We start from the raw sequence: 57,671 nt of genomic DNA, 5'->3' as shown, positions 1-57,671 counted from the left end.
CTGAACAATAGTGCGGCGGATAAAGTGTCTAATTTAAAATGGCGTTGCGACGATTAGTTTTCAACACACTTTATATAATTGATAAAGAAGCTTTCGGGCTCGTATTTGACTTTATCCAATTCGGAAACAAATTCGGTGCGGAAAGGAAAATCAACCGTTTCGCCTGAAAATTTCACTCGCATATAAGTTACGGGTGATGTTTTTAACTCTTCGTAGTTGTCTTTGGCAAACAAAAAGGTGCCACCCATTATTCGGTTATTGACATTCTTATCATCGCGTAGCAATGTCCCACAAGTGTCGTTTCCTGAATAAATCAAAGTGACTATTTTACCGTTGTTCAATTGCAGATAAATTCGGGTGTTGGCATCAAAACAATTGGCTTTGATAAACTCGTTACTCTTTTGTATGTATTGAATTTCCACAGCTAAAAGACCATTGGTGTTTGACAATGCAAAAAAAATGTTGGTAGTATTTCCGGCAAAACTTCTTTCAAAAATCATCTGTTGTTTAGTCGATTTGTAGGTACCCAAGCTATCGGTCACATTGGAGTCGATTTCGCAGGGTTTTTGGGCAAAAGCTGTAATGTTTAGAAGTAGAAATAAAGCTAAAAACAGGTTTTTCATGGGTTTATTGAATTTTGCTGCAAAGTAAAACTATTTTGGAGTTATTCGCATCAGTTGTGAAAAAACAATATAGCGAGCCCCCTTCTTTAATTTTCCACTTTTTGCGAATGGTTTCCACCGAATCGGGAAAATTTCGAGTGGTGATATTGGCTTTCTTGTTTTCCAGAAATTGTTTCATTTCGGTTTTGGTATATCCAATGCTATTTTCAATTTTAAAAACCCTTCCCGGAAAATCAATCAAGTTATCCGAAGTATATAAATGGGAATGTTGGTGTAATTTCTCGAGATCAAATCGAGCCGGAATCACATCAAAACCACCCGATTTCATGATGGCCGCATTGGGCTCGTAAACATATTTTTTGGGGAAACCATAAGAAACACTATTTTCCATTGAATTCATTTCAAAAGAAAAGGTTTCTGTTTTGTCTTTTACCAAATTGGCAGTACAAATTTGGATAGGTACTGTAGCATTCTTTTCCAAAATCCAGAGCAACTCTTTGACTTCATTTTCAACCGCTACAATATGAATGGCCGTTACATTGCTGAGTTCTGATAATCCAGCGGTAATATCAAGAATGGGTGCCGTTTTTATCATGATATTTGGAGCAAATTCAAAATAAAAATTCAGCAACTCAGGAACATTTGGCAAACAATCCTGTAGCATGAAAACTTTGCCTTTCGCATCGTTTCGTCTGGAAGGATCTATGTAAATCCAATCAAATTTTTTGTTTGATTTTTTAAGAATTTTCAAGCTGTCATCAGCTATACATTCAATATTTGTAGCACCTAATGATTCAAAATTATGGCGAACAATTTCCGAAAGTTCGTCGTTGATTTCGCAATGAATAACGTCCTTTATTTTTTTGGCAAAATAATAATCATCCACCCCAAAACCACCAGTTAAGTCAATCAGTTTTTCGCCCGAAACCAATTCAGATTTGTATTTTGCTGTTTTCTCAGACGAGGTTTGTTCCATCGAAATTTTACCCGGATAGAGTATATTCTTAGTATGAAACCAAGTAGGTAGTTTGGTTTTTGCTTTTTGTCTGGCTGCAATTTGATTTAATATGGCAATCCAGTCAATAGTAGGGAATTTGTTTTTCTGCAAAGCCAAAACCGCAACATCAGTGTCGGTATTTTGGGAAATGAAATCCTGAATTTCTCTCGTTAACAGGGATTCTTTTTGCATGGAAAAAGGCGCTTTTTTGGTAGCAACAAGTATAAAAAAAACTCGCCACAAGTAGCGAGTTTTTAACAAAAAATATAAAATTATTATTATGGCTGTGCGAAAGAAAATCTAGGTCCACCGGAAACAAAGATGGCATCGATTCTGGCTTTTTGACCCAATGAGAACATGTACATTCCTCTGTCATCGGTATAATCCATATAATTCATGGTCATTTCAACCGGAGTTCCTGAACATGTGCTGTAATGCGGATAGGCTGGTACACCAAAGTTTGCTGAATCGTGATTTGGTGTATCGGCTACTAAATCATTGCCACAATTGGCATCCCCCCAAATATGACGTAAGTTCAACCAGTGTCCAACTTCGTGCGTCGCTGTTCTTCCTAAATTATAAGGATAACTGGAGCTTGAATTGCTGTACACTCCAAAATATAATGGGTCAATTACGACACCATCCGTTGCTGATGAACCACCGGGAAACTGAGCGTAACCTAAGATTCCACCGCCAATAGTACCTACCCAAAGGTTTAACTTAGTTGTTGGGCTAGTTGGATTAAGTCCACCGGATTTTGTTTTTTTGATGGCATCTCTGGTTCCCCAAGATGACTTGGTTGTTGCTTTTCTGATTACTTGGTCTAATACAAAAGAAATTCCAACATTGGCTTTTACTCCAGAAAATAGCGCAGGAACTTGATTGAAATCCGTATTTTGAGCATTGAAATCTTTATTCAAAACATCAATCTGTGATTGAATTTGTGCTGCTGAAATATTCTCAGCGGCTGTTCTGTAAAGTACATTTACCACTACAGGGATAACGATTTGACCGTTAACCAATTTGCTTTGATGCAACACCGCATTTTCAGTAAAGGCTTCAATTTGACTCATTTTGGCAGCCAATCCAGGATTTTCCTGAAGTTGTCTTTCTAAAACTTCCTGTGAAGCGCAAATCCTTCTGGAAGCTTTGGGTTGAGCATCATTGGTGCTGTCTTCTTTCTGACAAGAAAACAAAAGCAGCATAGTTGCTAATGATAAACAGATTTTTTTCATTTTACTTTAAATTTTTAGTTAATAGGTTAGCACAATTTTAAGAAATAATGAAGTAACTTGAAAAAAAAGCAATGTTACTTTTCAACAAATCGATGAACAACATGAAATTTTAAGGTTTTACGGAAAAATTGAGTTTTTTTCGCGAAAGATAAAAGCTACTAAAGTGTTAGTTTTTAAAAATATAGCTCAAAATATTAGCTCCCATTTTTAATGCTTTTTCCCGAACGTCTTGTGGATCATTGTGCACTTCGGGATCTTCCCAGCCGTCACCTAAATCACATTCGTAAGTGTAAAGCAACACCAAACGGTTGTCAATAAAAATACCAAAGGCTTGTGGTCGTTTGCCGTCGTGTTCGTGGATTTTTGGTAATCCGTTGGCAAATAAATTGGGTTTTTGAAAAATAGGATGGTTGGCTGGAATTTCAACCAAGTCATTGTTGGGAAAAATTCGTTTGATTTCCCGGCGAATGTATTGGTCCATGCCATAATTATCATCGGCATGAAGAAAACCGCCTGACAATAAATAGTTTCTCAAATTGATTATTTCGGCATCGCTGAAAACCACATTGCCGTGGCCGGTCATGTGTACAAACGGATACGCAAAAATATCAGGACTTCCAGGTTCTACGGTTGCCGGTTTGGTTTTGATATTGGTGTTGATAGTTTGATTAGCATATTTAATCAAGTTCGGTAATGAAGTAGGGTTGGCATACCAATCGCCGCCGCCATTGTATTTTAATAAGGCAATTTCCTGGGAAAAACCAACGGATGATATCAATAAAAACAGAAAAAAAAGTCTTTTCATAAAGGCTGAAATGTTATGCTTCATTTTTAAAAACTACGGAATGACAAGCCACAATGGCAGCCGTTTCAGTTCGCAAACGCGTAGTTCCCAAAGATACAGGAATAAAGTGATTCTCGAGAGCGATTTGAATTTCATTAACAGAAAAATCACCTTCAGGACCTATCAGCATGGTCACATCTTCATTTGTTTTCAGTTCGTTTTTCAAGGATTTTTTATCTGTTTCTTCACAATGCGCGATGAAAAGTTGCCCTGATTTTTGGGTTTTCACAAACTCTTTGAAAGCAATCGGTTCATTCAGTTTAGGCAAATAATAATGCAACGATTGTTTCATGGCACTTTCGAGAATCTTCTGAAATCGATCGGTTTTTATCACTTTTCGTTCGGAATGTTCGCAGATGATTGGAGTGATTTCCTGTATGCCGATTTCGGTAGCTTTTTCCAAAAACCATTCGTAGCGTTCGTTCATTTTGGTTGGAGCCACGGCCAAATGCAATCGAAATTTTGGTGTTTCCTGTTTCTCAAACGAATTGATTTTTACCGTGCATTTGTTATCGGAAGCAATCGTAATTTCGGTTTTGAATAAAAAGCCTGCCCCGTTGGTTACATGCAAAACATCACCTTCTTTTTTGCGCAATACCTTGATGATGTGCTTGCTTTCTTCTTTGTCAAAAACAAAAGAAGTAGCCGATTCCGTGATATTGGGATTGTAGAATAACTGCATCTTTAAAATTCAATTCGGGCTTTAGAAACTACTTTGGAGTCTGAGAATTTATCATGTAAAAACTTCTGATAGCCCACAATTCCTATCATCGCAGCATTATCGGTAGTGTATTCAAATTTTGGGATAAAGGTTTTCCAACCGTATTTGTTTTCAGCTTCTTTTAGTGTTTGTCTAATGCCGGAATTAGCGGAAACTCCACCACCAATAGCGATTTGTTTGATGCCGGTTTCGGCTACAGCCAATTTTAGTTTATCCATCAAAATTTCGATAATGGTATGTTGCACCGAAGCGCAAATATCGGCTTTGTTTTCTTCAATGAAATTTGGATTTTCCAACACATTTTTCTGAACAAAATACAGTATCTGGGTTTTCAAACCAGAGAAACTGAAATCCAATCCGTCTACTTTTGGTTTGGTAAACTGGTATTTTTTCGGGTTGCCTTCTTTGGCAAATTGGTCAATCAACGGACCGCCGGGATAGGGAAGGCCTAGTATTTTGGCGGTTTTGTCAAAAGCTTCCCCCACCGCATCATCAGTGGTTTCGCCAATGATTTCCATGTTGAAGAAGTGGTTTACTTTTACAATTTGAGTATGTCCGCCCGAAATGGTTAAGGCCAAAAACGGAAACGTTGGTTTATCAAAACCTTCTTCTTCGATAAAATGGGCCAAAATATGAGCGTGCATATGATTCACCGCAATTAATGGAATATTCAACGCCATGGCCAAAGATTTGGCAAAGGAAGAACCAACCAAAAGCGAACCCATCAGCCCCGGACCTTGTGTAAAGGCAATGGCTGAAAGTTGTTCTTTGGTAACATTGGCTTTTTTCAAAGCCACATCAATCACGGGAACGATGTTTTGTTGGTGTGCCCGCGAAGCCAGTTCAGGAACCACGCCGCCGTATTCTTCATGAATGCTTTGTCGCGCCACCACATTGGAAAGCACCTTGTCACCCTGCAAAACTGCAGCAGCAGTATCGTCGCAAGAACTTTCAATAGCCAGAATAAAAACTTCTTCGGGATGCATAAAAGGCACGAATTTTGAGTTATATTTGACATTCCAACAGGAAAATCAAATGTAAAGATTTTTGCAAAGGTAATTTTCTTTCCCAAGTCATTATAATAATTGGAAAAAAATAAGACAAATACTGGTTTTGTAAAGTTCAGGAAGATATTGATTCGCACCATAGTGGCGCTCCTTTTTCTTTTCCTGATTATGAGTATTGCTCTTTCATTGCCGGTGGTGCAAACCAAAATTGCCCATTATGCCACCGATAGGCTCAACAAAGATTACGGCACCAATATCAATATTGACGAAGTGGCGATAACGCTTTTTGGCGGTGTTAAACTAAAGCGGGTTTTAATTCTTGACCACCATAACGATACATTGATTTATTCGCAAAGAATCAAAACCAGCATCCTGGACATGAAGAAATTAATCAACGGGAAATTGCTTTTTGGTGATTTGCGTTTTGATCACTTTTATCTTCAGATTAAAACTTACAAAAAAGAAAAAGAAACCAATCTGGACTTATTCATAGCAGCTTTTGACGATGGGAAAAAGGCCAGCGGAAAGTTTTTGATGACTTCCAAAAATATCTATCTCAAAGACAGCCGGTTTACGATGATTGATGAAAATCGCGCCAAACCCAAGGATGTCGATTTTACCAAGCTCAATGCGCATCTGAAAGATTTCATGATTAAAGGCCCGAATGTTACTTCCAACATCGCCTCGATGACTTTCCACGACCATCGTGGCGTTACCGTTGATAATTTGCTAGCGGATTTCACCTATACCAAGAAAAATATCAAGTTAGAAAACCTGGCGGTAAGAACGCCCGAGTCTTATTTGAAGGGAAAAGTTATTCTGAAATACAACAAAGACGATCACGACTTCAGCGATTTTAATAATAAAGTTAAATTTGATGTGGCCATTGACAGTGCTACGCTGTCTACCAATGATATTCGCCATTTTTACAAAGAATTGGATAAAAATCAAAAGTTCTATTTGAATTCCAAAATCAAAGGAACGATGAATAATTTTTATGCCACGCATCTGTTTTTGCGCGATCAGAAAAACTCGATTATCAAAGGAGATGTCAATTTCAGGAACCTGTTTCCACGAGCTCCGGGTTCTTTTTATATGAAAGGCGATTTCAATAAAATTTCCTCTAATTATACCGATTTAACCAAGCTGTTACCCAATGTTCTCGGCAAAAAACTACCAACTTCTTTAGCGAAACTAGGACAATTTAATTACAGCGGAACGGCCGAAGTTACTCAGAAATACATCAATACTAATTTTGTAATGAACACGGCATTGGGTATCGTAGAATCGGATTTGCACATGTCGGATTTGGATAATATTGATAACGCCCAATACAAAGGAAATGTCATTCTCGACAATTTTGATGTGGGTGCTATGATGAACGACAACACCATCGGGGAAGTGAGCTTGAATTTGGATGTAGAAGGCAAAGGTTTTACCCGAAAATATTTGAATACCACCTTTGTCGGCGATGTTTCTGAAGTGAAATACAACGGCTATAATTACACCAAAATTATTGTAGACGGTAGCTTTAAAGAGCCTATGTTCAAAGGAAAATTCTATATCAACGACCCTAATTTATTCATGGATTTCAACGGGACGGTAGATTTATCCAAAAAGGAAAACATCTATGATTTCCATTCTAAAGTAGATTATGCCAATTTGGTAAAACTGAACTTTATGAAAGATTCCATTTCGGTTTTCAAAGGGGACATTGTGGTCAAAGCCAGCGGCAATTCTTTTGATAATCTGAAAGGTGATTTTGTATTAACCAATGCTTCTTATCAAAACAAAAAGGATCAATATTTCCTGGATTTACTGACGGTTAATTCCAGTTTTGATGCTGCCGGCGAACGAGCCATCACCATTAATTCGCCTGATGCAATTGAAGGTTCGGTAATTGGAAAATACAAATTCAGCCAATTGCAAAAAATGGTGGAGAATTCCTTGGGCAGTTTCTATTCCAATTACAAACAAAATAAAGTGTTGCCAAATCAATACCTGAAGTTCAATTTTGCGCTCCACAGCAAAATCATAGAGATATTCAATCCCGATATTTCACTGGCACCGAATACCACTTTGAAAGGAAATATAAGCTCGGATACGAAGAATTTCATATTGGATTTTAATTCACCAAAAGTGACGGCTTACGACAATACGTTTGATAAAATTTTAATTCAGGTAGACAATAAGAATCCGTTGTATAATGCCTATGTGCAGATGGATTCGATAAAAACCAAGCATTACAAAATCAGGGATTTCAGTATGATTAATACGTTTTCGAATGATACGCTGCATTTCAGAACGGAATTTAAAGGCGGGAAATTGGGCAACGATTTTTACAATCTGAATTTGTACCACACCATCAACAAAGACAATCAAAACGTGATTGGATTCAATAAATCGGAACTCCAATTCAAGGATTATTTGTGGTTTTTAAATGAAAAAGAAACCGCGGATGACAATAAAATCGTTTTTGATAAAAAGCTGAGCAATTTTTCGTTTGATAATTTTATAATCTCGCATGGCAATCAAAACATCAATTTTGGCGGAACCTGGAATGGCAAAAAAGACAAAGATTTGGAACTCACATTTGACAATGTCAATCTGAATAAAGTCACGCCCGATGTCGAGAAATTCCGCTTTGACGGAAACCTGAACGGAAAGATTAATTTCAAGCAAAGCAATAATATATTCCAGCCCACCTCCACGCTTAGGATCGATAGTTTGCAGGTCAATAATATCGCGCTGGGTCGAATGAATTTAGACATTAAAGGCGATGAAACGCTGAGTAAATTTCACTTAAATTCTACCTTAGACAATCAAAATGTGGAAGCCTTTAGTGCCAACGGAGATATAACCGTGGCAGGCAATCAGACGCTTTTGGATATCGATTTGAATTTTGACAAATTCAATTTAGGTATTTTAGGAAAAATAGGAGGCGAGGTGATTACCAACATTCGCGGATTTGCTTCAGGATCCGCCAGAATTGATGGTGATTTCAATAATTTAGATTACAACGGAAGGTTGTTTGTGACAGATGCCGGCCTTACGATTCCGTACCTCAATACAGATTATGTCTTTGATAATAATTCAATTGTTGATGTTACCGAAAACAAGTTTATCATCAGGGAAACCAATATTACCGATACCAAATTTGACACCAAAGGAACCTTAAGTGGTTTCATTAAGCACAAACAGTTTGGTGATTGGCAATTGGATTTAGCCGTTAATTCCAAAAGACTTTTGGCGCTGAACACCTTGGATCACGAAGATGCCGCGTATTATGGTAATGCTTTTATGGACGGTTCTGCAACCATAAAAGGGCCAACCAATGCCTTGATGATTCGGGTAGATGCCGAGTCTGCGAAAGGAACCGATATCAAAATTCCGATTAACGATGCCGAAGCTGTTCAGGAGAACAGTTATATTCATTTTTTAAGCACTCAGGAAAAAAAGAAGAAGAACAACGTAATTGCTCAAACCAAGAATTACAATGGTCTTCAGATGAATTTTGAATTCGATATCAATCAAAATGCCAGCATTGAAGTTATATTGAATCGGGAATCGGGACACGGTATGAAAGGAAAAGGACGAGGAACGCTGAATATGAGTATCAATACGCTTGGCAAGTTTGAAATGTATGGTGATTTTCAGGTGTATGAAGGGACATATAATTTCAAATACGGAGGTTTGATTGATAAAAAATTTGAAGTTAAAAAATACGGTTCCATAGTATGGGACGGGAATCCGATGGCGGCTACATTGAACTTGGAAGCCGTTTACAAAACCACTGCCAATCCTGCGGTACTGATTGACAATCCTTCGTTTAATAAAAAGGTTGATGTAGAAGTAAGCATAGCCGTAAAAGGAAATTTGGCCAATCCGGAACCTGATTTTAATATTAATTTTCCAACGGTCGGCAGCACACTAAAATCTGAAATTCAATACAAACTGGACGATAAAGATACCCGTCAAAAACAGGCCTTGTATTTATTGGCTTTTGGTGGATTTTTGAGTCAGGATGGTTTGAATCAATCGCAAACATCTAACATAGCATTTGAAAAAGTGAGTAGTGTTTTCAATGATATTTTTTCAGATGAAAACGGCAAACTTAATTTAGGGATTGATTATGTCACAGCCGATAAAACGCCTGGTTTAGAAACTGATGGACGCTTTGGTGTTTCCGTTTCTTCTAAAATCAATGACCGAATTACCGTAAACGGAAAAGTTGGGGTGCCGGTTGGTGGTATCAATGAAACTACTGTAGTTGGTGATGTGGAAGTGCAATACCGCGTTAATACCGACGGAACTTTGAATCTTAGAGTGTTTAACAAAGAAAACGACATTACTTACATTGGTCAGGGAATTGGCTATACACAAGGCTTGGGAATTTCGTATGAAGTTGATTTTGACACCTTCAAAGAATTGGTAAATCGAATGTTCAAAAACGCCAAGCTGAATAAACTAGTCCCAAAAAACGACGAAATCCACGATTCGAGCCTGCTTCCCGATAATATGCATTTTTCGGACAAAAAGAAAGACGATAAGAATAAGAAAACCCCGGATACTCCTCCGAACAAAGAAGCTATTCCTTCTGAGGATTAAATCTCGAAGTCCTTTCCTGTCTTTCACAAACTAAAAACTTATCAACGAAAACGATTGAATTTCCCTTATTTTATTAATATAGTAATACTATGGGCAAAAAACTGCGTCTTGTTTGTTAATTTTACATTTTAATACTGAAAAAATGTCAAAAACCATAAAAAAAATAGGTGTCTTAACTTCGGGAGGTGATTCTCCCGGGATGAATGCCGCCATCCGTTCGGTAGTCAGAACCTGCGCCTATCACAATATAGAATGTATTGGGATTTACAGAGGGTACCAAGGGATGATAGAAGGCGATTTTAAAGAAATGGGACCCAGAAGTGTGAACAATATTGTGAACAAAGGCGGGACTATTTTAAAGTCGGCTCGCTCCAAAGAATTCATGACCGTGGAAGGCCGTCAAAAAGCCCACCAACACTTAGTCAATGCCGGAGTAGATGCTTTGGTAGTGATTGGTGGAGACGGTTCGTTTACCGGTGCCGAAGTATTTAACGAAGAATTTAATTTTCCTGTGATGGGCATTCCGGGAACCATTGATAATGATATTTTCGGAACCAGTCATACCCTTGGCTATGATACGGCCTTGAATACCGTTGTGGAATGTATTGATAAAATCAGAGATACTGCCAGTTCGCACAATCGTTTGTTTTTTGTGGAAGTAATGGGAAGAGATGCCGGGCACATCGCCTTAAATGCCGGAATCGGGGCTGGAGCTGAAGAAATTCTGATTCCAGAAGAAGATTTAGGATTAGAGCGCTTGTTAGAATCTTTGCAAAAAAGTAAGGCTTCTGGAAAATCTTCTAGTATTGTTGTGGTGGCTGAAGGCGAGAAGATGGGGAAAAATGTTTTCCAACTCAAAGATTATATCGAAGAGCATTTGCCGGAATATGACATTAGGGTTTCGGTACTGGGGCACATGCAACGCGGTGGCGCGCCTTCTTGTTACGACCGGGTTTTGGCGTCAAGATTAGGCGTAAAAGCGGTAGAATCGCTACTGGAAGGAAAAACCAATTTTATGGTAGGAGTGTTAGCCGATAAAATTGAACTAACACCATTAGAACAAGCCATCAAAGGCCATTCGGAAATCGATAGAGAACTGCTGCGCATTTCAAATATCATGTCAACTTAAAAGGATATTCGGTTATTTGTTGATTCGGTAATTCGATGACAAAACAACTAACCACATGTAATAAATTATAAAATAAACAATAAAAGAAAAAATGTCAAAAGTAAAATTAGGAATTAACGGTTTCGGGAGAATTGGAAGAATTGTTTTCAGAGAAACTTTTAATAGAGATAATGTAGAAGTAGTAGCTATCAACGATTTATTAGATGTAGATCACTTGGCTTATTTATTAAAATACGATTCAGTTCACGGTCGTTTTGCCGGGAAAGTAGAAGTAAAAGACGGGCAACTTTATGTAAACGATAAATTTATCAGAGTTACAGCCGAAAGAGATCCAAAACTAATCAAATGGGATGATAAAAACGTTGACGTTGATGTGGTAGCAGAATGTACCGGTTTCTTCACAACTATCGATACAGCCAAAGCGCATATTGATGGTGGTGCCAAAAAAGTAATCATTTCTGCGCCATCGGCTGATGCTCCAATGTTTGTAATGGGAGTAAACCACTTAGAGGCAAAAGCTACTGATTTAGTAGTGTCTAATGCTTCTTGTACTACGAACTGTTTAGCGCCATTGGCCAAAGTAATCAATGACAATTTCGGAATTGTGGAAGGTTTGATGACTACGGTTCACGCTTCAACCTCTACACAAATGGTGGCTGACGGACCATCCAGAAAAGACTGGAGAGGTGGCCGTGCTGCCAGCGTAAACATTATTCCATCTTCTACAGGTGCTGCCAAAGCGGTTGGAAAAGTAATTCCGGCCTTGAACGGAAAATTAACCGGGATGTCTTTCCGTGTTCCTACGGTTGACGTATCTGTGGTAGATTTAACGGTGAAAGTGGCCAAAGAAACTTCGTATGAAGAAATCATGGCGGTTTTGAAAAAAGCCTCTGAAAACGAATTGAAAGGAATTTTAGGATATACAGAAGATGACGTGGTTTCTCAGGATTTCGTTTCTGACTCTAGAACCTCAATCATTGACGCTAAAGCGGGAATTGGTTTGAATTCTACTTTCTTCAAATTGGTTTCCTGGTATGATAATGAGTATGGCTATTCCAGCAAATTAATTGATTTATCGGTTCACATCGCCGGCTTATAATATTTTCATAAAGTCCCGTTGCACTAGCTGTGACGGGATTTTTATTTTTAACCACCCGAGGCATTTGATAGTAAGAAAATTAATAATCGGAGCGCAGCGGAATAAAACAAACTAAACCAAATGAAACTATTAGTTGATAGTGGATCTACCAAAGCCGATTGGATTGCCATTGATGACAACGGAAAAGTGCTTTTCACCACGCAATCTTTGGGCTTAAATCCTGAAGTATTAGACAAAGAAGCCATTGTTGCCCGCCTTGATGACAAGTTCGATATTGAACACAACAAAGACAAAGCGTCCCATCTTTTCTTTTACGGCGCCGGTTGCGGAACCGACAGAATGAAAGATTTTTTGACCAGTGTTTTTCAGGATTATTTCAAGAATGCAGTTGTTTCGGTTCACGAAGATACCTATGCGGCGGTGTATGCCACGACTCCCAAAGATGAAGAAGCTATCGTTTGCATATTGGGAACAGGTTCAAACTGCAGTTATTTTGACGGCAAAGTGTTGCACCAAAAAGTACAATCCTTAGGCTATATCGCTATGGATGATGGTTCCGGAAACCGTTTCGGACGTCATTTGCTGCGCGGGTATTACTTCAACAAAATGCCTAAAGAATTAGCTGCAGAGTTTGAGGAAGAATACAATTTAGATGCCGATTATATTAAAGCCAATTTGTATAAAGAAGCCAATCCGAATGCGTATCTAGCCACTTTTGCTAAATTCATCATTAAGCACAAAGAAGATCCTTTTTGTAAAAAAATCATCCGCAAAGAGTTGAAGGATTTTACCAAAAACTACATCATGCAGTTTGACAATTGCACCACGGTTCCGGTACATTTTGTGGGTTCTATTGCATTTTATCTGAAAGACGAATTGGAACAGATTTTAAACAAATACGATATCAAAATAGGGAACGTGCTCCGCAGACCTATTGACGGGTTAATTGCTTACCACGTTTTAAATAAATAGACAAATCAACCACACATTAGTGTGGTTTTTTTATTTTTACCCAAAATATACTTTATGGAAATCGCCATTATTGCTCACGACGGGAAGAAAGCTGACATGGTTCAGTTTATCAATAAAAACAAACACATTTTAGCCAAAGAAAATATCAAACTGATTGCTACCGGAACCACAGGAGGCAAGGTGGAAGCAGTAGGCATTAAAGTCAAAAAAATGCTCTCGGGGCCTTTAGGCGGTGATGCTCAAATTGCAGCTCGCGTAGCCGAAGGCAAAACCAAAATGGTGCTTTTCTTCAAAGATCCCAACTCCAGCCATCCGCATGAACCCGACATCAATATGCTTATTCGGATTTGTGATGTGCACAATGTGCCTTTGGCTACTAATGAAGCCACTGCCCAGTTGTTGCTATTAGGACTGGATGAAATTAAATAACGAATTTATCTAAATTAAAAAGCGGTTTGATTAAACCGCTTTTTTGTTTGTTGTACTCTCAGTTGCCTTTGTGCTTTCCCCGGTGTTTTCCTTTGTGCTTTGCTTTTTTTTCTTTCCATTCTTCATGGGCTTCTGCTTTGTTGTCTTCTGCTCTTGCTTTTCCGTGAGCCGATCTTTCCCGGCCTCTTTCAGAAGCATTATTATCCTTATCGTTTTTAACCACTTCTGCTTTGGGTTTGACTACTTCAACTTCCGCTTTGGGCTTTACAATTTCCACTTTGGGTTTGGTTATTTCCACTTTAGGTTGCGGAATGGATACGGTACCCACTTTTACAGAGGGTTGTTGGACTTCAATGGTACTTTTAACTTGTGCCTGCATAGCCATCGAAAAGACGAAGGCCACAACTACTAAGCTTTTGTTCTTCATAAATTATGTTTTAAGTTTCACGTTACTAACAGAAAATTTCAGTTAGCTTCTTTACACAAATTTATTTGGATACGGGCTGTTGGGTTGTAGAATTGTTGTTGTTTCGGTATAGAATATTTTCTACACTATCGGAGTTCCGGGAATAATGATTACTCTGTTAGGATTAATGATTCAGTGTCGTCACTTCGAGTGTTTTGAGCAAAGCTCAAAATGTATCGAGAAGCCCAAGCCTTGCAATTGCTACAAACGGCTGTTAGCAGCAGTACTTATAGCTTACCTTTTGTTTTTATCTATAAATTCTAAAGCAAAACTTTTGATTTCGTCAATATCATCATTAATTAATTTCTCACAAAGCAAAAGCAGTCCTTTCGTATCATCATTATCCATGTAAAATCCATATAATGCGTCAAATGCTCTTTGTCTATTGTATGAATCTTTGTTATGTGCTAAGATCTCTTCTAATCTATCCATTATCGTTCTCTGAACTCCTGCGTCCTTAATTTTGATTTCACATGATATATCGCACCCAAAACCAATCATGCCGTCATCTGAATTCAGTAGAATCAAAATGTCATTAGGATTTCTGCCATCTCTAAATTCATCATAAAGATTATTTAAAAGCGTACCATCGTCGTTAATTTTTATAATGTCTAATAATTCGGTTATAATCATTTTGCAAAAATTAATTCAAATATTCTTATTGGGAAAGTATTGTTGCTAACTCACCATCTAAACAGTAAAGCAGCGTTTCGTTATTTCAAATATAAACAATTACAACCTATTTTCTCACATTTATTCCATTCCGCTGTATCTACGAGGCTTTCCGCCACCTTCTTGCCCCTTTCCGCCACCTTATTACTCCTTTCCGCCGGCGGAAGACACCAAGAAGATGGCGGAAGACACCAAGAAGATGACGGAACACACTAAGAAGGTGGCGGAACGCATTAAGAAGGTGGCGGAACGCATTAAGAAGGTGGCGGAACACACTAAGAAGGTCGCGGAAGACATCAAGAAGGCAGCGGAACGCACTAAGAAGGTGGCGGAAGACATCAAGAAGGTGGCGGAAGACATCAAGAAGGTGGCGGAAGACATTAAGAATGTGGCGGAAGACACTAAGAAGGTGGCGGAACACCATAAAAAAAATCCCTAACGGATGTAACCAGTAGGGACTTGCTATTTTACAGCCGATTTGTTGCTGTCTATTGCACGGCTATCATCGAAATCTCGACGTTTACGCCTTTGGGCAAACCGGCTACTTGCACCGTTTCGCGGGCGGGAGCTGTTTTTTCGTCAAAGTAACTGCCATAAACGGTATTGATTCGGGCAAAGTCGCCCATGTTCATGATAAAAATGGTGGTTTTCACTACGTTGTCAAAAGTCATGCCTGCAGCCTGTAAAACGGCTTTCATGTTTTCCATCACTTGTTTAGTTTCGGTTTCAATATCGTTTAAAACCAATTCCATAGTGGCCGGGTTCAAAGCAATTTGCCCGGAGGTATAAAGGGTGTTTCCCACTAAAACCGCCTGGTTATAAGGGCCAATCGGTGCCGGAGCTTTATCGGTAAAGATTATTTTTTTCATAAGGTTCTATTTAAAACTATCGTAAGGTTCTGTCGGCCTGGTTTCGTTTATCCCATTTGATATCGCTCAACACACCCGATTTGATTCCGATAAAGAAACTCCAATACGGATTGTCGCCAAAAGGAACCCAACTAAAACTCATGCGCCAGCTCTCTAAGTCGCGTTCAAAGCGGAGTTGCGTAAAGGTAACCCCATTCTGAACCATGTCATAACCGGTAGAGACACCCACTTTCCATCGGGGCGTTAAGTCGGTATTGAGCGAAACCATCAGCGAGTTGCCGGTGATTTTCTTTTCCCGATTAATGTCGGAGTAGGTCAACGAATACGCCAGATTCACATCAAAGGGGAGTTTGTATTTAAAGAAATCGGTTATGCCGCTTTTATCTTCTTTATCATCGTCTTTAAACTGGCTCTGTCGGCTGTCATTTAAATCGGCATTGGTACCAAATAAATCGTCTTCACGACCTCCGTTTCTTTTGCTTTGGGTGTTTACTTTTTCTTTGTCATCGCCCGATTTACTGGCAAAGGCATAGTTCAGCGTCATATTGGCACTGGTCATACGGAACAGACTTCCGCCATTGTCAATATTCCAGGTATCTATTCTTTTTCCGGCGCTATTGATGGCGTAAGGATCGAGGGTTGCCGCAAAATTGATGTTCATTTTTTGGTTCAAAATCTGTGTTCCACCACTAACACGCATAGGAGACCAACGTAGGGAATCGGCCGTAATATCGTAGCTGGTAGAGAAGTTCAGGTTGTTTAGCAACATGACTTTCTTAGGCTCCGTTTTGGTCGAATCCTTATCGGTTACTTTGGCCTCGAAGGTATTGCTCAAACTGAATCCCACATTGTTAGACATGTTTTTGCCCGGTGCACCAAAGATACCGCCGTCAAATCGGGTGTATTCTTTTAGCATGGTGCCGCTTCCGTCAGAATCATAAGTATCATAATACTGCGAAAAGCTAGGGGTATAACTATAGGAAATATTAGGGCGCATCACATGGCGGATGGCTTGAATTTTTTTGTTTTCACCAAAATTAAACGTTCCGTAAACCGTGGTTCCCAAACCGGCCGTGAACGAATAGGTCCTGAAGGCATCAAAGCCGTTCACCTCTACATCTACTACTTTGTTTTGGGCGGCATCATATTGTTTTTTGATGGTTTTCATATACCATACTTCATTATAATTGATGGCAGTGGTAGCACTGAAGTATTTGAAAACCTTGAAATTGGTACTCAACGGAATGCTATGCTGGAAACCAGCTTTGGCATCGCGAAACATTTGTGGCTTGAAGAAATCGGCATCGGTAGTTTTAATGCGGTTTTCGCCTTTAAGGTTGTATTGCAGGTTGATGTTTTTCAGGATTCCTTTTTTCACACCGTCTTTGGGAGCAAAAGGATACATACGGTCCACGCTCACTTGCAGGGAGGGCAGCGTCATGTTGATTTCCCCGGTATTGGTATTTTGCGAATGGGTTGCCGATAACGACATATTCACTTGCGGAACAGAATTAAAGGTTTTGGAATACGATATAGACGAACTCAACGAATTATTCAATCGGGCACCCACATTGGATTGATTGATAGAAGTGGCATAGTATTTAGTACTTCCAAGATTCACCGAAGCCGAGAAACGGGAATTCGGATTTGATTTTCCGTCTTTGGTATGCGTCCACTGAATGTTGTAAATATTGCTTCGGAGATAGTCAGGATAGCCTCTTTCGCTGGTAATCAGGTTTTCAAATCGGATGTTGACATTCCCCAAAAACTTATAGCGCTTGGCATACGACGATTCAAAGCGCATGGCATAACTTCCGTTGGTATAGTAATCGCCCAAAACGGCCAAATCATAATTATCGCTCAAGGCAAAATAATAACCCCCATTCTGCAACGAAAAACCTCGGGTATTACTGTCGTTATAACTCGGAATAATCAGTCCGGAACGACTCTTCTCGGTCATCGGAAAAAAGGCAAACGGCAAGGCTAAAGGCGTTGGTACATCGGCTATGACCATATTGGTAAACCCAACGACTACCTTTTTGCCGGGCACCAGTTTTACGCGGCTGGCCTGGAAATAATATTCGGGATTGTCAATGTCTTTGGCGGTGGTGAATCGGGCTTTTTTCAGAAAGTAAACCGAGTCGTTTTCTTTTTTGGAAATTTCGGCTTTCACATTCATTTCCCCTTGCTTGGTTCTAGAGTTCCACACCAACGCTTTCTTGGTCTTGTAATTAAAGCGAATCGAATCAGGTTCTACCACCTGACTGCCTTGCTTAAAAGAGGGCGATTGGGTATAAGCTCCCGTAGAATCTTTGATTCTTCCGGCATACACTTCATTTTTTTGGTAATCAAAAATAATAATCCCCGATTTCAGTTCGATGTCCTGATAGTATAATTCGGCTTTGTCGTATAAGGTAACCAGCTTTTTCTTCTGGTCGATCTTGGCGTATTTTTCGGCTTTGTATTTTACCTTACCGTCGAGTAGGGGTTTCTTCTTTTTGGTGCTGTCAATTTTGATAGTATCGAGCTCTTTTACAGCCACTTCTTTCTCTGTTTTTTTTGTATCTGTTTGATTTTTAGCAGGGAAAGGTTTTTTTTCTTTGGGCAAGTCTTGTGAATATGTTTTTACGGTTCCTAATGTTAGGAAAATTGTTAAAAAAACGATATTAATTAAGTTTCTTTGCAAAGGTTTAATACTATTTTTGTAGAAATATGGCTTGGTTTTTGACGTGGCAAACTTAAACAATATTTTCGGTCAAAAATAACGAAATATTAGTTTTATGCCCGCCGGGTTTTAATTAAAATTAACTTTTACATTCTTATGAATTACAATAGATACCACAATGTTTTCTGTATAGTAGCGCTATTTTTAGTGTCGAATGCTATTTTCAGTCAGGCAAAATTTAAAGTTGCGCTCGATGCCGGCCATGGCGATCACGATTTTGGTGCCGTATATCACGGACACATTGAAAAAAATATTGCCTTAGCTGTTGTTTTGAAAGTGGGAAAGCTTTTGGAAAAAAACCCTAATATTAATGTGATTTACACCCGAAAAACAGATCAGTTTATTGATTTGATTGAGCGTGCTAACATTGCCAACAGAGCTGATGCCGATATTTTTGTTTCGATTCACTGTAATGCCAATCCGAACAATGCCGCTGATGGTTGTGAAACGTATGTAATGGGTATGTCGAAAAACGCTTCCAATTTAGAGGCTGCGAAACGAGAAAACTCGGTGGTGACATTAGAGAAAGATTACAAGCAAAAATACGAAGGATTTGATCCAAAATCGCCGGAGTCTTATGCCGGAATGATTATGGCTCAGGAATTATACCTTGACCAAAGCATTGCCTTAGCCGGAAAAGTTCAAAATCATTTTATTGATGATTTGGGCAAAAAGAGTAGAGGAGTGAAACAAGCACCTTATATGGTGTTGCACAAAGCGTATATGCCAAGGGTTTTGATAGAAATGGGTTTCATTTCCAATCAAGTGGAAGGGGCGAAATTAGATTCAGAAGACGGTCAGAATGAAATTGCCCAAGCGATAGCCGATGCGATTGTGAGTTATAAAAAAGAATATTTTGGTACCGGAGCCGGCGATGAGATGGAAAAGCCATCCAAAAAAATGGAGCAGGATGAAAGCACCAAACCTATTGATACGCCTTCAACCCCAAAAGTAACGAACAAAGTTCCGGAAGTTAAAAAACCGGAAATCAAAAAACCGGGGCCTAAAGAAGAAATCAAAACAGAAGTAGCAACTACCACTGCCGCCAGTTTCAAAGTACAGCTTTCGGCCAGTGGCAAAAAATTGGAATTGGTTCCGAGTAATTTCAAAGGATTAAGCAATATATCCATTGCTTCGGAAGGCAGTTTGTACAAATACATGTATGGCGACACTTCCAATTATGAAGAAGCAAAGCGATTATTGGCAGAGGCCAAGGCTAAAGGATATGCGCAGGCCTTTTTAATTGCCTTCAAAAACGGCAAAAAAGTTTCCGTTCAGGAAGCATTAAAACAATAATAACAAGGAGTTATAGGATTTTATTTTAACTTTGCCAAAAAAACGATTTACCATTGAAAATCACTAGAGAAATTAAGACAGCGATACTGGTTATTGCTTCGATATTATTATTTATTTGGGGTTACAGCTTTTTAAAAGGACGCGATTTGCTGTCCAATTATAAAACGTTCTATGTAGAATATGATAATGTAGAAGGCTTGGTGAATTCGGCACCGGTAACCATCAACGGGCTTACCGTTGGGAAGGTTAGTAAAATTAGTTTCCTGGATACTTCGGGAAAAATACAAGTAGAACTGCAAATCAAATCGGATTTTCCCTTTTCAAAATCAAGCGTCGCTTCGATATACGAACCGGGACTTATAGGCGGGAAGCAAATCATGATTATGCCGAATTTCGAAGACAAATCTGTGGCCGAATCCGGAACGGTCTTGAAAGGTAATGTTAAACCCGGATTGACTTCTTTAGTGGCGGAACGATTAACTCCTTTACAGGAAAAGGTGGAAAAAATGGTAGTTTCGGCTGATGCCTTACTCAAAAATGTCAACTCTGTTTTGGATGCCAAAACCAAAGAACATTTAAAAAGTAGCATTACCAATTTAGATTCGACTTTAGCCGAATTCAAAGTAGCTTCTCATAATGTAAACGAAATGTTGGCCGAAAACAAAGGGAAAATCAATAACACGATGACCAACTTTGACAAAGCTTCGGGCAATTTTGCTAAAATATCCGATTCAATTGCTAAAATAAACATTGGAGCTACCGTTAAAAAACTGGAAAAAACATTAGCCAGTGTCGACAAAATCATGGCCGATGTACAAGCAGGAAAAGGAACTCTGGGCAAACTAGCCAAAGACGATGCACTGTATACCAATTTTACCAAAACCTCAAAAGAGTTGGAATTGCTATTGCAGGATTTGCGTTTGAATCCAACCCGTTATGTGAATGTGTCTCTCTTCGGAAAGAAAAACAAACCGTATAAAGCACCCGTAAACGATACTATTAAAAAGTAAACTTTTAGCCATGATGTATATCGACAACATACTATTTGCTATCCTTCTTGTTGCGGGAATTGGTTTTTTTGCCAAAAATGTAAAAAAGCTGTCGCGCAATATCAAATTGGGACACGACGTTAATCGTTCTGACAACCCATCGGCGCGATGGAAAAATATGGCGATGATTGCTTTGGGTCAATCCAAAATGGTAAAGCGCCCGGTGGCCGGATTTTTGCACATCATCGTGTACGCCGGTTTTATCATAATAAATCTTGAAGTTTTAGAAATCATCATTGATGGACTTTTCGGAACGCACAGAATCTTTTCTTTTTTAGGCGGATTTTACAGTTTCCTAATTGGCTCGTTCGAAGTATTAGCGCTGCTTGTTTTGGTAGCGGTTATCGTATTTTGGATTCGACGAAATGTTATCCGTTTAAAACGATTTGCCAGTTCAGATTTAAAAGGAGCACCAAAGAAAGATGCCGATACGATTTTGTATTTCGAAATGGTGTTGATGACGTTATTCTTAGTGATGAATGCTACCGATTTGCATTTTCAAATGATGAATTCCGGAAATGTGATTTCGCAATACATCACGCCACTGTTTACTTCTTTTGATATTACAACTGTTGAAATCATTGAAAGAACCGCGTGGTGGTTCCATATCATCGGAATTTTAACGTTCTTAAACTATCTGTATTATTCTAAACATTTGCATATTCTTTTGGCTTTCCCCAATACGTATTTCGCCGATTTGAATGCCAAAGGGAAATTCGACAATTTAGAAAGTGTAACCAAAGAAGTTAAGCTAATGATGGATCCCAATGTCGATCCGTTTGCAGCACCGCCGGCTGATGCTGATGCCCCTCCGGCAAAGTTTGGTGCCAGCGATGTGCAGGACTTGAATTGGGTGCAATTATTGAACGCTTACACTTGTACTGAATGTGGTCGTTGTACGTCATCCTGCCCGGCGAATCAAACCGGAAAGAAATTATCCCCGCGTAAAATCATGATGGACACGCGTGATCGAATGGAAGAAGTGGGACGAAATATAGATGCCAACAAAGGTGTTTTTGTACCGGATAATAAATCGCTGTTGAATGATTATATCACGGCAGAAGAGCTTTGGGCTTGTACGTCTTGCAACGCTTGCGTGGAAGAGTGTCCGGTAAATATCAGTCCGTTATCTATCATCATGGATATGAGAAGGTATTTAGTAATGGAACAAAGTGCGGCGCCACAGTCATTGAACGCAATGATGACCAATATTGAAAACAATGGAGCGCCTTGGCAATACAACCAACAAGACCGACTAAACTGGAAAAACGAAAATTAATATAAAACAGATGAATTCTCATAATTGTGAGGCTTGAGGATTTGTCGAATGAATTGGATAAACTATAAAAAGTAAAAAAATGAAAGCGGAAGACATTGAAAAAAAACTGCAAAGCATCACGCAAAACGGACAACATTTAAGTCCGATTTTACCGGAAGGAGTAAAGAATTACCTAATCGATATTGACGGAACGGTTTGTGACGATATCCCAAACGAAGAACCGGAAAGAATGCTAACCGCTGAAGTTTATCCGGATGCGTTGGTAACATTGAACAAATGGTATGATGAAGGGCATATTATATTTTTCTTCACCTCCAGAACAGAAGCACACCGAGAATATACCGAAATTTGGCTGAAAAAACACGGTTTCAAATACCACGGAATCCTATTCGGAAAACCACGTGGCGGAAACTACCACTGGATTGACAATCACTTGGTGAAAGCTACCCGTTACAGAGGAAAGTTCACCGATTTAGTAGAAAAAGAAGTAACCATTCAGGTATTCGACGACGAACACCACGAGTAAAAATCGATTATTGGATGTTTCGATTATTAGATTAAAATTAAATCTAAATAGTCCAAAAATCTAACAATCTAAAAATATAAACAGAATGTCAGAAGTATTAAATGTGCCGACCATGGCAGAAATGATGGCTCAAGGCAAGCAACCCGAAGTATTGTTTTGGGTGGGCTGTGCCGGCAGTTTTGATGACAGAGCAAAAAAAATCACCAAAGCGTTTGTGCGTATTTTAAATCGTGCCAATGTGGAGTTTGCCGTATTGGGAACAGAAGAAAGCTGTACGGGAGATCCCGCCAAACGTGCCGGAAATGAGTTTTTGTTCCAAATGCAGGCCATGATGAACATAGAGGTTTTGAATGCTTATGAAGCTAAAAAAATCGTAACGGCTTGTCCTCATTGTTTTAATACTCTGAAAAACGAATATCCCGAATTAGGCGGAACCTACGAAGTAGTACATCATACGGAATTTCTAAAATCACTTTTAGATGCTGGACGATTAACCATTGAAGGTGGGCAATTCAAAGGAAAAAGAATCACGTTTCACGACCCTTGTTATTTAGGTCGTGCCAACAATGTCTATGAAGCACCAAGGGATTTGATTCAAAAACTGGATGCTGAACTAGTCGAAATGAAACGTTCCCGAGCTAACGGTTTATGCTGTGGTGCCGGAGGCGCGCAAATGTTTAAAGAACCGGAACCGGGCAACAAAGACATCAACGTAGAAAGAACCGAAGATGCTTTGGCCACCCAACCCGAAATCATTGCAGCCGGTTGTCCGTTTTGCAATACCATGATGACCGACGGCGTAAAAGCCAAAGAACAAGAAGCCAATGTCAAAGTAATGGACATAGCCGAATTAATAGCTAATGCACAGGATTTATAATTGTAAATCTTAATTCCCAATACCTAAATCTTATACCAAATGTACGTTCCTTTTGAAAATTTACCCGAAGATTCCAAAATTTGGATTTACCAATCCAATCGCAAATTTTCAGATGAGGAGATGGCTGAAATCGAGAATGAGTTAAAGACATTCTTAGATAACTGGTCAGCACACGGCACCGGATTAGAAGCTTCTTATCTGCTGAAATACAGTCGTTTTATTATTCTCGCCGTCAATCAGGAAGTGCAACAGGCAACGGGTTGTTCTATCGATTCTTCGGTAGCTTTTATTCAAAGTTTGGAACAAAAATACCAAGTTGATTTGCTGGATAAAATGAACGTGACGTTCAAAAACGGGGAACACATTGCCCATAAATCATTGATTGATTTCAAGCGAATGGCCAAAGAGAAAGCGGTTACGGCTAATACCATTGTCTTCAATAATTTGGTTAATACCATCGAAGAATTCAACGAAAACTGGGAAGTTCCCGCGGGAGAAAGCTGGCATAGTCGATTCTTTTAATCCACAGTTCATGAAAAGTTTGTTATTCAGAATAGGACTATTCACGGCATTGTTATTTTTGGTTACGAATTGTTCGTCCACCAAGAATAAGAGTACCGCTATAGTTTTGCCCAAAGCTGAAATAGCAGCAGATGAAGAAATCTACATTCCTCACATCAAATCCGACCGGAAAAACTTTTTTCCCGAAACCGATGCCGAAACCCATTGGGTAGACAGCATTTACAACCAAATGACTTTTGATGAAAAAGTAGGCCAATTGTTCATGGTGGCCGCTTATTCCAATAAAGATACCATTCACACCAATGCGGTTGAAAAACTGGTTCGCGTTTACAAAATAGGCGGCTTAATTTTCTTTCAGGGTGGCCCGATGCGTCAGGCTCGTTTGACCAATTTGTACCAATCGAAAGCCAAAGTGCCTTTGTTTATTGGTATTGATGCCGAATGGGGTCTGAGCATGCGTTTAGATTCTACTTTCCGTTATCCTTTCAATATGACATTGGGCGCTATCAAAGATTTGAAATTGATAGAAAAGGTTGGGGTCAGTTTGGCGAAAGAAAGCAAACGAATGGGAGTGCAATTCAATTTTGCGCCTGTTTTAGATATCAATACCAATCCGAAAAACCCCATTATTGGTTACCGTTCTTTTGGCGAAAATAAAGTCAATGTAACTGAACACGCCATTGCGCTAATGAAAGGAACGCAAAGCCAGGGCATTTTTGCCACCGGAAAACATTTCCCCGGACATGGTGACACTTCTGCAGATTCGCACAGCACTTTGCCTTTGGTCACGGCTTCGTTAGATCATATTGAGAAAGTAGAGTTGTATCCTTATAAACGCATGTTTGATGAAGGTTTGGTTTCTGTAATGGTAGCGCATTTGAATGTGCCGAGTTTGGAGCCAAGAGAAGGCTATCCGACTTCCATTTCGCATCATGTGGTAACTGATTTGCTTAAAAACGAATTGGGTTTTGACGGTTTGATTTTTACTGATGCCCTGAATATGAAAGGCGCCAGCAATTTCAAAAAGCCCGGCGATATTGATTTAGAAGCCTTTTTGGCTGGAAATGATATTTTGCTTTTTGCCGAAAATGTCCCGTTAGCCGCCGAAAAAATCTGTATTGCTTATCAGGACAGTTTGATTTCGGACGCCAGATTAGCGGAGTCAGTGAAGAAGATTTTGCATTACAAATTCAAAGCCGGACTCAACAAATACAAACCTATTGAAGGAATCAATCTATATAACGATCTGAATCCAATCAGTAATGATGGCTTGCAATATGAGTTGTATGAAAATGCGGTTACGGTGGTCAAAAATGACGAAGCGGTTTTACCAATTAAAAACCTGAATCAAAAAATTGCTTATGTCAAAATGGGCGATGATACCAATACAACTTTTGTAACTACTTTAAAAAAATATACTGAAGTCACCGAAGTTTCGGAGACTAATATTGATACGTTGATGACCAAATTGACGGATTATCAAACCGTAATCATCGGCTATCATAAATCGGATAAAACCTGGTGGAAAGCACCCGAACTCTCGGATGCAGAATTGCAAATGATTGATAGAATTGCTTCCCAAAAGAAAGTAATTTTAGACTGTTTTGCCAAACCGTATGTGCTTTCTAAAATTCAAAATTTTGATGCCATCAAAGGGTTGGTTGTTTCTTATCAAAATGGCGATATTGCTCAGGAAGTTTCGGCTGAATTGCTTTTTGGCGCAATTGCATCCAAAGGAAAACTACCGGTTTCTATTAATGGTTCGTTCAAAGTGGGAGATGGTTTAGAAACCGAAAAGCTCAACCGCTTAGGATTCACATCGCCCGAAAATGTTGGCATGAGTTCCGAAAAACTGAAGCAAATTGAAACTTTAGCCCAAAAAGCCATTGACGGTAAAATGGCGCCCGGTATGCAAATTCTAGTTGCGAGAAAAGGCAAAGTCATTTACCAAAAATCCTTTGGTACACAAACCTATGACGGTACGGTCAAAGTAAAAAACACGGATTTATACGATGTAGCTTCCTTGACCAAAATGGTAGCCACATTGCCAAATGTCATGCAGGTGTATGACCAAAAGAAAGTGACTCTGGAAACCACTTTGGGACAAATGTTACCAATGTTCAAAGGGTCCAATAAGCAGCAAATTACATTTAAAGAATTACTGTCGCATTATGGCAGAATGCAGGCTTGGATTCCGTTTTACAAAGCCACATTGGATTCGGCTAAAATGCCAATGGAGAAATACTATCGCAAAGTTTATACGGAAGGCTTTACCAAAAGAGTTTCCGACAGTTTGTTCCTGCGCGATGATTACCATGATACTATCATGAAGAAGATTATCAACAGTCCGCTGATTGAGAAAAAAGAATACCGTTACAGCGATTTCACCTTTATCATTCTGAAACAATATTTGGAAAAAATCACGGGGAAAAAGTTAGATGATTTGGCGGCTGATAATTTCTATAAAGCATTAGGAATGAACAATACGTTGTATAATCCTTTGAAGAAATTTGATAAAAGCGTTATTGCACCAACAGAAATCGATACCTATTTCCGCCACACCACGGTGCAAGGGTATGTTCACGATATGGAAGCGGCGATGGAAGATGGAGTAGGCGGTCACGCCGGTATTTTTTCGAATGCTATGGATGTGGCTAAAATGATGCAGATGTATCTCCAAAAAGGCAATTACGGCGGGCAGCAATATTTCTCAGAAGCTACGTTTACCGATTTCAACACCTGCTGGTTTTGTGCTGAAGGCAACCGTCGTGGCTTAGGATTTGACAAACCTCAAATTAGTGGCGGCGGCCCTACTTGTGGTTGCGTTTCGATGGCGAGTTTTGGACATACCGGTTTTACAGGAACGATGGCTTGGGCTGATCCGGAAACCGATATTGTTTACGTTTTTCTTTCTAACCGAACTTACCCGGATTCTAATTTGCCAAATACACTTTCCAAAGAAAACATTCGCGAAGACATTCAAAAAGTGATTCAGGAAGCGATTATGGTGAAGTAGTTTACTTTCTGCTTAAAACTTCAGCAATAGCTTTTTCTAGCAAAGGTTCCATCACTTTATAGCCAGAGAGCATTGGATGAACCCCATCATCAGAGAACTTTTTATCAAGTCCTTTTTCGTCATTTACCATAGTTGCATAGTAATTTATATAAGTAAGGTTGTGCTTGTCGGCATAGGCTTTTATCAGGGCATTTAAGGCGATGATTTTATCGGCAGGTTTTAACTCGGTGCGCCACCAAAAAGCATTTGCCGGAAGCACGGAAGAAAGAACCACTTTGATTTTGTTAGCCTTTGCCAGCTCAGCCATTGAAATGATATTATCTAAGATAGCTTCCAAAGAAATAGGGCCGGTGTTTTCGGCAATATCATTAACTCCGGCCAGAATGACCACAACGGTTGGCTTCAGATTAATCACGTCTTGCCGAAACCGCAGCAGCATTTGTGGTGAGGTTTGTCCGCTGATGCCACGGTCTATGTAACCGGTTTTGGTAAAAAAATCCGGATCAGTTGTTTTCCAGAATTCGGTGATGGAGTCTCCCATCAAAACGATTCGTTTGGCATTGGACTGTTTTGCCGGAAGTGTTTTATTGGCTTCGGCGTATTTTTTTAAGTTGGGAAAATCCATCAAGGTTGTTTCATTTTGGCTATAAACAGTTACTTGTAAAAAGAGTAAAAAGAATCCAACGGTACTTTTCATTTTGATTGGGCTTTGTGCATTAGTCTTGCTAAAATACAATTTTACTTTTAAAGTTTATTAACACGCTACCAACCTATATTTTTCTTAAATTCGTAGCACTAAAAAAGTACTATGAAAATAGCCATTGTTTGCTATCCTACCTTTGGAGGAAGTGGTGTAGTAGCCACAGAGTTGGGTCTCGAATTAGCACATCGCGGGCATGAAATCCATTTTATTACGTATCGTCAGCCGGTGCGTTTAGCATTGCTGAATCCGAATGTACATTACCACGAAGTAAATGTTCCTGAATATCCTTTGTTTCATTATCAGCCTTATGAGTTGGCACTTTCGAGCAAACTGGTGGATATGGTGAAACTGTATAAAATAGAATTGTTGCATGTGCATTATGCCATTCCGCATGCGTATGCCGGTTACATGGCCAAGCAAATGTTGAAAAGTGAAGGGATTAACATTCCGATGGTGACAACGCTCCACGGAACCGATATTACTTTGGTGGGGAACCATCCGGTTTATAAGACGGCGGTAACTTTCAGCATCAACAAATCGGATATAGTGACTTCGGTTTCCCAAAGTTTAAAAGACGACACTTACAATCATTTCAATATCAAAAAAGACATTCATGTTATTCCCAATTTTATTGAATTGGACAAAAATAGAAATGAAAGTCTGATTTCCTGCCATCGTTCGGTTATGGCCAAAAAGGAGGAACGCATTGTTACGCATATCAGCAACTTCCGAAAAGTAAAACGCATTCCGGATATTATCAAGATCTTCTATAAAATTCAGGAAAAGATGCCGGCCAAGTTGATGATGGTAGGCGATGGCCCGGAAAAAGCCAGAGCGGAGCAGTTGTGCAGAGAATTGGGCATTGAGGACAAGGTTATTTTCTTTGGCAACAGTAATGAAATTGACCAGATATTATCGTATTCCGATTTGTTTTTATTGCCGTCAGAAACGGAAAGTTTTGGTTTAGCCGCATTGGAAGCCATGGCTTGGAGTGTTCCTGTCATATCCAGCAATTCAGGTGGTTTGCCAGAGGTAAACTTTGATGGTATTTCCGGTTATTTAAGCAATGTGGGTGATGTAGATAGTATGGCTGAAAACGCTTTGAAAATATTATCTGATGAAGCTACTTTGGCACAATTTAAGACTAATGCTTTAGGTGTAGCCAAACAATTTGATATCAAAAATATCCTGCCGTTATATGAAGAATTATACCATAAAGCCTTAAAAAATAAAGCAAAATGAGAAAAGTAATTGCCGGAGTTATAGTGTTGTTTTTAGTTTCCTGTTCTTCCAAAAAAGCAGTGAGCAAGCCGTTGTATGAAGTATTGACCGTTAATGATGATGGCGGCGCCAACATTAAGTTTTACGAAATCCTGACAGAACCCAAAGAAATCATGATGCTGTTGAGTGATGAAACTTTGAAGAAAAAAATAAAATCGAGCGATACTACTAATAGCAGCTTTGTCATTCTGAATGCCGGACCCACAAAGGAAACGTACAACAGAATCAAGATTGAAAAAGTAATAGAAACGCCCACACAAATAGAAGTCTATATCAAAGACACTCAAAAAAATATTCCTACGGATCAGTCAAATGAAGAGTCGTTATTTCCTTATACGATTCTCAAAATCAACTCGAAGAAACCGATAGTTATTAAATAAAAAAATCCCGAGAATTTCTCGGGATTTTTTTTACTATATAATTCGATTAGAATCTGTAACGAATGCCTAAAGCGATGTCTGGACCAAAGTTGTTTTCTCTGAATTGATTATCACCATTATTGTTTAAATACAATTCAGGTCTAAAATCTAAAGACAGTTGTAACGGCACTTCAGCAAAGTTATATTCGATACCAATGTCTCCGGCGGCCAATATAATAGTTCCGTTATCGTTGGCACCATTATAATCGTAGCTCCAGCTACCAATTCCACCACCAACACCTGCATACCAATTGAATCCTTTGTCAAGATCCCAAACCCATTGGTACAAACCAACTAGTTTATAAGCATCCACGTGTTTGCTGTTTCTCCAACCTAAGTCTAATTCTAAACGGTTGTTTTTAGACAGTCCTCTTTGATAGGATATTTCACCACCAAAACCATCGTTATCGCCTAAACGAAGTCCTAAGGCATTCTTCGAAAACTGTTGAGCCTGCGAGCTAAATGCTAATCCTACTAGCATAAAAGCACATAAAAATAATTTTTTCATAATTCTTGAATTAATTTTTGTTTAAAAATGTTTACTCTATAAAACTGTATTTGTAGTAACAATTCTATACAGACAAAGTTATAGCATTAGCTGAATAGTTTCTTACAGAATATTTATTAAAAGTTATAAAATTTCAATTTTAGCCAAAATAAATAATCTCAAAACAAATTTCGCCAAATACTATCAAAAAACTATATTTGTTTAAAACAATCTACTATGGCCGGAAATAGCTACGGAACACTTTTCAGACTGACCACTTTTGGCGAATCCCATGGCGATGCTCTAGGCGGAATTATTGATGGCTGCCCAGTTGGAGTAACGCTCGACATGGAAGCGATTCAAAAAGAAATGCAACGCAGAAAACCGGGACAGTCTTCTATTGTTACACAAAGAAAAGAAGAAGATGAAGTGCAATTCCTTTCCGGGATTTTTGAAGGGAAAACAACTGGAACGCCCATAGGTTTTATCATCCCGAATACCAATCAAAAGTCGGATGATTACTCTCATATAAAAGATTCGTACCGCCCAAGTCATGCCGATTATGTGTATGAGAAAAAATACGGCATTCGCGATTACCGCGGTGGTGGCCGAAGTTCGGCACGTGAAACCGCTTGCCGGGTGGTGGCTGGCGCAATTGCCAAACAAGTTTTGCCTACAATAAAAATCAATGCATTTGTGTCTTCGGTTGCCGATATTTTTATTGATAAACCCTATCAGGCTTTAGATTTCAATCTAATCGAAAGCAATGCCGTGCGTTGTCCTGATTTGGCCACAGCCGAAAAAATGGAAAATTACATCAAAGAAATTCGCAAGCAAGGAGATACTGTTGGCGGAACTATAACCTGTGTGTTGCAAAATGTTCCCATCGGGCTGGGCGAGCCGGTTTTTGATAAGTTGCATGCCGAATTAGGTAAAGCCATGCTTTCTATTAATGCCGTAAAAGGGTTTGAATTCGGCAGCGGATTTTGTGGTGCCCGAATGAAAGGCAGTGAACACAACGATTTATATAATGAAGATGGCACGACCAAGACAAATCTTTCCGGTGGAATTCAAGGCGGTATTTCTAACGGAATGGACATTTACTTTAGAGTAGCATTCAAACCTGTGGCCACTTTGATTCAGAAACAAGAAGTACTGACTAATCAAAACACAATAGTAGAGCAACAGGGAAAAGGAAGACACGATCCTTGTGTGGTGCCGAGGGCAGTGCCTATAGTGGAAGCTATGGCAGCCTTAGTATTAGCCGATTTCTATTTGATTAATAAAACATACCAAAAATAAATGAGTACCATCGAAGCGCCTAAAAAATCATTTCTTTCTAATCTTACGGTTCAAATTCTTATTGCCATGTTTGTTGGTGCTTTGTTGGGGATTTTTATTCACAACAATTATATAGAAGCTGATGCCAAAAATTTTAGTGATAAAATAAAAATGCTTGCGACCATCTTCATCCGATTGGTACAAATGATTATTTCACCATTAGTCTTTACGACCCTGGTTGTCGGGATTGCTAAGCTTGGAGATATTAAAGCGGTTGGTCGAATAGGCGGGAAGGCGTTGGGTTGGTTTTTCTCGGCCTCTTTTGTTTCTTTATTAATAGGAATGTTTTGGGTAAATACTTTGCAGCCCGGTGTTGGATTAAAATTGGGCAAAGTTGATTTAACCACTGCAGCAGATGTAACCGAAAAAACGGAAGGTTTTTCAGCTCAAAACTTTGTAGAACATATCATTCCCAAAAGTATAGTAGAGGCCATGGCCGGTAATGAAATTCTGCAAATAGTGATTTTCTCCATCTTTTTTGGATTAGCGGCCGCTTCTATTGGTGCCAGTGCCAAACCGGTTGTTACTGCTTTAGATAAAACATCGCATATCATTTTGAAAATGGTGAATTATGTAATGACTTTTGCGCCAATTGGTGTTTTTGGAGCCATAGCAGGTGTTTTTGCCATCAAAGATGTCAACGAGTTATTGGTGACTTATGCCAAGTTCTTTAGTTCTTTTTTGGTTGGAATTGGCTCATTGTGGTTGTTTTTATTAGTCATTGGGTACATTTTTCTGAAAAGCCATATGACAACCTTACTTAAGAGAATTGTCAGTCCATTGGTAATTGCTTTTGGAACCACAAGTAGTGAAGCTGTGTTTCCAAAATTGACTGAAGAATTAGAACGATTTGGAGTCAAAGATAAAATAGTTTCGTTTATGCTTCCTTTAGGGTATTCTTTTAATTTGGATGGTAGCATGATGTATATGACTTTTGCCAGTATTTTTATTGCTCAAGTCTATGGAATCCCTCTAGATATGGGAACTCAGATGACTATGTTATTAGTGTTAATGCTAACCAGTAAAGGAATTGCCGGTGTGCCCAGAGCCAGTTTAGTGGTGGTAGCCGCCACTTGTGGGATGTTCAAAATTCCGATAGAGGGTATTGCTTTGATTTTGCCTATAGATCATTTTTGTGATATGTTCAGAAGTGCCACCAATGTCTTAGGAAATGCAATTGCAACTTCTGTAGTTGGGAAATACGAAAAAGAATAATTTTTTTGAAAAATTATTTCTATATTTGGACTCCTTTTATTAATAAAAAAAATAACTTATTTATGAAAAAAATTACTTTATTGATGCTTTTGGTATTATCGGGTTTGAGTTTACAGGCTCAGTCGGATATTTATACCGTATTGCCAAATAACGGTGGAACGTCTCAAAATGGTCGTGCTCCACAAGGTGCCAGACCTGCAGGAAGAAGCGTTTGGATAATTACTGCAGATGAAATGGCTGCTTCAGGTTTTACAGCTGGATCTGTGGTTAATTCAATCGGATTTACCTATACAGCTGCTCAAAACATTACAACTACTGGAACTATAGTAGTGTACATGCAAAATACAGCCGATGTAACCAACACTAAGAGTACTACTTGGGCCACTGCCATTGCAGGAATGACCACTGTAAATAATTCGGCAGTTACTATTCCTAATGTAGTTGGTTCATTTGATATTCCATTTACCGGAGGTTCAACGTTTACCTATACTGGTGGTAGTTTGTATATTGCATTTGATTATCAAAATTTTTCTAATCCTATAGCTACTACCGCTAATACAGGATCATGTAATAACTCTTTGGCAGGAGGTTTGTTAGGTGCTATATCAGCAGCTGCAGCAACTACTCCTCCAGCAACTGTTGCCGCTTCCGCTTTCAGACCGGAAACTCGTCTTGGTAAAGCAGTAACTTGTGCCAGACCAACAAATCTTTCAACAACTAACCCTACTTTGACAAGTGTTGATGCAACATTTAATGTTACAGCTGGTGGTTCAGTTGAAATTGAATACGGAGATTTTGGCTTTACTCAGGGAACAGGAACTACCGTTACTAACATCACTAGTCCTTATACAATTTCTGGATTAACTTCTGGAACTGTTTACGATTACTACGTGAGAAAAGATTGTAGCGTTTCTGATCAAAGTGAATGGAGTGGTCCTTATTCTTTCAATACTGTTTTTGAAGCTATAGATCCTACTTACACAGAAAGTTTTGAGAACTTCATCTTACCATTTGTGGGTTGGTTAGCTGTTCCGGAAACAAGTGCTGACGGATGGTTTATCAATCAAGGATTGGCAGAAGATGGTGCATTTACAACTGCTTCAATTGCTCCAACAGCAGCAGCAGCAGATTCACGTATGTATTCAAGAGGTGTTAATCTTATTGCCGGTTCTGATGTTACGGTTGATTATTGGGTTAGAAATTATCTTTCAACCTCAACAAATGCAGCTAACTATGAATTAACTGCCGGTACAGCTAAGGATGTACCTTCACAAGTTATTCCAATCGCAAGTGAACCAGCATTTTCTGATATTACTTATGTAGAGAAAACGTTTACGTTTACAGCTCCTTCAACTGGAGTGTTTTATTTCTGCTTTCACAATATGTCACCGGCGAATGCTACCGGAGTACAAGCTTTATTGATGGATAACTTTGTGGTAACACAAGTATTGAAAAACAACGATTTCTTAGCCTCTAAATTAAATGTGTATCCAAATCCATCTAAGAATATTATTAATATTTCAAATGATGTAAATGCAGTTATCAATTCTGTGGAAATGACAGATATGAATGGTAGAGTGGTTAAAGCTCAAAATTTAAATGCTGCCAACGGACAAATTTCTATCAGCGATTTAGCTACAGGTGTTTATATGATGAAAATCAAAACAGACCAAGGTGTTGCTACTAAAAAAGTGGTAAAAGAATAATTTACAATATATCATACTAAAAAAGCCATCATTTTTGATGGCTTTTTTTATTGCAAAAATTTAGATTCAAGCTCTGGTGTCGGAAACATGCAAGTGTCTTTTTTTCCATACCATCTGTATCTGTTTTTAGCGATGTAGTCATAAATGTAATTTTGAATTGCTTTTGGCAACACGGTTAGTACACTCATTAGATTATAAAAACCTCCCAATTCTTTGGTGATTTTTAATACTGCCGAAGCTTTAGAATAGTAAGCTTTTCCCGGTTCGTATAAAATAAGACTATCTGCTTTTTTAGTATCAATTCCGATATGATTGATGATTTTTTGGCCCAATACTGATTGCAGGGCAACAAACCTGAAGCGGTCCATTTTGTCACGTTTTAGGATAAACTGAACCGAAGCATTACAAAGATTACACACTCCGTCAAAGAGAATTATTTTTTTGTCTTTTGGTAAATCATCAATTTCCATGGTTTTATTTTGCTTGGACAAATTCCAGTTCTTCCAAACTCACTTTAGAAGTAAAAATCCCGTAGTTCACTACCGCTTTATTCTTCTCAATCTTGTCTATAGTACCTATCGATTTTCCATCGATCATTCGAACGCGGTCGCCAATCTTTAAAGTCACTTTTGGCCTTTCTGCTTCCTGTTTCTGGGCTTTGATTTTCTTTTCTTTTTTGACTTTTCGAATCTCTTCTACTTTGACTTTGACTTCTTCAATGACCTTCTTCTGAATGACTTCTTTCTCTTTTATTTCTTTTACCGTGGCTTTTTTTCGTTTGGAGTTTTCGATTTCCACCATCTTTAAAAATTCACCGATTAAGATTTTCTTGTCTTTATTGTTAAAGTATTTCTCTGAAAGATCATCCACCTTTTGTCCCATATAGATTAGGCGCTGATTGGCATCGTAGAGCTCTTGGTAACGTTCCAGTTTTTCCTGAATCTTTCCGTTGATGGTTTCCATTTTTTTGCCTTCTTCCCGCGCTTTGCTTTCTTCTTCTTTTAGATTTTGAGAGGTTTTCTCCAGTTTGGAACGCTCTTTTTGAAGCGTGGCAATGGTTTTGTCAAAGCGTACTTTGCCGCCTTCAATTTTCTTCTTAGCCCGATTAATCAAACCGTACGGAATTCCATTTTTTTGTGCTACTTCAAAAGTGAACGAACTGCCCGCTTGTCCCAAAATCAGTTTGTACATTGGTTCCAAAGATTTTTCGTCAAAAAGCATATTGGCATTAGAAGCAAAAGGCAATTCATTCGCTAAAATTTTCAAATTAGAATAATGTGTCGTAATGATTCCAAAAGCTTCCCGATGATAGAATTCCTCCAAGAAAGTTTCTGCCAAAGCACCTCCTAATTCTGGGTCGGAACCTGTTCCGAATTCGTCAATCAGGAATAAGGTTTTAGCATTGCACTTCTTCAAAAAGTAATTCATATTCTTCAGGCGATAGCTGTAAGTGCTCAAATGATTTTCTATCGATTGATTGTCGCCAATGTCAGTCAGAATGCGGTCAAACAAAAAGGTTTCGCTGCGTTCGTGTACCGGAATCAATATGCCGCATTGGAGCATTAATTGCAATAATCCAACCGTTTTTAAGGATATTGTTTTTCCACCGGCATTCGGTCCCGAGATGACAATGATTCTGCTTTTATCGTTTAACTCAATAGTTTGCGGAAATGTCTTTTCTTTCTTTTCTGAATTATTTAAAAACAAAATAGGATGGAAGGCTTCCCTGAAATACAACCGTTTTTCTTCAATGATAGTTGGCAGAATGGCGTTGATTTTATTAGCGTATTTGGCTTTAGCAGCAATTACATCCACATCGCTCAGAAACTCCTGGTATTGCTTTAACAAGTCAATGTAAGGCCTGATTTCGTTGGATAACTTCTTTAATATTCTGGTAATTTCTTCCCGCTCTTCGTATTCCAGATTGTTCAATTCTCTGGAATAACGCAACGTGGCTTCGGGTTCAATATAAGCAATGCTTCCGGTTTTGGAACTGCCCAAAATGGAACCTTTCACTTTACGTCGGTACATCGCCATGACCGCTAAAACTCTACGGTTTTCCACGATGCTCTCTTTAATTTCATCTAAATAACCCAATGAATTGTATTGGCTCAATGCCTGTCCAAAACTCTGATTGACCTTGCCGCGAACCAAATTCATATCGCGGCGGATATTGATTAATTCCGGGGAAGCATTGTCTTTGATTTCTCCGTATTTATCAACGACTTCGTCAATTTTTTGGATGATGAATTTAGTGTATTCCACCTGCGTGGCTTTTCCGTTGAGTTTTGGATAATAGTCGTGGAATTTTTTCAGGAACAGTAACAGCACATTCACCGTTTCCGAAAGAGTCGCTATTTTTCGGAACGCACTCACTTCGAGAAAACTGTCTTCAATGGCCAGGAATTTGATATCGTTCGAAATGTTCTCAAATCCGTGATTGGGAATGGCATTATTATTCGTGAAAGAAGATAGGTATTCCGAGGTTTGCACCAAAGCTTCCATTAGTGTTTTCTTGTCTTTAAACGGAACGATTTGCAGCGCTTTTTGCTTGCCAATTTCCGTGTTGCATCGCTCAGAAATGGTTTGCAAAACGGTAGTAAATTCTAAATCCTGTAATGTTTTATCTGTAATCGCAATCATTAAATCAATGTCTTTGGCTCAAAGTTACAAAGGATAAAATCCATATTGCAACAGAAAATAGTATTTTTGATAAAATTTTAAAAGATGGTTGTCAAAATAGATTCTTCGTGGCATAATGTGCTTTCTGCCGAGTTTGAAAAACCTTATTTTCAGCAGTTGATTTCCTTTGTGAAAAACGAATATGCTACCAGAACCTGCTTTCCAAAAGGCACTCAGATTTTCTCAGCTTTTGATCATTGTACGTTTGAGAATGTGAAAGTGGTTATCATTGGTCAGGATCCGTATCATGGTTTGGGGCAGGCTAATGGGTTGTGTTTTTCGGTGAATGACGGCATTGCTTTTCCGCCTTCGTTGCTTAATATCTTTAAAGAAATACAAACCGATTTGAAACTTCCTTTTCCAAAATCGGGCAATTTGGAGCGTTGGGCTGACCAAGGTGTTTTGTTGCTCAATGCTACACTAACGGTTCGGGAAAGCGAAGCCGGAAGCCATCAAAACCAAGGCTGGGAACTATTTACCGATGCTGTGATTCAAAAAATTTCGGAAGAAAAAGAAAACGTAGTATTTCTGCTTTGGGGAGGTTTTGCCAAAAAGAAAGGCGCCAAGATTGACCGCAGCAAACATCATGTTTTGGAAACCGGCCACCCATCGCCACTCAGCGCCAATCGCGGATTGTGGTTTGGCAACAGTCATTTCAGTAAAACCAATTCGTATCTGAAAAACTTAGGGAAAGCCGAAATTGAATGGTAACAAAAAATCCATTGCTTTTGACAATGGATTGCTGTTTGTTTATTTTCTGAAATCTAATTTACATTAAAATAATAATAACCGGCTGAGTCTACATTAGTAACCAGAGAATTGATATTTAAAATCAAACGGGCTGCCGGACTCAGCGAGCGCAATTCAACCGAATTACTCGAGCTACTGTTGTAACCATAACTCAAACGATAGCTTCCTGCAGCTGATAATGGAAATCCAACTCTGTATTCATAGGTTTCATCAACGTCATTGTATTCGCATAAACCATAAACATAAGCGCCGTTTTGCGCATTGCCTTTTACAATGTTTAATTGACTCTCGTCAACGGTAACTACTTCCCATGTTGAAGCATCTATTTGTTTTTCTATGATATAGGAAAAGGCAAATTCGGCAGCTCCGGTGGTTTTAAACAGATCCAGCGGTTTTCCGTTTTCATTTTGAAATCTTGAGAAATCGGCGTTGACATATAATTTTTCACCAACGGTATATTGCGCCGGATGTGTATCAATAGTTACTAAATTGGGAATATCAACAAAAACATTATTGTAGAATCCGTCGTCATTAGTATCACAATTGGAAACTAAAAAAGCAATCGAAATAAGCAGGATATAGTGTAGTTTTTTCATAGTCTATGTATTAAAATCGGTAACCTAAATTGATGCCCACTCTTGAAATCACGTCGGGACTTTTTGCTTTATTGGTAAGGTTGGAGCCAAAACCTACGATGAATTCCAAAGCAATAGCATCTTTAAAATACATTTTGTATCCTAAACTTCCGCCCAAAGCAAAATCGGTATATTTTGATTTTTGCGTAGTGTAATAGCCAATTCCGTTTTCATCGGTCAGCCGGATGATTTCTTTGTAATCGCCACCATTATAGGAGCCAAAGACTTCGGCAAAATAATACCTCGCTTTACTTTTGGACAGTGCATACCGCACATATGGATTGAATTCAAATTTAGGTACGTTGTTGCGATAGCCGTTGTCAAAATCATCATTGAGTTTATTGCTATTCGAAAAATTCACATTAAATCCGGTAGAAAAATCTCCGTCAAAAAAGCGCTCGTAACTCAAACTGGCTTTGGTAGAAACAATCGCAGATAAAATATCCACACGAAATTCATTCTTTTTACCGGCAATGATTGAGTTTTGTTGTGCCTGCGACGCCAGTGAAAACAGCAGCAATAGACCTAATAGTTTTTTCATCAAAAGGATAGTTTAATTTGAAACGAATATAGTAAATAAAACTTTCAGTAAAAGTAAATTCAGCGGAAGAAATTAATCCAAGGTCAAGGCTCCTAATATTTCTTCGTGCATAAAAGGACCGCCCGGATATTTAGCGGTATAATCCAGATTCAGCCAAATATTACCGCGTTCATCGATGTGATAATGAATGGGTTTTCCTTTGCTTTCTTCCGGAAACAAGACTTTTTTAATGGCGTAATTCATGCGTTCCAAATCCTTTTTGGTGCCAATGTACAGCTCGGGATAAATGTGTCCTTTGGTGTGAATTAATCGGGTAGTGCCGCCAATAGATTTGATGCAGGCTGCCATTAACACGGAATGATCATCGCAATCACCGGAAAGATATTGTAACGATTCGGTGGCGCTGGCTATATAATCGTGGCCTTTGGGATCGCTGACATAGTTCCAGCGGGTGTTGATTTCTTTGAAAACAGCAAACGATTGAATGAGTGTCCAATCATTATAGTAACCTTTCACATGCTTGAAATGTTTGTTGATGGCCATAATGGCAAAGTCCCGCACTTTGGGGTTTTGATATTCGACGGCGTCTAAAATTTTGGATTTATTGGGAAAGGGCAAAAGTTTAGTAATAATGATATCCTGTGGATATGGATCATCATTCATAGTGTATATCATGGAACGGTAATCTTCAAAAACGCTTTGAAAACCATAGTTACTGAACAGACTTCCATAACCGAGCATTATAAAATAGAGGATGACCGATATTAAAGTTACTCTCCTTAAGGCTCTTAAAATAAGTTGTATGGCAAAAAGAATTAATAGAAATAAAAGAATTCTATCCACATGATGCGCCCAATCAAACGTGATAAAATTGTGATGAGCAATGATAAAAATGGGAATGGTGATTAAGATATTCAAGGCAAAAATGATAATCAAATCCCAAGGACGTTTGATCCTGAATTTTTCCTGAAGTTGCTGATAAGTAAGCTTTCCTAATTTTATCATGTTGCCAATGGTAAAAGCTAAACGCTTTTTACTATTTCAGCAAAAGTACCTTTTTTATCTATAATTTTTAGGTCAAACAATTGATTTTGAATTTTGTTTAACACTTTTTCTTCCAGTGGTTTTTGCGACCATTTGGTCACCGATAACCATTCCTGAATGTCTTCTGTCTTTTGATGGAATTTAGATGCTAAAGTTCTGTCAATACTTGGGATATCTTTGAATTCAGCGGTAGTATTGTTGATGATGTCAAGGATTAAATCCACAGTTTGATAGTTGTTTTCCAAAAACTCATTTCTCACGGCAATTACAAAACAGGGCCAAGGCGTTGGACAATCAGCAACACGACGAAAAACACCTTTATCCACTAACGGTTTGGTCATAAAACGTTCCCACATAAAGTAATCAGCAGTGCCATTGGTCAAGGCTTCTACTGCACCGTCTATGGTATTTACAATTTCAAATTGCAGCTTTTCAGTATTCCAGTTTTGATTCTGAGCATTGATATACGCCATCAAATGAGACCCGGAACCATAGCGCGAAATGGCTACTTTGGTATTTTCCAAATCGGTTAAGGTTTGATAATTGGAATTGGCTCCAACGTGTATGCCCCATATCAGTGGACTTTCTACATACACCTGTACGATGGAACTGGGGTTGCCGCCAACGATGTCTTTTACAATACCTTCGGTCAAAATCACGGCGATATCGGTTTCCCCATCGCGAAGCATTTGGCACATTTTGCCGGTGCCTTCCGGTACATCTGTCCATTGTAAATCAATCCCTGCTTGGTCAAATTCACTGTTTTCAATGCAAAGATGCCAAGGCAGGTTGAAATGTTCGGGAACGCCGGCTATTTTTACTGTTTTCATTTGGATAGTGTATTGTTGTCTAATTCATACCAATAGCACGGAATGCCACTGTGTAAATATTGGTTCTTTTGGTGGAAACCTAGTTTTTGGATTATCTTGTTAGAACCCACATTATGAATGTGTGCCATGGCATAGAGCGTTGGCATTTTTATTTCTTGGAAAGCGTAATCCACCCAGGCTTTGGCAGCTTCAGAAGCATAGCCTTTTCCCCAATGTTTTTCCTGTAAGCGGTAACCGACATCATAAAAATTAACATGGTCGTTTTCCTCTTCAGTGACTAGTTTTAAGCCGGCCCAACCGATAACTTCCTGTGTGTCTATTAGCTCAACAATAAAGCGTCCGATACCATTTTTGCTGTATTGGTTTCTCACGCTTTCAATATAAACATAACATTGGTCAATGGAAGTCAGTGGATTGTTGCCCAAATACAAATGCACGTTTGGATTGCTGTCTAAGGCAAACATAGCTTCAGCATCTGAAAGCTCAAAAGGTCTTAATAGTAAGCGTTCGGTTTTGATAACCAAATTCATGATTTATTCTGCTAGTTTTTCTAATGTATAGGCAATCAATTCATCCACCGCTTTGTAGGGGTCTGCGCTAAAAGTTCCGGTAGCTCTGTTGGCAATGATAGCATTTAATGACAAACAATTGTGTCCTAATAATTTGCCTAAACCATAAATAGCAGCTGTTTCCATTTCTAAGTTGGTCATTCGGGTACCATTGAAATTGAAGTTGTCCATCTTAGTATTCAAACTTGGATCTTGAATTTCCAAACGCAATACACGCCCTTGTGGGCCGTAGAAACCACCGGCTGTTCCGGTGAAACCTTTGTGCATTTTGTTGCTTTCAATTCTTTTTTCTAAAGTTTCTGAACAGGCAATTACATACGGTTGTCCTTTTCGCAAATCCCAATCGGTTTGTTTGATAAAAGCTTCTTCGATGTCTTTTTCCGAAATGCTGTCAATCAAATAGGAGCGAAGCATGTTGTCTAAGCCCACCGCATATTGACTCATCACAAAACTGTCACACGGAATGTCTTTCTGCAGCGAACCCGAAGTTCCGATGCGAATGATGTTTAGCTTTGTTAGATTTTCTTTGGGTTGACGTGTTTCTAAATCGATGTTGACTAAAGCATCCAATTCGTTCATCACGATGTCAATATTGTCAGGTCCGATTCCGGTTGACATTACGGTCATTTTTTTGCCTTTGAAATAGCCGGTTTGGGTTTTGAATTCACGCTTTTGAGTGGAGAATTCCACACTGTCGAAAAACTGTGTTATTTTTTCAACTCTATTTTGGTCACCCACAAAAATGATGTCGTGAGCGATATGTTCTGGTTTGAGATTTAAATGATAGACGCTACCGTCCGGGTTTAAAATTAATTCTGATGATTGTATCATTGCTGTAATTTGATTATCTGTTAATTAGGTTATTCGTTTAGTATATCAACCGCCAACGCGTTTGGTTTTAAAGCCTTTGGCTGTTAGAAGATTCATTATTTTATCGCGGTAATCGCCCTGAATGATTATGGCTCCGTCTTTAAACGTTCCGCCTACACTGAGTTTGGTTTTTATTTCTTTGGCTAAGACTTTAAAATCTTCATCGCTGCCTTCATAGCCTTCGATGATGGTAGTGGCTTTGCCCTTTCGTTTTTCATATTTGCAAATCATCGGTTCTTTTTGGATAAAAAGTTCGTGATGACTTTCTGTTGAAATGGCTTTGGGCTCAGTCGATTCCTGATGGTCTGGGAAAAGTTTTTTTAGTTGTTCTTGTAAGTCCATTATAATTTATAAAAAATCAAAAAAGACATCAAGTATAAAACTCAATGTCTTTAATAAAATTATTGAATTAACCTTTACTTTTTCAGTCCTAGTTCTACTAATCTTTCGTCAAGGTATTCTCCTGCAGTAATGTCTTCAAATCCTTTTGGATGATTGGCATCAATACATTTCTCTAAACAATTTAGTGGCATATCGCTCACTGGATGCATAAAGAACGGAATAGAAAAACGGGAAGTACCCCATAATTCTCTGGGCGGGTTTACCACTTGGTGGATAGTAGATTTCAATTTGTTGTTGGTATGACGTGCTAGCATGTCACCCACATTAATCATCAACTCGTCTGGTTGTGCGATTGCATCAATCCAGTCGCCGTCGTGATTTTGTACCTGTAATCCTTTACCTTGAGCGCCCATCAAAAGGGTGATCAAATTGATGTCGCCATGAGCGGCAGCACGAACGGCCCCGTCTTTTGGTTCGTCAGTAATAGGTGGGTAATGAATTGGTCTTAAGATACTATTACCGTCTTTGATATAGTTATCAAAATAAAATTCATCCAAACCAATAAACAATGCCAAAGCTCTTAATACATAAACACCTGTTTTTTCAAGCATTCTGTAAGCTTCTTTACCTACTTCGTTGAAGTGTGGCAATTCAGACACGGTTACGTTGTCTGGGTATTCGCTGGCGTATTTAGAACCCTCGCTAACGTATTGTCCAAAATGCCAAAATTCTTTTAGGTCACCGGCCGAACGTCCTTTGGCATGTTCTTTTCCAAAAGATACATAACCACGTTGTCCGCCAATACCCGGAATTTCGTATTTTGCTTTGGTTTCCAAAGGAAGACTAAAGAAGTTGCGCACTTCTGAATATAAATCTCCTACCAATTTGTCATCTAAAAAATGACCTTTTAACGCTACGAAGCCAATGTCCTCATAAGCTCTTCCGATTTCATTTACAAATTTTTGTTTACGTGCCGGATTGTCCGACAGGAAATCACGTAAGTCAACACTAGGAATTTGTTGCATACTAAAACTTTTTTGTTAATAACTTTAATTGGAAAAATTCCAATCATAACTACAAATGTAACGATTTTTTAAATATAAAAAATCAAAGTTATTAACAATTGTGCAAGCTGTTCTATATAGAAACCGACTGATACCAAGCTACTTGTTTTCTTTTTTCTTTTCTCTATTTTCTAATGGCTATTTTTAAAACTCTTATTAAATAACTAAACACTTTTTAGTACTTTTGGGCGACTTTATAATACAGCAAACCAACATGAATTTCGACAGAAAAGAATTATCCAATACGCAACTATTAGATTTATATAAAAGACTGCTTAAACCCAGATTGATAGAAGAAAAAATGCTTATCCTGCTGCGACAGGGGAAAGTGTCTAAATGGTTTTCAGGAATTGGGCAGGAAGCTATCTCCGTAGGGATTACAGCTGCCTTAGACAAAGATGAATACATCCTGCCGATGCACCGAAACTTAGGCGTGTTTACCGGAAGAGACATTCCATTACACCGTTTGTTTTCGCAATGGCAAGGCAAGAAGACCGGTTTTACCAAAGGACGCGATCGCTCCTTTCACTTTGGTACTCAGGAATTTAAAATCATAGGGATGATATCGCATTTAGGTCCCCAATTGGGAGTTGCTGATGGAATTGCCTTAGCCAATAAACTCAAAAACAATGGTAAAGTAACGGCAGTATTCACCGGCGAAGGTGCTACTTCAGAAGGTGACTTTCACGAAGCATTGAATATTGCTTCGGTTTGGGATTTACCGGTGTTATTTGTTATTGAAAACAATGGGTACGGTTTATCAACACCTACCAATGAACAATACCGTTGTGAGAACTTAGCCGATAAAGGTAAAGGGTATGGCATGGAAAGTCACATCATTGACGGGAATAATATTTTAGAGGTCTTTACCAAAATAGCCGAACTGAAAGCTTCGATGACGGATAATCCAAGACCGGTGTTATTGGAGTTTAAAACCTTCCGTATGCGTGGGCACGAAGAGGCAAGCGGTACCAAATATGTCCCACAGGAATTAATGGACGAATGGGCTATCAAAGACCCCATTTCGAATTATAGAGAGTATTTGCTTCGCGTTAGTGTACTATCCGAAGAAGAAGATGAAAAGATCAAGAAAAACATCAAAGCCGAAATAGATGAGCATTGGGCAATCACCCAAGCTGAACCGGATGTAGTGGCAGACTTGCAGGAAGAGTTAAACGATATGTACAAAGCATACGACTTTGAAGCTATTTCTCACGGGGAAACCGTTGAGAATATTCGTGTCGTGGACGCTATCTCCAATGCTCTTCGTCAATCGATGGAGCGTCATGATAACTTAGTTATTATGGGTCAGGATATTGCCGAATATGGAGGAGCCTTTAAAATTACGGATGGCTTTGTGGCGCAGTTTGGTAAAGACAGAGTCCGCAACACACCAATTTGCGAAAGCGCCGTGGTTTCTGCCGGAATGGGCTTGTCTATCAACGGGCACAAAGCGGTGGTAGAAATGCAGTTTGCCGATTTCGTATCAACAGGGTTTAACCCAATTGTAAACTTATTAGCCAAATCACACTACCGTTGGTTGGAGAATGCCGATGTGGTAGTTCGTATGCCTTGTGGTGGTGGTACGCAAGCGGGGCCGTTTCACTCGCAGACTAATGAGGCTTGGTTTACCAAAACTCCCGGTTTGAAAGTGGTATATCCTGCGTTTCCATATGATGCCAAAGGCTTATTAAATACTGCTATCAACGACCCTAATCCGGTGATGTATTTTGAACATAAACAATTGTACCGTAGCGTTTATCAGGACGTGCCATCGGATTATTATACTATTCCTTTTGGGAAAGCAGCACTTTTGAAAGAAGGAACTCAGGTAACCATAATTTCTTTTGGTGCTGGTGTGCATTGGGCGTTAGACACTTTGTCAAAACATCCTGAAATCAGTGCCGATTTAATTGATTTGCGTAGTTTGCAACCGCTCGATACTGAAGCTATTTTTGCCTCGGTTAAGAAAACCAACAAAGTAATTATTTTACAAGAAGACAGTTTGTTTGGAGGTATTGCCAGTGATATTTCTGCTATGATAATGGAACAATGTTTTGAGCATCTTGATGCACCGGTGCGCAGAGTTGGTAGTTTAGAAACCGCTATTCCTTTTGTAAAAGCGCTGGAAGACCAGTATTTGCCAAAAGAACGTTTTGAAAGCACTTTGCTGGAATTATTACAATATTAAAACCTTATACCCACAACCATGAAAAAGAGACTCACATTACTAGTAGCCTTTATTACATTGACGGCTTTTACAACAGTTACTAAAAATGATGACTTTAACTTTGTGGGCAAGTGGATTGGAAAAGATGAAAAGGGAGCCAAAGGAGGTTTTATTTTTGACAAAGAAGGGTATGTGACCTTTATCAAAGGGGAGGAAACAATGGGCGGGAAAGAGTTTAGCCTGAAAGGGAAAAAGATTAATTTGAAATACAGTATAGACCAAACGGCTACACCTATAAAATTAGATATAATAATGGAAGAAATCGAAAGTGGTAAATCGAGGAAACTGCTTTTAATTGCCAAGATTATGGCTAAAGATAAAATTATGCTGGCGCAGGAAGGCGAAGGGAAGCGACCTACAACTTTTACCAAAAATAATTCAATCACACTTACCAGGGAAGAATAAAAAAAAGGCACTTAATAGTGCCTTTTTCAGTAGAATCAGTTATTATTTTTTCTTTTTCGAATCAATGACTGCTCCGGTTCCTGCTCCTACGGCAGCGCCGGCCAAACCGCCTATTATGGCTCCTTCGCCATGTTTTTTATCCACTACGGCTCCGGTTACAGCCCCTACACCAGCACCAATTAAAGCACCTTTGGCGGTGTTGCTCATGCCTTTTCGTTTGGTTGTCGTAGTAGTCGTGGTCGTGCTACTGGCAGCTGTTTGTTGTTGCTGTTGGGCTTGTTGTTGTGCCATGACGGTTTTCATAGAATCAACGGTCTTTTGCTTTTCCATGACCATTTTCATTGAGTCAACGGTGGCTTGTTTTGCTTTTTCTTGTGCTGCCTTTTCTTCTGCCATGTTTTTGCAGGAAACAGCTACTAAAGCAACAGTTAAAAATAAGGCTATCCTTTTCATGATGTTTTATTTTTTAGATTGAAGAGGTAAGGTACAAAAAGATTTACTAAAAACTAAAGGAGTGTTGTTTTTTTTAACATGAAATTAGTCAATTGTATATTTTTTTCACTTCTTTTTTATAGCTGTAAGGTTGTGTTACATTTTAAAATGGACATAAAAATATAGCACAAATGATTAGTTTGTGCTATACCTCTTTTAATCCTGACTAGGAGTCATTAACCAAGAGGATAGCACTTGTTTTAAAACAGAAAAAGGTTTTGATTGTATTGTTGTGATTGCATGAGAAGTGCAACCGGTTGTTACAGGAAACTGTTTTTTGGAATTGATGGAATTCAAAGTATAGTAACATGTATGCAAACTTAGTTGCTGTGTAGTACTTTACGATTGCGTTGCCGAGTTACAAGGATATTGTTAATCCTGTACTTTTTTGCAATATTTATTTAAATAATTTTTAAAGTGTCTGTCAGTAGTTCTGCTTCGTTCTATTAAAAATAATATCAGATTAATGGCAATTACGCACACTGCTCCTAAAATAATAATAATCATTGTTGTTTTGTTTTGACATCTCAAATCTAAATAAATTGTTAGCAAAAACAGTATAACTTGTTGGTATAAATGCAGTTTGACAATCAAAGTGCTGGTTTAACGATTTTTTCTCAAAAATTATAGTATAAAATTCTTAATTTTTTTTTGACGAAACAAACTGTTATCGTGTGCTTTTATTTACAAAAAAGAAATATTCACTCTTAATAACATGCAATTGGGTTTTGGGGTTTTAGCTTTTAAAAGAAAGAAGTATTGATTTTAATACAAGAAGTTATTTGAACGATTTACTCAAGGTGTTTTAGTCATTAAAATAGCCTCTATAGGAGCGCAATCGGTTTCTTCCTCTGGGATGGGTTGATAGCTTATTTTGGCTTCTTTATACTCATCAGTAAAATTCAGTGTGAGTATATAATATGCTGTTAACTGTATATATTGGTATTTAGGCAATTCTTTTAAGCTGTCTTTTTCAATGGTTGGAAAGCAATCTAAGTACCGTCTTATCGCTACGCCATGATATTCAGTATCGCAAGGCAAGGTTTTGGTCGCCAGGTAAAACTTTATTTTATTGGCATTTATAACTGTAACACCCAGCAATTGCTCTGAATCTTCTTCCTGATATTCGTAAACATTCTGATATTGTTTGAGCAATTCCTCTTTGGTAAGCATTTCTAATCCCTTAGCCGTTGTTTGGCTTTCTTTTTTTACTCTCTTCTTGGGTTGCTGTTGAGGTGGTGTCTGATGGCAGCTTAGCAGTAATAGCCCAAAAATCATAACAAAAAAACGTTTTATTAGTTTCATAGTAGCAGCAGTTTTAACAGGTAAATAAAATTATTTTAGTGCTATTGTAGAGCTCAAAATAGTTATCACAGCTTTGAGTTGTTTGGGGGCAAAGCATCCACATTTTTACGAGTCCACTTTCTGCCATATGTCCAGGCAAAGTATATGACTAAAAAAATCAGCATTTGGGCTATTAGAGCGCCAAGGGCTTGTGCCGATTCGCCAGCACCTGCTTTACCTTGTATTCCAAGCACGAGAGTACCTAAAGCTTTTAACAAACTTCCTAAAGTGCCCAATGTACCGAAAACCATCAATCCTGCCACTAACAGTAAAAACCAACCCATTATTTTTTTTCCCATAGTAATGTGATTTTAATAGATATATCTAAAATGAGATTAATAATAGCTAACATACTAAATACCTTCCAGTCTTCCTACAAAAGTTAATAACTTACTTACGCTTCTTCTATTTTGATTCGATCTTTGTTCGGTATTTTTCCTGTTTTAACCAAGCCTTACCGAACGAATATCGAACAAAGACCGAACAAATCCCTAAAAAGTATCGAGCAAGTGGACATTACCGGACATTGCCGGACATTTGATAAAATGAATGCTTCTGATTTTTTCATTAACCAATACAAAAAAGTATCTTTGTCTTCGATTTGAAAACGCTTATAACCTCCATATTACTGCTTACTTTCGTCTGGCAATCGTCATTCCAGTCCGCATTTTTAGGTTATTGGAAATACAATCAGAGAGAAATCATTGCTACCAAATGTATCAACAGGTTCAAGCCTATGATGCATTGTAATGGTAAATGTTTCCTTTACCGACAGTTAAAAAAAGAAGCGGATGCCGAAGCCGAAAACAATAAGATTCCCGAAGCCGTTTTAAAACTCAAAACCATAGATTATTGCATTGTTACACCGGCAACTTGGCAATGGGCTACAGTACTGATATGTAAAGCAAAAGGAAATTTCAATTACCCGAAAGCCACCCTTTTAGAGGGCTATTCCACTTCACTCGTTAAGCCCCCGGCAATTACTGCCTAGTTTTTTTAAAATAACAATTGACTTTCAGCTTGACTGTTAGTCAAAAGAACTGTGGTATAATCCAAAATAAATTTTAACGTGAATAAAACAATTTATACAGTAGTGATGACACTACTAACAATGACTTATGGCTACAGCCAATGCGCTTGTTGTGCCGGCGCCGGAACCGGTTCTTCCAACGGCGATTACAACAATGGCATTTTAACCTTGCCCAAAAACAAATGGGTAGCCGAAACATATGCCGATTACAGGACCATTAACCAAAGTAATACCGTGGCTACTGCCAAGGCAGATGAGGAAGAAACGCCTCTGAAAAATATGCTTATTACTTCATTCGGAGTGCGTTATGGACTAACTAACACCATTACAATTTCGGCATTGATTCCTTATGTTTTCCTGCATACGGATACCGGTAACGATAGCGGTCTGGGTGATTTGGTGGTGATGAGTACTTTTAATGTGTTGAATAAGAATAATTTCAGCTTAGCACTGCAAGCTGGGTTAGAGCTCCCAACCGGTACTCAAAAAAGTTCGGCTTTTGACAATACGACGGTAGTAGTAGGGTCGGGGTCTTATGATCCTATGGTAGGGATTATTGTCGCTAAACGATGGGACAAATACACTTTACAAGCTAATGGCCTATATAAACAAACTACCAAAGGGTTTCACGACAATTACTACGGCAGCATCGCCATTCAAAACGTGACTTTAAATTACAGAATATTGGGCGCCAAAACGAGTTGTGCCTTAATGCCTACTGAGGAAACTGACAAACCAACAGAGTCAACTCCTGATGCTACCACCAAAACAACTTCAGCGAACTTGAGTTGGTCGGTTTTTGGAGGGTATTATGGCGAGTGGCTGGATAACATCAAAGAAGAAGATGTAGTAGATGATAATTCAGGATATTACTTAGGCTATGCTACTTTGGGTACTACATTGAGTTATAAAACCTGGAGTTTTCCGTTGACGGCTTCACTGCCCATAATCCAAAACATGAACGGAGATCAAAACAACGGCGGTTTCCGCATCCGATTAGGGATTATTAAATCGTTTTAAAAACAGTCTATAAGTATTGTTTTCATAAAAAGCCTGATAGGAATAAAGTTCTGTCAGGCTTTTTTATCAATAGTTCACACTACAGAATCTATAACTTATGACTTTTATAAAGTAGGTTAAAGAGTGGATCAAAGTAAAAACACCTAAAGATGTCATTTACTTGATTGATTTTTAGTAAATTAGTAGTTGCTAAAATGGAGTCCAGAAACCATTATAAACGGGGCGTAACCGAAAAGCCATACGAATAGGTAACTAAACAACATGTCCTATGCCTAAGTACATAATTGAAAGAGAAATTCCGGGTGCCGGCAATTTGACACCGGAACAGTTAAAAGGAATTTCACAAACTTCTTGTGGAGTCTTAAACAAACTAGGGCCCCAAATCCAATGGGTAGAAAGCTTTGTGACCGGCGACAAAGTCTATTGTGTCTATATTGCTCCCAACGAGAAATTGATACTGGAGCATGCCCAACAAGGCGGTTTTCCGGCCAATAGTGTAGCCAAAGTAACAGCTATTATCAATCCGGTAACAGCGGAGTAATTGCGATTTTAAATAAGATGCAAATGTTAATATCCTCCAAAAAGGGTAGGGCATTGGCATCTTTTTTTATAATTTGCCACAACAATAATTACAAAATGATTTTCAGAGAAGCCCAAGTAGTGGACATACCACAAATACAAATCGTCAGGAATGCTGTTACCGAAAATACCCTGTCTAATCCGGATTTAGTTACCAATGCCGATTGTGAAGAGTTCTTATTTCACAGAGGGAAAGGTTGGGTTTGTGAAGCGGATAATCAAATTGTAGGTTTTGCGATAGCCGATTTGAAAGAACATAACATTTGGGCGCTGTTTGTGCATCCCGATTATGATAAGAAAGGCATTGGCAAAACATTACACCATCTAATGCTGGATTGGTATTTTGGGCAAACGAATAAAACCGTTTGGCTGGGCACTGCACCTGGTACCAGAGCTGAAGAGTTCTATAAAAGAATGGGCTGGATTGTCACCGGAACTCATGGAAAAGGAGAAGTTAAATTTGAAATGAACAAAACTACTTGGCAATTAGTGCAAAAAGCCAAAGCCGTATAGCATTGTAATCTAACCCTCTAAGAAGTCTAATGATCTAAACCGTCTACCCTATGAATTCACTTTGGAAGCGAATACTACTCAATACCACTCTAAAAACAAAAGAGCCTAAAAACTATTCGAGCTATGCGCTTGCCAAAGCGTATCGGTTGTTTGTCATCACTACGCGCCGTCATATCAAGGATTTTATTTTGATTGCTATCGGAATTTTGTCAGCTTCTTTTGGGTTCAAAGGATTCCTGTTGACCAATCATTTTATCGATGGTGGTGCTACCGGAATTTCATTATTAATCTCGGCCATTACCAATATTCCACTCTATTTGTTGATTATTGGGATTAATATTCCGTTTGTTATTTTGGGATATGTGGTAATGGGGAAGCAGTTTGCCATCAAAACCGCTTTGGCCATAGCCGGACTTTCTACTTGCTTAGCGTTAGTCACTTTCCCGAATGTTACTAATGATAATTTACTGGTCGCTGTCTTTGGTGGATTCTTTCTGGGAGCCGGTATTGGATTTGCCGTTAGAGGTGGCGCCGTTATTGACGGAACCGAAGTGTTGGCCATTTATTTAAGTCGAAAACTGGGTACCACTATTGGCGATTTTATCATAGTAATCAATGTCTTGATATTTTCGGCAGCCGCTTATTTTTTAGGCATTGAAATTGCTTTGTATTCGATGATAACATATCTGGCAGCATCCAAAACCCTCGATTTTATTGTAGAAGGAATAGATGAATATATTGGCGTTACTATAGTGTCTTCGTATAGTGAAGAAATCAAAAAGATGATTGTCAACAAAATGGGCCGTGGTGTGACTGTTTACAGCGGCAAGCGAGGTCATGGCAAACGAGGAGAAAGTAAAGATGTAGATATCATTTACACCGTTATCACCCGATTGGAAATTAACAAACTCACCACCGAAATCGAAAAAATAGAATCCAAAGCTTTTGTGGTAATGAACAGCGTAAAAGACATCAAAGGCGGCATGATAAAAAGACGACCGCTAGACCATTAGTTTTACGATTTAGTTTTATAGTTTTCCAGTACTTCCTGAATAATCTGCAATGGCGATGCCAAAGCATTCACGTATTGAAAATTCCCGTCTCTTTTATTGTCGATGGATAGTTGTATCGGACAGGCTTCACTTTGAATAGCATTGACTTTAAAGCTTTTGCTTTTGGCATCATAAAAAACATAAGGCGCTCCCGAAGAACCAAACCGGAAATAACCTTTAATCAAATACCGCAATCCTTCGAAGGTATAATTGCCGCCAATTCGGTCCTGAAAAAAGCTAAAATGATCCGTATACCCTTCGATCTGTGCCTTGTTGAGTAGTTTGCCTATTTCGCTTGTTGGAGAACTTTGCAGGCAATAATAGTGTTCCTGATTGTCATTCAAAATCGAAAAATCAACTTCAATGCTTGGCATGGCTTTAATCACATCCGGGTGGGTGTTGACAATTTTATACAAAGCAATATCAGCACTGTAAAAAGCTTCAACCAAGGCTACTTCCACCAAAAAGGTATGTCGGTTAATAGCTGGCTCAGCAAAATAATTATCAGCGGTAAAATGGGCCGTCAGTGAAGCATCATTGTAAAATTGTGGGTCCTTAAATTGTACAATTAAATGGGGTTTACTGATGTTTTTCTGCATCAGCGTTATCCAGCGCGTGTCAAAGTTGATTTGCTTTAGAATATCTATGCAATGTTGAAAATCACTCGGATTAATACTGTTCCAATATCTTTTAGTAGTGGTACTATCCAATGGAAAACAAGTGTCAAATAACTGTGCCTGCACCGAATTTAAATAAGGTAGTATCTCCGTTTCATACAAACTTTGTTCTATCGATTTAAAGATTTTGGCTTCTGTCCTTAGGTTGTGCGCTACCGAGAGAATGAATCCGTCACCAATATGGAAGGCACAAATGTTGTTTTCAAAATGGCGTCGGTGTGGTTCGCTTTCGTTTTGAATCCACATGATACGGAATAGCGGTGAGGTTTGTTCGTGGGTCAGTTCGAGTTGTTTGGAGAGCACAGTCATTTTGATTTATAAAATAGGTTGATTTTAGTAGTGGAAAGTAACCGAAAAACAGATTTTGATTATAGGATATTTCTTTAGGTGTTTTTTTTAAAAACGCATTGCATTGATAAAAATACGCATTTCATCGGATTTTTTGTTTGTTTACATAGTTTGCTTATTTGCCTTTTTTGCCCCTAAAATGTTTTTTTAGTTTTGCGCGATGAAAAATAAGTAAGTTTTAAACAATAGTACTTTGATTTTATCGAATATATACTATAAATCCTTAAAAACGATTTTTTTTAAAACTATGATGCTTATTTCTTCCGCTCAAACAACTAAAAGCAATCTTCAGGCTTTTAGAAAAAACACTAAAGATTACTTCCGGAATTTTTTAAAGAAAAGAGAATCTAATCCTAACACACTGAGAGGTTCTTTTTCAAAAAATAGAATTACCAGCCTACTTTTACTGCTTTCTGCATTTGGAGTGCAGGCCGCTACTATAACCAGTACAGCTACAGGAGGAACTTGGTCTACGGGTTCCACATGGGTGGGAGGAGTTGCTCCGGCAACAGGTGATACGGTTATTATTGCTACAACGGGCACTGGGTCGGTTAATATTACAACTTCTATAACGCAAACGGCAGCGGGTTCTGTAACAGTGAACAATGGTGCTAAACTAACCATGAGTTCAGGAACCCTGGTTTTTGGGGCTTTAACCGTTAGCAGTGGCGGTACCATAACCATCAGACGTACAACGACTATACTGGGTGCCACCACCATAACAGGAAGAATCAACTTTGGCGCAACCGGTACCACGGCACGTACTATTACATTTACAGGGGCTGTTACCCTTAATGCCGGAGCCGTTTGGGATGAAACCAATGTTGGAACAAATACCATTAAAGACACCTATGTCATTAAAAATAGTTTTACAAATAACGCTACAACATTTACACCTTTAACAGGGAGTGCTCATAACTTTACAGGAACGGGAACCTTGTCTGGTTCTACCACAACGGCAATGCCAACGGCAACATTTACGGCAGCTTATACCAATAATGGAGTATTTACTTCAGCCACACTGCTTACCGTTACCGGGGTAACACTAACCAATAACGGAACCATAACAGCCTCAACAGCACTGTCTGGTTCAGGAGGAGTTACACAGGGAACCACCGGAATATTAAATATAGGAGGCGCTTCAGCCATAACAACACTAACAGCTACTGCTTCGGGGAATACCGTTAATTATACAGGAGCAGCACAGACTGTGCATACCGGTAATTATAGTACGTTAAATTTTTCGGGAAGCGGAATAAAAACGCTGGCAACAGGAACTACAACAATAGGATCCCTTTCTTTAAGTGGCACAGCATCTACTACAACAGTTGTAAACATGGCTATTTCCAATACACTTACCATTGGTAGTGGTACTACTTTTACAACTGGTGCCAATTTTACCCAAAGTGTTGGTGGAGCAACTTCGATTACCGGCTCACTGGTTCTGGGAGGTACAGGAACCAAAACATTTACCGGAGATGTTACCCTAAATGCTGGAAGTGTATGGAATGAAACAGCGGTATCAACTATTAATTTTGGAGGAAATGTTACCAATAATGCTACAACATTTACAGCAAATACCGGTGGGCACAACTTTACCGGAGCCACCAAAATAATCAGCGGAACAACAGCGGCATCCATTCCGACAGCCACTTTTACAGGGGCGTACACCATAAATAATGTATTTACTTCGTCAACCTTACTTACCGTAACAGGAGTAGCAGTTACGAACAACGGAACCATAACTGCCACCACTTCATTAACCGGAACCGGAAGTGTCATTCAAGGTGCTACAGGAATTTTAAATCTTGGAGGTACCATTGGAATTACTACGTTAAATGCTGCGACTGCAGGAAACACGGTTAATTATACCGGGGCAGGGCAAACCGGTTTTGTTACTACTTACAGCAATCTTATTTTATCAGGTTCAGGAACTAAAACTTTTGCTACTTCACCAACAATAAATGCAGTATTGTCAATGGAAGGAACTGCCATAATTTCTATTGTTCCAATTTATGGAAGTAGTGCTACATTGCAATACAATACAGCTACGGCAAGAGCTGCTGGTGTAGTATGGATTACTCCATTTGTAGCAACGGGTGGAATCATTATTAAAAATACTGGGGCTATTACGACTCCGGGAGTTGTTCAAATAGGAAATAATACAAATATTCCATTAAATATTAATTCAGGTGCCACACTAACTCCGGGTGCCAATCTTATAACTTTTCACGGAGATTTTATTAATGCAGGAACTTTGACAAGTGGTTCAGGAGGAATTACCATTGGCGGAACAACGGCAACACAATCTATTGATTCTTTTACCACTACAGGAGCCGTTACATTAACCAAAACAGCAGGAAACGCTACATTAACCGGAAATGCCAACGGAGGAGCTCTAACTATTAATGGTTCTGGAGGAACTTTGAATTTAGGAATTGGGTTAACGCATACTTTTACTGGCATTGTAACACTTACGGCAGGGACTTTAAATGGAGGAAGCAGTACTTTAAATGAAAACGCTGTCAGTGCAACGGCTTGGAACGGAACCGCCAGTGTTTTTGTACCAGCCAGCGGAACGGTGAATTTTGGAGCGGCCGGAAATCAAACCATAGCGGCCAATACCTCTTTTTACAATCTTGGATTTTCAAATTCAGGTACCAAAACATTCAGTAATTCCACCACAGTAAATAATAATTTTTCAATAAGCGGATCAGCGGTAGCCAATTTAGGAATGGGTCTGGTTCATACAGCATTATCGCTAAATCTTGGCGGCGCTTCTCAGGCAATAGGTACGTGGGGTTCTACAGCATCTTCAGCGCTAAATAAAAATGCTACCTGGTTTGGGTCGTCAGCAACAGGAACCATTAATATTAGTTGTGTTGCTCCATCGGTTCCAACTAGTGGTGGCAATAAAATAATTTGTTCCGGTATTTCAATTCCTGCATTAACAGTTACAGTTAGTGGAGGTCAACTGGCTGATTGGTACAACCAATCAAGTGGAGGTACTTTACTATTATCAGGGTCAACGTCTTATACACCTTCTGGCGCAGGAACCTATTATGCAGAAACAAGGGTTTCTGCTACAGGATGTTTAAGTGCTACACGAACTGCCGTTACACTTACTGTTAATCCGTTGCCGACTATACTTTTGTTAACGGGAAATACCATTTGTGCTAGCCCGGGCGGAAACGGAATCATAGCATCAACAACTTCCCAAGTAGGAGTTAATTATCAATTATACAATTCAGGTAATGCAACGATTCAGTCTGCTAAAGCCGGAACGGGTAGTGCCTTAACTTGGTCTACACTTGCGGCTGGTAATGGCTATTATGTTGTTGGAACTAATGCAACTACAGGCTGTTTTTCAACTAGTGGTGGCGTTAATGTGTCTGCTAATGCCAATCCGATAGCACTGGTTTTAACAGGAAGTACTATATGTACCAGCCCAGGAGGTGAGGGGTTAATTACCTCTTCAACTTCTCAAACAGGTGTAGATTATCAGTTGTATGATTCTTCTAATGCAATGATACAAACTTCCCAATCAGGTAGCGGAAGTACTCTCACATGGACAGATTTGATTGCTGGAACCGGATACTATGTAATCGGTACAAATTCGGCTAGCGGTTGTGTTTCGTCTCATAGTAATTCGGTAAATATTTCCACAGTATCCAATCCAATTGCACTTGTTTTAACTGGAAGTACAATATGTGCTAGTCCGGGAGGAAATGGAACGATAACATCAACTACCTCTGTAATAGGAGTAGAGTACCAATTAAATGACAGTTCAGACAATGATATTGGTACAGCTATACCCGGTACAGGAGCAGCACTTACTTTTACCGGAGTCCCAGCAGGGACAGGCTATTATGTTGATGGGATAAATACATCAACAGGCTGTGTATCTCCATCAAGCAACTTAGTTGATATAGCCACAAATCCAAATCCTGCTGATAAAACAATCTCAGTTTCTTTAGCATCTGTTTGTACTGGTACTGGAGCTAATATTATTGTCGCCGGATCAGTTGCATCGCAAAACTATCAATTAAGAAATGATATAGGAGATACGAGTATTGGTAGTCCTGTTGCAGGCAACGGAGGTACTATAAATTTGCCTTCAGGAAACTTAACAGTTGATACAACATTCAATGTGATAGCCACCATAACAGCGACAGGATGTACAACCGAAATGAGCACACTTCCTATAATAACTGTAAATCAAAATAATACAGTAAGTGCCGCTTCGTCTTCACCAACTTTATGTATTAATACGGTTTTAACGGCTATTACTCATACAACTACAGGCGCTACAGGCATTGGAACAGTTACAGGTTTACCAGCTGGAGTAACGGCAGCCTGGGCATCAAATACTATCACTATTAGTGGAACTCCAACAGCTTCCGGGACTTTTAATTACAGCATTCCTTTAACGGGAGGTTGCGGTACAGTAAGTGCTACAGGAACAATTATCGTTACACCAAATAAAACAGTAAGTGCCGCTTCGTCTTCACCAACTTTATGTATTAATACGGTTTTAACGG

The 57,671-nt window shown here is 38.9% G+C and carries 54 protein-coding genes (1 of these 54 running past the window's edge); 28 read left to right on the top strand and 26 right to left on the bottom strand.

Translation table 11 applies throughout. The features are described from left to right. Positions 1-57 carry the 3' end of a M15 family metallopeptidase gene (locus V7D82_RS05835; protein WP_333600036.1) on the top strand. It extends 603 nt beyond the left edge of the window, so only the last 57 of its 660 coding nucleotides appear in the window; its start codon lies off the left edge, out of view; the stop codon is at positions 55-57. Here V7D82_RS05835 and V7D82_RS05830 read toward each other — a convergent pair. From V7D82_RS05830 to tsaD, 6 genes are all read right to left on the bottom strand, one after another. Continuing rightward, positions 54-623, bottom strand: a complete 570-nt coding sequence (locus tag V7D82_RS05830) for a hypothetical protein (protein WP_333600035.1) — start codon at positions 621-623, stop codon at positions 54-56. The genes V7D82_RS05835 and V7D82_RS05830 overlap by 4 nt on opposite strands. A gap of 4 nt (positions 624-627) precedes the next feature. Further along, positions 628-1,812, bottom strand: a complete 1,185-nt coding sequence (locus V7D82_RS05825) for a THUMP-like domain-containing protein (protein ID WP_333600034.1) — start codon at positions 1,810-1,812, stop codon at positions 628-630. A gap of 86 nt (positions 1,813-1,898) precedes the next feature. Continuing rightward, positions 1,899-2,855: a zinc metalloprotease gene (locus V7D82_RS05820; protein WP_333600033.1), complete on the bottom strand. Its 957-nt coding sequence runs from the start codon at positions 2,853-2,855 to the stop codon at positions 1,899-1,901. Between the two features lie 166 nt (positions 2,856-3,021). After that, the gene (locus tag V7D82_RS05815) at positions 3,022-3,660 is read right to left on the bottom strand and encodes a DUF4159 domain-containing protein (protein ID WP_333600032.1); all 639 of its coding nucleotides are present in this window, start codon (positions 3,658-3,660) and stop codon (positions 3,022-3,024) included. Positions 3,661-3,673: 13 nt separating this feature from the next. Then, positions 3,674-4,381 carry a 16S rRNA (uracil(1498)-N(3))-methyltransferase gene (locus V7D82_RS05810; RefSeq protein ID WP_333600031.1) on the bottom strand — a complete coding sequence of 236 codons (708 nt, stop codon included), beginning with the start codon at positions 4,379-4,381 and terminating at the stop codon, positions 3,674-3,676. Positions 4,382-4,383: 2 nt separating this feature from the next. Then, complete coding sequence (gene tsaD, locus V7D82_RS05805; protein ID WP_333600030.1) at positions 4,384-5,406, bottom strand: tRNA (adenosine(37)-N6)-threonylcarbamoyltransferase complex transferase subunit TsaD; 1,023 nt, start codon at positions 5,404-5,406, stop codon at positions 4,384-4,386. 99 nt (positions 5,407-5,505) lie between these two features. Here tsaD and V7D82_RS05800 point away from each other — a divergent pair, with 99 nt between their 5' ends. From V7D82_RS05800 to V7D82_RS05780, 5 genes are all read left to right on the top strand, one after another. Beyond that, positions 5,506-10,035, top strand: a complete 4,530-nt coding sequence (locus tag V7D82_RS05800; RefSeq protein ID WP_333600029.1) for a translocation/assembly module TamB domain-containing protein — start codon at positions 5,506-5,508, stop codon at positions 10,033-10,035. A 142-nt stretch (positions 10,036-10,177) separates the two neighbouring features. Then, positions 10,178-11,164: a 6-phosphofructokinase gene (gene pfkA / locus V7D82_RS05795; protein WP_333600028.1), complete on the top strand. Its 987-nt coding sequence runs from the start codon at positions 10,178-10,180 to the stop codon at positions 11,162-11,164. A 91-nt stretch (positions 11,165-11,255) separates the two neighbouring features. After that, positions 11,256-12,263, top strand: coding sequence for a type I glyceraldehyde-3-phosphate dehydrogenase (gene gap, locus V7D82_RS05790; protein WP_333600027.1), 1,008 nt, complete (start codon positions 11,256-11,258; stop codon positions 12,261-12,263). Between the two features lie 120 nt (positions 12,264-12,383). After that, positions 12,384-13,235 (top strand): BadF/BadG/BcrA/BcrD ATPase family protein, encoded by an 852-nt coding sequence (locus tag V7D82_RS05785; RefSeq protein WP_333600026.1) that lies wholly within the window; start codon positions 12,384-12,386, stop codon positions 13,233-13,235. A 54-nt stretch (positions 13,236-13,289) separates the two neighbouring features. Then, entirely contained in the window at positions 13,290-13,664 is a 375-nt protein-coding gene (locus V7D82_RS05780) for a methylglyoxal synthase (RefSeq protein ID WP_333600025.1), read from the top strand. A gap of 58 nt (positions 13,665-13,722) precedes the next feature. Here the strand turns inward: V7D82_RS05780 and V7D82_RS05775 are convergent, their stop codons facing one another. Together V7D82_RS05775 and V7D82_RS05770 are read right to left on the bottom strand one after the other, a co-directional pair. Next, positions 13,723-14,091 carry a hypothetical protein gene (locus tag V7D82_RS05775; protein WP_333600024.1) on the bottom strand — a complete coding sequence of 123 codons (369 nt, stop codon included), beginning with the start codon at positions 14,089-14,091 and terminating at the stop codon, positions 13,723-13,725. Positions 14,092-14,364: 273 nt separating this feature from the next. Next, entirely contained in the window at positions 14,365-14,763 is a 399-nt protein-coding gene (locus V7D82_RS05770) for a hypothetical protein (protein WP_333600023.1), read from the bottom strand. A gap of 217 nt (positions 14,764-14,980) precedes the next feature. Between V7D82_RS05770 and V7D82_RS05765 the strand changes: the two genes are divergently transcribed. Next, positions 14,981-15,241 carry a hypothetical protein gene (locus V7D82_RS05765; protein ID WP_333600022.1) on the top strand — a complete coding sequence of 87 codons (261 nt, stop codon included), beginning with the start codon at positions 14,981-14,983 and terminating at the stop codon, positions 15,239-15,241. Positions 15,242-15,290: 49 nt separating this feature from the next. On the opposite strand, the gene V7D82_RS05760 is transcribed toward V7D82_RS05765, so the two are convergent. Continuing rightward, positions 15,291-15,671: a RidA family protein gene (locus V7D82_RS05760; RefSeq protein ID WP_333600021.1), complete on the bottom strand. Its 381-nt coding sequence runs from the start codon at positions 15,669-15,671 to the stop codon at positions 15,291-15,293. A gap of 16 nt (positions 15,672-15,687) precedes the next feature. Beyond that, on the bottom strand, positions 15,688-18,279 hold the full coding sequence (locus tag V7D82_RS05755) for a putative LPS assembly protein LptD (RefSeq protein ID WP_442902379.1): 2,592 nt from the start codon (positions 18,277-18,279) through the stop codon (positions 15,688-15,690). 213 nt (positions 18,280-18,492) lie between these two features. On the opposite strand from V7D82_RS05755, the gene V7D82_RS05750 reads away from it, so the two are divergent. The 7 genes from V7D82_RS05750 (at position 18,493) to V7D82_RS05720 (ending at position 26,961) form a co-directional block, all read left to right on the top strand. Next, positions 18,493-19,692 carry an N-acetylmuramoyl-L-alanine amidase family protein gene (locus V7D82_RS05750; protein ID WP_333600019.1) on the top strand — a complete coding sequence of 400 codons (1,200 nt, stop codon included), beginning with the start codon at positions 18,493-18,495 and terminating at the stop codon, positions 19,690-19,692. A 53-nt stretch (positions 19,693-19,745) separates the two neighbouring features. Then, on the top strand, positions 19,746-20,702 hold the full coding sequence (locus V7D82_RS05745) for an MlaD family protein (protein WP_333600018.1): 957 nt from the start codon (positions 19,746-19,748) through the stop codon (positions 20,700-20,702). A 10-nt stretch (positions 20,703-20,712) separates the two neighbouring features. Then, positions 20,713-22,020 (top strand): (Fe-S)-binding protein, encoded by a 1,308-nt coding sequence (locus V7D82_RS05740; RefSeq protein WP_333600017.1) that lies wholly within the window; start codon positions 20,713-20,715, stop codon positions 22,018-22,020. Between the two features lie 79 nt (positions 22,021-22,099). Then, the gene (locus V7D82_RS05735) at positions 22,100-22,546 is read left to right on the top strand and encodes an LNS2 domain-containing protein (RefSeq protein ID WP_264521286.1); all 447 of its coding nucleotides are present in this window, start codon (positions 22,100-22,102) and stop codon (positions 22,544-22,546) included. A gap of 85 nt (positions 22,547-22,631) precedes the next feature. Continuing rightward, positions 22,632-23,423, top strand: a complete 792-nt coding sequence (locus V7D82_RS05730) for a (Fe-S)-binding protein (RefSeq protein ID WP_333600016.1) — start codon at positions 22,632-22,634, stop codon at positions 23,421-23,423. A 39-nt stretch (positions 23,424-23,462) separates the two neighbouring features. Further along, on the top strand, positions 23,463-23,945 hold the full coding sequence (locus tag V7D82_RS05725; protein ID WP_333600015.1) for an ABC transporter ATPase: 483 nt from the start codon (positions 23,463-23,465) through the stop codon (positions 23,943-23,945). A 10-nt stretch (positions 23,946-23,955) separates the two neighbouring features. Continuing rightward, positions 23,956-26,961 (top strand): glycoside hydrolase family 3 N-terminal domain-containing protein, encoded by a 3,006-nt coding sequence (locus tag V7D82_RS05720; protein WP_333600014.1) that lies wholly within the window; start codon positions 23,956-23,958, stop codon positions 26,959-26,961. A gap of 1 nt (position 26,962) precedes the next feature. On the opposite strand, the gene V7D82_RS05715 is transcribed toward V7D82_RS05720, so the two are convergent. Next, a complete protein-coding gene (locus V7D82_RS05715) occupies positions 26,963-27,658 on the bottom strand; it encodes an SGNH/GDSL hydrolase family protein (RefSeq protein ID WP_333600013.1) in 696 nt (231 codons plus the stop codon). Positions 27,659-27,769: 111 nt separating this feature from the next. Here V7D82_RS05715 and bshA point away from each other — a divergent pair, with 111 nt between their 5' ends. Then, positions 27,770-28,906 carry an N-acetyl-alpha-D-glucosaminyl L-malate synthase BshA gene (gene bshA / locus V7D82_RS05710; protein WP_333600012.1) on the top strand — a complete coding sequence of 379 codons (1,137 nt, stop codon included), beginning with the start codon at positions 27,770-27,772 and terminating at the stop codon, positions 28,904-28,906. After that, positions 28,903-29,325 carry a hypothetical protein gene (locus tag V7D82_RS05705; protein ID WP_333600011.1) on the top strand — a complete coding sequence of 141 codons (423 nt, stop codon included), beginning with the start codon at positions 28,903-28,905 and terminating at the stop codon, positions 29,323-29,325. Before bshA ends, V7D82_RS05705 begins: the two co-directional genes overlap by 4 nt. A 46-nt stretch (positions 29,326-29,371) precedes the next feature. On the opposite strand, the gene V7D82_RS05700 is transcribed toward V7D82_RS05705, so the two are convergent. Next, positions 29,372-29,872 carry a hypothetical protein gene (locus V7D82_RS05700; RefSeq protein WP_333600010.1) on the bottom strand — a complete coding sequence of 167 codons (501 nt, stop codon included), beginning with the start codon at positions 29,870-29,872 and terminating at the stop codon, positions 29,372-29,374. A 216-nt stretch (positions 29,873-30,088) separates the two neighbouring features. On the opposite strand from V7D82_RS05700, the gene aroC reads away from it, so the two are divergent. The 3 genes from aroC (at position 30,089) to V7D82_RS05685 (ending at position 34,113) form a co-directional block, all read left to right on the top strand. Then, positions 30,089-31,153: a chorismate synthase gene (gene aroC, locus V7D82_RS05695; RefSeq protein WP_333600009.1), complete on the top strand. Its 1,065-nt coding sequence runs from the start codon at positions 30,089-30,091 to the stop codon at positions 31,151-31,153. Then, positions 31,154-32,407 (top strand): dicarboxylate/amino acid:cation symporter, encoded by a 1,254-nt coding sequence (locus V7D82_RS05690; protein ID WP_333600008.1) that lies wholly within the window; start codon positions 31,154-31,156, stop codon positions 32,405-32,407. It begins immediately after the preceding gene. 62 nt (positions 32,408-32,469) lie between these two features. Beyond that, positions 32,470-34,113: a T9SS type A sorting domain-containing protein gene (locus V7D82_RS05685; protein WP_333600007.1), complete on the top strand. Its 1,644-nt coding sequence runs from the start codon at positions 32,470-32,472 to the stop codon at positions 34,111-34,113. 47 nt (positions 34,114-34,160) lie between these two features. On the opposite strand, the gene V7D82_RS05680 is transcribed toward V7D82_RS05685, so the two are convergent. Together V7D82_RS05680 and V7D82_RS05675 are read right to left on the bottom strand one after the other, a co-directional pair. Next, positions 34,161-34,577 (bottom strand): thiol-disulfide oxidoreductase DCC family protein, encoded by a 417-nt coding sequence (locus tag V7D82_RS05680; protein WP_333600043.1) that lies wholly within the window; start codon positions 34,575-34,577, stop codon positions 34,161-34,163. 10 nt (positions 34,578-34,587) lie between these two features. After that, complete coding sequence (locus V7D82_RS05675) at positions 34,588-36,756, bottom strand: endonuclease MutS2 (protein WP_333600006.1); 2,169 nt, start codon at positions 36,754-36,756, stop codon at positions 34,588-34,590. Between the two features lie 84 nt (positions 36,757-36,840). On the opposite strand from V7D82_RS05675, the gene V7D82_RS05670 reads away from it, so the two are divergent. Then, a complete protein-coding gene (locus V7D82_RS05670; RefSeq protein WP_333600005.1) occupies positions 36,841-37,506 on the top strand; it encodes a uracil-DNA glycosylase in 666 nt (221 codons plus the stop codon). Between the two features lie 53 nt (positions 37,507-37,559). Here V7D82_RS05670 and V7D82_RS05665 read toward each other — a convergent pair whose 3' ends face one another. The 8 genes from V7D82_RS05665 to V7D82_RS05630 all read right to left on the bottom strand — a co-directional run bounded on the left by V7D82_RS05665 (position 37,560) and on the right by V7D82_RS05630 (position 43,401). Beyond that, on the bottom strand, positions 37,560-38,141 hold the full coding sequence (locus V7D82_RS05665) for a hypothetical protein (protein ID WP_333600004.1): 582 nt from the start codon (positions 38,139-38,141) through the stop codon (positions 37,560-37,562). Positions 38,142-38,151: 10 nt separating this feature from the next. Then, positions 38,152-38,721 (bottom strand): hypothetical protein, encoded by a 570-nt coding sequence (locus tag V7D82_RS05660; RefSeq protein ID WP_333600003.1) that lies wholly within the window; start codon positions 38,719-38,721, stop codon positions 38,152-38,154. Positions 38,722-38,793: 72 nt separating this feature from the next. Next, complete coding sequence (locus V7D82_RS05655; protein ID WP_333600002.1) at positions 38,794-39,726, bottom strand: transglutaminase; 933 nt, start codon at positions 39,724-39,726, stop codon at positions 38,794-38,796. Positions 39,727-39,743: 17 nt separating this feature from the next. Continuing rightward, positions 39,744-40,595, bottom strand: coding sequence for a substrate-binding domain-containing protein (locus V7D82_RS05650; RefSeq protein WP_333600001.1), 852 nt, complete (start codon positions 40,593-40,595; stop codon positions 39,744-39,746). Beyond that, on the bottom strand, positions 40,592-41,125 hold the full coding sequence (locus V7D82_RS05645) for a GNAT family N-acetyltransferase (RefSeq protein ID WP_333600000.1): 534 nt from the start codon (positions 41,123-41,125) through the stop codon (positions 40,592-40,594). Before V7D82_RS05645 ends, V7D82_RS05650 begins: the two co-directional genes overlap by 4 nt. A gap of 3 nt (positions 41,126-41,128) precedes the next feature. Continuing rightward, entirely contained in the window at positions 41,129-41,995 is an 867-nt protein-coding gene (locus V7D82_RS05640; RefSeq protein WP_333599999.1) for a nucleoside phosphorylase, read from the bottom strand. Between the two features lie 45 nt (positions 41,996-42,040). Beyond that, positions 42,041-42,376 carry a translation initiation factor gene (locus V7D82_RS05635; protein ID WP_333599998.1) on the bottom strand — a complete coding sequence of 112 codons (336 nt, stop codon included), beginning with the start codon at positions 42,374-42,376 and terminating at the stop codon, positions 42,041-42,043. Positions 42,377-42,450: 74 nt separating this feature from the next. Then, the gene (locus tag V7D82_RS05630) at positions 42,451-43,401 is read right to left on the bottom strand and encodes an isopenicillin N synthase family dioxygenase (protein WP_333599997.1); all 951 of its coding nucleotides are present in this window, start codon (positions 43,399-43,401) and stop codon (positions 42,451-42,453) included. Positions 43,402-43,654: 253 nt separating this feature from the next. Here V7D82_RS05630 and V7D82_RS05625 point away from each other — a divergent pair, with 253 nt between their 5' ends. Further along, positions 43,655-45,631 (top strand): alpha-ketoacid dehydrogenase subunit alpha/beta, encoded by a 1,977-nt coding sequence (locus V7D82_RS05625; protein WP_333599996.1) that lies wholly within the window; start codon positions 43,655-43,657, stop codon positions 45,629-45,631. An 18-nt stretch (positions 45,632-45,649) separates the two neighbouring features. After that, positions 45,650-46,075, top strand: coding sequence for a hypothetical protein (locus V7D82_RS05620; protein WP_333599995.1), 426 nt, complete (start codon positions 45,650-45,652; stop codon positions 46,073-46,075). Between the two features lie 42 nt (positions 46,076-46,117). On the opposite strand, the gene V7D82_RS05615 is transcribed toward V7D82_RS05620, so the two are convergent. The 3 genes from V7D82_RS05615 to V7D82_RS05605 form a co-directional block, all read right to left on the bottom strand. Further along, complete coding sequence (locus tag V7D82_RS05615; protein ID WP_333599994.1) at positions 46,118-46,528, bottom strand: YMGG-like glycine zipper-containing protein; 411 nt, start codon at positions 46,526-46,528, stop codon at positions 46,118-46,120. An 834-nt stretch (positions 46,529-47,362) separates the two neighbouring features. Continuing rightward, entirely contained in the window at positions 47,363-47,872 is a 510-nt protein-coding gene (locus tag V7D82_RS05610) for a hypothetical protein (RefSeq protein WP_333599993.1), read from the bottom strand. A gap of 65 nt (positions 47,873-47,937) precedes the next feature. Then, entirely contained in the window at positions 47,938-48,210 is a 273-nt protein-coding gene (locus tag V7D82_RS05605) for a hypothetical protein (protein ID WP_333599992.1), read from the bottom strand. 302 nt (positions 48,211-48,512) lie between these two features. Here V7D82_RS05605 and V7D82_RS05600 point away from each other — a divergent pair, with 302 nt between their 5' ends. The 5 genes from V7D82_RS05600 to V7D82_RS05580 all read left to right on the top strand — a co-directional run bounded on the left by V7D82_RS05600 (position 48,513) and on the right by V7D82_RS05580 (position 52,066). Then, a complete protein-coding gene (locus V7D82_RS05600) occupies positions 48,513-48,902 on the top strand; it encodes a hypothetical protein (protein ID WP_333599991.1) in 390 nt (129 codons plus the stop codon). A 78-nt stretch (positions 48,903-48,980) separates the two neighbouring features. Continuing rightward, the gene (locus V7D82_RS05595; protein ID WP_333599990.1) at positions 48,981-49,961 is read left to right on the top strand and encodes a transporter; all 981 of its coding nucleotides are present in this window, start codon (positions 48,981-48,983) and stop codon (positions 49,959-49,961) included. A gap of 268 nt (positions 49,962-50,229) precedes the next feature. Then, entirely contained in the window at positions 50,230-50,502 is a 273-nt protein-coding gene (locus V7D82_RS05590) for a DUF4242 domain-containing protein (RefSeq protein WP_333599989.1), read from the top strand. Between the two features lie 95 nt (positions 50,503-50,597). Continuing rightward, positions 50,598-51,053, top strand: coding sequence for a GNAT family N-acetyltransferase (locus V7D82_RS05585; RefSeq protein WP_333599988.1), 456 nt, complete (start codon positions 50,598-50,600; stop codon positions 51,051-51,053). A 50-nt stretch (positions 51,054-51,103) separates the two neighbouring features. Continuing rightward, positions 51,104-52,066, top strand: a complete 963-nt coding sequence (locus V7D82_RS05580) for a YitT family protein (protein WP_333599987.1) — start codon at positions 51,104-51,106, stop codon at positions 52,064-52,066. A gap of 2 nt (positions 52,067-52,068) precedes the next feature. On the opposite strand, the gene V7D82_RS05575 is transcribed toward V7D82_RS05580, so the two are convergent. After that, positions 52,069-53,091: a hypothetical protein gene (locus V7D82_RS05575; protein WP_333599986.1), complete on the bottom strand. Its 1,023-nt coding sequence runs from the start codon at positions 53,089-53,091 to the stop codon at positions 52,069-52,071. Positions 53,092-53,377: 286 nt separating this feature from the next. Between V7D82_RS05575 and V7D82_RS05570 the strand changes: the two genes are divergently transcribed. Continuing rightward, positions 53,378-57,671: beta strand repeat-containing protein (locus V7D82_RS05570; RefSeq protein ID WP_333599985.1), on the top strand; the 4,294-nt coding region annotated here is incomplete at its 3' end.

The sequence above is a fragment of the Flavobacterium sp. genome, assembly GCF_036741995.1.
Taxonomy (GTDB): domain Bacteria; phylum Bacteroidota; class Bacteroidia; order Flavobacteriales; family Flavobacteriaceae; genus Flavobacterium.
This window is presented reverse-complemented; position numbering and strand designations above follow the sequence as displayed.

Bases quoted from the DNA above. Each gene is read 5' to 3' on its own strand.
- V7D82_RS05830 (WP_333600035.1), bottom strand. From the start codon at position 623: ATGAAAAACCTGTTTTTAGCTTTATTTCTACTTCTAAACATTACAGCT.
- V7D82_RS05825 (WP_333600034.1), bottom strand. From the start codon at position 1,812: ATGCAAAAAGAATCCCTGTTAACGAGAGAAATTCAGGATTTCATTTCC.
- V7D82_RS05820 (WP_333600033.1), bottom strand. From the start codon at position 2,855: ATGAAAAAAATCTGTTTATCATTAGCAACTATGCTGCTTTTGTTTTCT.
- V7D82_RS05815 (WP_333600032.1), bottom strand. From the start codon at position 3,660: ATGAAAAGACTTTTTTTTCTGTTTTTATTGATATCATCCGTTGGTTTT.
- V7D82_RS05810 (WP_333600031.1), bottom strand. From the start codon at position 4,381: ATGCAGTTATTCTACAATCCCAATATCACGGAATCGGCTACTTCTTTT.
- tsaD (WP_333600030.1), bottom strand. From the start codon at position 5,406: ATGCATCCCGAAGAAGTTTTTATTCTGGCTATTGAAAGTTCTTGCGAC.
- pfkA (WP_333600028.1), top strand. From the start codon at position 10,178: ATGTCAAAAACCATAAAAAAAATAGGTGTCTTAACTTCGGGAGGTGAT.
- gap (WP_333600027.1), top strand. From the start codon at position 11,256: ATGTCAAAAGTAAAATTAGGAATTAACGGTTTCGGGAGAATTGGAAGA.
- V7D82_RS05785 (WP_333600026.1), top strand. From the start codon at position 12,384: ATGAAACTATTAGTTGATAGTGGATCTACCAAAGCCGATTGGATTGCC.
- V7D82_RS05780 (WP_333600025.1), top strand. From the start codon at position 13,290: ATGGAAATCGCCATTATTGCTCACGACGGGAAGAAAGCTGACATGGTT.
- V7D82_RS05775 (WP_333600024.1), bottom strand. From the start codon at position 14,091: ATGAAGAACAAAAGCTTAGTAGTTGTGGCCTTCGTCTTTTCGATGGCT.
- V7D82_RS05770 (WP_333600023.1), bottom strand. From the start codon at position 14,763: ATGATTATAACCGAATTATTAGACATTATAAAAATTAACGACGATGGT.
- V7D82_RS05765 (WP_333600022.1), top strand. From the start codon at position 14,981: ATGGCGGAAGACACCAAGAAGATGACGGAACACACTAAGAAGGTGGCG.
- V7D82_RS05760 (WP_333600021.1), bottom strand. From the start codon at position 15,671: ATGAAAAAAATAATCTTTACCGATAAAGCTCCGGCACCGATTGGCCCT.
- V7D82_RS05750 (WP_333600019.1), top strand. From the start codon at position 18,493: ATGAATTACAATAGATACCACAATGTTTTCTGTATAGTAGCGCTATTT.
- V7D82_RS05740 (WP_333600017.1), top strand. From the start codon at position 20,713: ATGATGTATATCGACAACATACTATTTGCTATCCTTCTTGTTGCGGGA.
- V7D82_RS05735 (WP_264521286.1), top strand. From the start codon at position 22,100: ATGAAAGCGGAAGACATTGAAAAAAAACTGCAAAGCATCACGCAAAAC.
- V7D82_RS05730 (WP_333600016.1), top strand. From the start codon at position 22,632: ATGTCAGAAGTATTAAATGTGCCGACCATGGCAGAAATGATGGCTCAA.
- V7D82_RS05725 (WP_333600015.1), top strand. From the start codon at position 23,463: ATGTACGTTCCTTTTGAAAATTTACCCGAAGATTCCAAAATTTGGATT.
- V7D82_RS05720 (WP_333600014.1), top strand. From the start codon at position 23,956: ATGAAAAGTTTGTTATTCAGAATAGGACTATTCACGGCATTGTTATTT.
- V7D82_RS05715 (WP_333600013.1), bottom strand. From the start codon at position 27,658: ATGAAAAGTACCGTTGGATTCTTTTTACTCTTTTTACAAGTAACTGTT.
- bshA (WP_333600012.1), top strand. From the start codon at position 27,770: ATGAAAATAGCCATTGTTTGCTATCCTACCTTTGGAGGAAGTGGTGTA.
- V7D82_RS05705 (WP_333600011.1), top strand. From the start codon at position 28,903: ATGAGAAAAGTAATTGCCGGAGTTATAGTGTTGTTTTTAGTTTCCTGT.
- V7D82_RS05700 (WP_333600010.1), bottom strand. From the start codon at position 29,872: ATGAAAAAATTATTTTTATGTGCTTTTATGCTAGTAGGATTAGCATTT.
- aroC (WP_333600009.1), top strand. From the start codon at position 30,089: ATGGCCGGAAATAGCTACGGAACACTTTTCAGACTGACCACTTTTGGC.
- V7D82_RS05690 (WP_333600008.1), top strand. From the start codon at position 31,154: ATGAGTACCATCGAAGCGCCTAAAAAATCATTTCTTTCTAATCTTACG.
- V7D82_RS05685 (WP_333600007.1), top strand. From the start codon at position 32,470: ATGAAAAAAATTACTTTATTGATGCTTTTGGTATTATCGGGTTTGAGT.
- V7D82_RS05675 (WP_333600006.1), bottom strand. From the start codon at position 36,756: ATGATTGCGATTACAGATAAAACATTACAGGATTTAGAATTTACTACC.
- V7D82_RS05670 (WP_333600005.1), top strand. From the start codon at position 36,841: ATGGTTGTCAAAATAGATTCTTCGTGGCATAATGTGCTTTCTGCCGAG.
- V7D82_RS05665 (WP_333600004.1), bottom strand. From the start codon at position 38,141: ATGAAAAAACTACACTATATCCTGCTTATTTCGATTGCTTTTTTAGTT.
- V7D82_RS05660 (WP_333600003.1), bottom strand. From the start codon at position 38,721: ATGAAAAAACTATTAGGTCTATTGCTGCTGTTTTCACTGGCGTCGCAG.
- V7D82_RS05655 (WP_333600002.1), bottom strand. From the start codon at position 39,726: ATGATAAAATTAGGAAAGCTTACTTATCAGCAACTTCAGGAAAAATTC.
- V7D82_RS05650 (WP_333600001.1), bottom strand. From the start codon at position 40,595: ATGAAAACAGTAAAAATAGCCGGCGTTCCCGAACATTTCAACCTGCCT.
- V7D82_RS05645 (WP_333600000.1), bottom strand. From the start codon at position 41,125: ATGAATTTGGTTATCAAAACCGAACGCTTACTATTAAGACCTTTTGAG.
- V7D82_RS05640 (WP_333599999.1), bottom strand. From the start codon at position 41,995: ATGATACAATCATCAGAATTAATTTTAAACCCGGACGGTAGCGTCTAT.
- V7D82_RS05635 (WP_333599998.1), bottom strand. From the start codon at position 42,376: ATGGACTTACAAGAACAACTAAAAAAACTTTTCCCAGACCATCAGGAA.
- V7D82_RS05630 (WP_333599997.1), bottom strand. From the start codon at position 43,401: ATGCAACAAATTCCTAGTGTTGACTTACGTGATTTCCTGTCGGACAAT.
- V7D82_RS05625 (WP_333599996.1), top strand. From the start codon at position 43,655: ATGAATTTCGACAGAAAAGAATTATCCAATACGCAACTATTAGATTTA.
- V7D82_RS05620 (WP_333599995.1), top strand. From the start codon at position 45,650: ATGAAAAAGAGACTCACATTACTAGTAGCCTTTATTACATTGACGGCT.
- V7D82_RS05615 (WP_333599994.1), bottom strand. From the start codon at position 46,528: ATGAAAAGGATAGCCTTATTTTTAACTGTTGCTTTAGTAGCTGTTTCC.
- V7D82_RS05610 (WP_333599993.1), bottom strand. From the start codon at position 47,872: ATGAAACTAATAAAACGTTTTTTTGTTATGATTTTTGGGCTATTACTG.
- V7D82_RS05605 (WP_333599992.1), bottom strand. From the start codon at position 48,210: ATGGGAAAAAAAATAATGGGTTGGTTTTTACTGTTAGTGGCAGGATTG.
- V7D82_RS05590 (WP_333599989.1), top strand. From the start codon at position 50,230: ATGCCTAAGTACATAATTGAAAGAGAAATTCCGGGTGCCGGCAATTTG.
- V7D82_RS05585 (WP_333599988.1), top strand. From the start codon at position 50,598: ATGATTTTCAGAGAAGCCCAAGTAGTGGACATACCACAAATACAAATC.
- V7D82_RS05580 (WP_333599987.1), top strand. From the start codon at position 51,104: ATGAATTCACTTTGGAAGCGAATACTACTCAATACCACTCTAAAAACA.
- V7D82_RS05575 (WP_333599986.1), bottom strand. From the start codon at position 53,091: ATGACTGTGCTCTCCAAACAACTCGAACTGACCCACGAACAAACCTCA.